Here is a 57,671-nt window from a genome sequence, read left to right on the forward strand (position 1 = left end):
AGGGTGTACGGCATGGCTGCGCTGCGCCGCGCCCGGATGTCCGACTGGACGATCGTGGTACCCGTCCTCGCGGTGTTGCTGCTCGTCACCTGGAACCGCGAGCTGCCGGGTCTGCTGGTGGCGGTGGTGGCCCTGCTGCTGGCGGACGCAGCCCTGAGCTGCCCACCCTGCCCGGCGGGCGGGCGGCGTCGTGCCCGCCGGGCAGGGTCAGTCGTCGTGGCGTTCGGTGCGGGCGACCTCGGCGAACGCCGCCTCCAGGCACCCGGCGAACGGGACGCCGGTCACCGCGAGCAGGTCGGCCACCAGCAGCGGCGCGTGGGCGGCGACGGCGGTCGGGTCGGGCGGGGTGTCGTCGTCGCCCGGGTCGTAGACGCCGAGCGCCCCGGCCAGCAGGACCAGAACCACCTGCGGGTCGACGTCGGGTCGCCAGGTGGCGGCGGACCGGACGCAGCGTTCCAGCACCTGCCGCACGTCGTCGCTGTCGAGCCCGTCGGGGTGCGCCTGCTCCAGCAGGAGCCGGACCACCCCACCGACGACCAGCCCGGCACGGTCGGCACCGGCGAGCCGGACCACCGCCCGGTCGTACGCCGCGTCGTCGCGGGCCTGGGCGGCGTCCACCGCCTCGGTGGCGGCCACCGCGATCTCGCGGGCCGGGGCGGGCAGGTGTCGCCAGGTCACCGTCACCGGGCCAGCATGGCAGAGCCGGGTCGGGGTGGAAACGGGTCGACCGCCCCGGGGTGGGACGGCGGCTCCCGGTGCGAGGAGTCGCCGGCCGTTCACCCGGGACGGTCGGACGGTGGCCGGCGATCGCCCCTCCGCGCGCCGGTCACCGTGGGTGCTCCCGTACGGACCGTCACCAGGCCCCCGGTGATCGGCGGGTACGTGTAGCTGCCCTTGCTCCCGTCGGTGACGCCGTCATGAGGACGTCGACCACGGAGAGTGTGCGCCGAGGCTATAGGTGCCGGACGACAACTGTTAACTCGAAAAGCGCCGCGCCGGCAAACAGATCCGCCAGTCCCGGCAGTGGGGTCCTAATGGCGATCATGGGTGGCGCGATGGTCCGACGGGGGCGTCCCTTCCACCGATCCACACTCGTCCGCCGGGTGGATCAGGGCGACCAGTCGGTGCCGGGTCCAGTGCCCGGCCACCCCCGGTCGGGCGGCCAGGTAGTCGATCGTCTCGGCCGGCGACCAGCCGTGCGCCTCCCGCAGCCCGTCGGCGATCATCCGCAGGTAGACGGGGGCGGGCGGGGTCCATGCCACGTCGGCGGCCCGCCACGGCGCGGTGAAGGTGAGCATCGGCAGCCCGTCGGCGGTGCCGACCCGCAGCAGGGTCTCGTACCGGCCCGGGCCGAGGGTGGCCCGGCCGGCGGCGACCGCCTCGTCGAGGGCGGGCAGGTCGTCGCCGGGCGGGCGGTACATCTCCTGCGCCGCGAGGTCGGCGAACTGCGCCCGGGTGAGCAGGTAGCCCCGGGCCGCCGCGACGCCGGGCAACTCCGGGTCGTAGAAGGCCATCCCGCCGGTCCAGGCCCGGGACTCCCCGGCGAAGTAGATGCCACCGGGGATCAGCGCCGGTCGCGTCCGGCGCGGTGGTCGGCAGTCCCGACAGCCGGGGTACGACCGCAGCCCGCCGGGCGGCCGGCCCCGGCGAGGTACCAGCCGAGCCGGGCGGCGTGCAGGTTCGACCCGTAGGCGACGTACCAGAGCAGCTCCACCCGGCCCCTTCCGCCGCCTCCGGGCCTCCCACGCTATCGCCCACAGGCCCTGTCCACACCCTGTGGATGAAACATGTGTACGAACGAAGTGATCTTAGTGTGACCGGCTCCTTCCCGCTGAGTACGCTTGATTGCAGCCCCCGGCACCCGTCGGGCCTTCTCACCTGGAAAAACGTGGATCACGAGCGAGTCGTCCGGGACGTCACGGTCCGCCTGCCGATGGCGTCGACCGCTGCCGAGGCGTGCCGGTGGACGGTGACCGCGCTCGCCCGGTACGTCCCCGCCACGATCTCCGTCCTGCTCCAGGCGCACGACCGGCTCCGTTGCATCGCCGCGACCGGCGCCTGGCAGGTGTTCTCCACCGTCGCACCCAAGTCGGGCATCGTCGGCCGGGTGTACGCCTCCGGCGGGGGCGCCACCGTCGACGACGTCACCACCGACCCCGACTACCTGCCGTTACGCCCCGACGTCACGGCCGAGGTCTGCGTACCGGTGCGGGACCCGGCGGGGCGGGTGATCGGCGTGCTCGACCTCCAGTGGAGCGGGCCGGTCGAGCTGGCCCCGTGGCGGGAGACGGCCGAACGCCTCGCTGAACGCCTCGGGGCCCGGATCGCGGCGCTGGGCGGGCCGCCCGCCGAGAGCCGCAGCGAGAAACTGCTCCGGCACGCCACCGCGATGACCTCGGCCCCCACCGACTGGGATCTGATGGCCGCCGCGCTCACCGCCGCCCGGGAGGTCTCCACCCTCTCCACCGCCGTGCTGGTGCTCGCCGGTCGGCACGGCCCCCGGGTCGGCGCACCCACGACGGTCCCCACCGAGTGGGAGTCGCGGATCCGGGCCGCTCTCGCCGACGCCCCGCCCGCGCAACTCGACCGGCTCGTCGCGCGGGCCCACCGGTACGGCGCGGCGTACACGCTGGGTGAGGCGGGGTGCCCGCCCACCGAGGAACATCTCGCGCTGGCCCGTGCCGGGGTGCGCACCCTGGTGTCGGTGCCGGTCGGTCCGCCGGACGACGGTGGGGTGCTGCTGGTCGCCGACGAACGGCTGCTGCGCCCCGACCCGACCACGGTCAACCTGATGGAGCTGCTCGCCGGGCAGGCGTGGGCCGCCCTGGAGCGGCTGCGCACCCTGGCCCAGCTGCGGGAACAGGCAAGCCTGGACCCGCTCACCGGGCTGCGGCACACCGGCACGTTCGGGCGGCGGATCGCGGCGGCCGCCCCCGGGCGTACCGCACTGCTCGCCATCGACGTGGACGGTTTCAAGACCGTCAACGACACCTACGGTCATCAGGCCGGGGACCGGTTGCTGGTGGGGCTGGCCCGGGCCCTGGAGGCGGCGCTGCGGCACGGCGACGAGCTGTACCGCACCGGCGGCGACGAGTTCGTCGCGGTGATCGAGGTGGCGCACCCGGACGAGGCGGTCCGGATCGCCGAGCGGCTCACCGAGGCGGCCCGGCGCACCGGCCGTACGATCAGCGTCGGTGTGGCCCTCCCCCACCCCGGCGAGGCGGCCGACCGCACCCTGCACCGCGCCGACCAGGCCCTCTATGCCGCCAAGCACCGGGGCCGGGACCGCGTGCACCTGTCCACCGGCTGACCGACCGGTCGGTCAGGGGCGGGAGCGGGGTTTGACCACGAGTTCGGCGACCTGCGCGGTGTTGAGGGCGGCGCCCTTGCGGAGGTTGTCGCCGGTGACGAAGAAGTCGAGGGCGCGCGGGTCGTCGACGGCCCGGCGGATCCGGCCGACCCAGGAGGGGTCGGTGCCGACCGCGTCGATGGGCATCGGGAACTCACCAGCGGCCGGGTCGTCGACCAGGATCACGCCGGGGGCGTTGCGCAGCGCCTCCCGGGCCCCCTCGGCGTCGACCTCGGTGGCGAAGACCGCGTGCACCGCGACCGAGTGGCCGGTCACCACCGGCACCCGTACGCAGGTGGCGGAGACCTTCAGGTCGGGCAGACCGAGGATCTTGCGGGACTCGTTGCGGACCTTCATCTCCTCGGAGGACCACCCGTCGTCGGCCAGCGATCCCGCCCACGGCACCACGTTCAACGCCAGCGGCGCCGGGAAGGGCCCCAGGTCGTCGCCGACCGCCTGCCGGACGTCACCGGGCCGGCAGCCGAGCACCCGGTCCCCGGCGATCTTGCCGAGTTGCCGGTGCAGCGCGTCCACCCCGGCCTGGCCCGCCCCCGACACCGCCTGGTAGGACGCGAGCACCAACTCCCGTAGGCCGTACTCGCGGTGCAGTGGGGCGATCGCCACGATCATGGTCAGCGTGGTGCAGTTGGCGTTGGCGATGATCCCCCGGGGGCGGTGGTCCACCTGCTCCGGGTTGATCTCGGGCACCACCAGCGGGACGTCCGGGTCCATCCGGAACGCGGCGGAGTTGTCGACGACCACCGCTCCCCGGTCGACCGCGATCGGTGCCCACCGTGCCGACACCTCGTCGGGCACGTCGAAGACCGCCACGTCGACCCCGTCGAACGCCTCCGGGGTGAGTGCGCCGACGGTCAACTCCTCACCCCGGCAGCGCACCTTCCGCCCGACCGAGCGGGCCGAGGCGAGCAGCCGGATCTCTCCCCAGACGTTGCGCCGGGCGGAGAGCAGGTCACACAGCACGGTGCCGACAGCCCCCGTCGCCCCGACCACGGCCAGGGTGGGCTGCGGTGCCACCGGGGCTACCGTCCTGTTCCCGCGTACACCACGGCTTCGGAGTCGCCGCCCAACTCGAACTGGTCGTGGATGGCCCGGACCGCCCGGTCGAGGTCGGTGTCCCGGCAGACCACGGAGACCCGGATCTCCGAGGTGGAGATCATCTCGATGTTGACGCCGGCCGCGCCGAGGGCGGCGAAGAACCCGGCCGCCACGCCCGGGTGCGACCGCATGCCCGCGCCGATCAGCGACACCTTGCCGACGTGGTCGTCGTAGAGCAGGCCCTTGAACTTGACCGGCTCCTGGATCTTGCTGAGCGCGGCCATCGCCGTCGGGCCGTCGGCCTTGGGCAGGGTGAACGAGATGTCGGTACGCCCGGTGCCCTCGGTGGAGACGTTCTGCACGATCATGTCGATGTTGATCTCGGCACCGGCCACGGTGTCGAAGATGCTGGCGGCCGCGCCCGGCTCGTCGGGCACCCCGACGATCGTGATCTTCGCCTCGCTGCGGTCGTGGGCGACCCCGGTGATCAGTGCCTGTTCCACGGGAAGGTCCTCCATCGATCCGGTGACCATGGTGCCGGTGTTGGTCGAGTATGACGAACGGACGTGGATCGGCAACCCCGCCCGGCGGGCGTACTCCACGCTGCGCAGGTGCAGCACCTTGGCGCCGCAGGCGGCCAGCTCCAGCATCTCCTCGTAGGTGATGTGCCGGATGTGCCGGGCGTTGGGCACGATCCGCGGGTCGGCGGTGAATACGCCGTCCACGTCGGTGTAGATCTCGCAGACGTCGGCGTACAACGCGGCGGCGAGCGCCACGGCGGTGGTGTCCGAACCACCCCGGCCCAGGGTGGTGACGTCCTTGGTGTCCTGCGAGACGCCCTGGAAGCCGGCCACGATCACCACCGCCCCCTCGTCGAGCGCGCCCTTGAGCCGCCCGGGGGTGACGTCGATGATCCGCGCCCGACCGTGCGCCGAGGTGGTGATCACCCCGGCCTGCGAACCGGTGAACGAACGGGCCTCGTACCCCAGGTTGTGGATCGCCATGGCGAGCAGCGCCATCGAGATCCGCTCCCCGGCGGTGAGCAGCATGTCCAGCTCACGCCCCGGCGGCAGCGGGCTGATCTGGTTGGCCAGGTCGAGCAGCTCGTCGGTGGTGTCGCCCATGGCGGAGACCACCACCACGACGTCGTCACCGGCCTTGCGGGCGGCGACGATCCGCTCGGCGACCCGCTTGATCCGCTCGGCGTTGGCGACGGAGGACCCGCCGTACTTCTGCACCACGAGTGCCACGACGGCGCACTCCCTCCCAGCGACGACCCTGAGCGTGCCGACGCCGCCGGCTGAAGTCCGGCGGCGCGTGTCAGACCTCCCCAGGGTATCGGGCGGTACGCGAGAGCGGGTCAGGTGATCCCACCATCCGGCGCGGGCGGCCGATCCGGACGGGCATTTCCCGTGCGGCGGCGCCGACACGCCGACCCGGCGACCCGTGGGCGCGGGGCTGCCCGCGACGGCCGCCCGGCGCAGAATGACCCGGTGCAAGCCCACCCCCGCACGGCCCGCCGGTCGATCGTCGTCCCGGCCCCGTCCCGGCCGACGCTGCCGGCTCCGCTGCTGCTGGTGCTGCCCGTGTTGCTGGCGTTGCCGGCCGGCTGCGCCGCCGACGGCCCGACCGCACCGCCGACCGCGGCCCCCTCCGATCCCGCGCCGGCCGTGGCAGACACCGCCCGAGACGACCTGGCCGCGTTGGCCGCCGCCGCCCGGGACCGGCACCTGACCGCCCGCTACACCCTGTCCGGCACCGACGGCCCGACCCGTGACATCACGGTGGTCAGCGCCGCCGACGGCAGCTGGCGGGTGGACGTGCCGGGAGGCGCACTCGGCGGTACGGCCGACGTCGCGCTCGCCGCCACCCCGGACGGGCTCTTCCAGTGCGGGCTGCCGTCGGCCGGCCGTCCCGGGCCGGCGAGCTGTGTGCGGCTCGGCGGGCGCGACGACGCGGTGCCGCGCCCGCTGGACCCCCGGGTGCAGCACCCGTTCACCGACTGGTTGGCGGTGCTCACCGACCGGCGTAGCGCACTGTCGGTCTCGGTGGCGACGGCCCCGCCCGGGGTGCCCGGGAGCTGCTACGCGGTGGAGAGCACCGCCGCCTCGCTGACCCCACCGCTGGACGTGGGGATCTACTGCTACCAGCCGGACGGTACGCCCACCTTCGTCCGGGCGGCGCTGGGCACGTTGACCCTGGCCGGCCCGCCCGGTCCGGCGCCGGACACGGTGCCGCTGGCGGGGCCGGTGGTGACCGGGGAGCCGCTGGGGCAGCAGGCGGAGCAGCCCTCCCCGAGCCCGGAAACGTCCTGACCCGTCAAGGCGTTACGGGTGCTCTTGACCACATTTGCCTGGGCAGCAAAAATGGTTAAAAACCTCATACGGGATTCTCTTCGCATGGCTGATCTCACTCCGCTGCTCGCCTACCGGTGGAGCCCCCGGGCGTTCCACCCGACCGCCGAGCTGACCGGCGACGAGGCCGCGTCCCTGCTGGAGGCCGCCCGCTGGGCCCCGTCGGCCGGGAACGCCCAGCCGTGGCGGTTCGCCCTCGGCCACCGCGACGACGAGACCTGGAAACGCATCCTGGTCAGCCTCACCGAGGCCGACCAGGGCTGGGCCCGGCACGCCGCCGCGCTGGTGGTGGGCGCGCACACCGGCGGCGACCCGGAACGGCACGCGTACGACCTGGGCCAGTCGATCGCCCACCTGACCGTCCAGGCCACCGCGCTCGGCCTGTACACGCGCCAGATCCGCGACCTCGACCGGGCCGCGCTCGCCGCCGACCTGGACCTGCCGCCGGGGGTCCGCCCCCTGGTGGTGACCGCCGTCGGCCGGCTCGGCGACCCGTCCACGCTGCCCGAGGAGTTGCTGCGCCGGGAGACCGCCCTGCGGCACCGGCACCCCGTCCACGCCCTGCTGCTGGGTTGACGGGTCACCGCCGAACCGACGCCGATCCCGGCGGGTGCGATGCGGATCTCAGAGTCCGGACCGACCTTCCCACCCCCCGTCTCATCACGTAGGGTCACTCTGTCATGTGGCAGGCGTACCTTCTCCTTGGTCGCCGCGACGGGGCCTGACCGGCCGGCACCCCGTCGCGGAGTCGAACCGCGCCGTCCAGCAGATCCGAACTTCTTTCGGCACCCGTCCGGGCATCGCCGCCCGACCCCTGCCGACATCATTCGCAATGCTGACGCCACCTGACCCACGGGAGCACTCCGTCATGGCTCAACCTGTCACCACCGACGCCGAAGCCGATCAGATCGCCCGGCAACGTCCCAGCCGGATGCCGTACCAGCGCTACGAGCCCTACCACCAGCAGTTCCGGATCGACCTGCCGGACCGCACCTGGCCGACCCGGCACGTCGAGGCCGCCCCCCGCTGGTGCGCGGTCGACCTGCGCGACGGCAACCAGGCCCTGATCGACCCGATGTCGCCGGAACGCAAGCGCCGGATGTTCCAGCTGCTGGTGCAGATGGGCTACAAGGAGATCGAGGTCGGCTTCCCGTCGGCCAGCCAGACCGACTTCGACTTCGTCCGGCAGCTCATCGAGCAGGACCTGATCCCCGAAGACGTCACCATCCAGGTGCTCACCCAGTGCCGGGAGCACCTGATCGAGCGGACCTTTGAGTCGCTGCGCGGCGCGCGCCGGGCCATCGTGCACTTCTACAACTCCACCTCCACCCTCCAGCGTCGGGTGGTCTTCGGCCTGGACCGCGACGGCATCGCCGACATCGCCACCCAGGGCGCCCGGTTGTGCCGCAAGTACGCCGAGATCCACACCCCGGACACCGACATCTACTACGAGTACTCGCCCGAGTCGTACACCGGCACGGAGCTGGAGTACGCGGTGGAGGTGTGCGCCAAGGTCATCGAGGTGATCGACCCCACCCCGGACCGCAAGCTGATCATCAACCTGCCGGCCACCGTCGAGATGGCCACCCCCAACGTCTACGCCGACTCGATCGAGTGGATGCACCGGCACCTGCCCCGCCGGGACAGCCTGGTGCTGAGCCTGCACCCGCACAACGACCGGGGCACCGGGGTCGCCGCCGCCGAGCTGGGCCTGCTGGCCGGCGCGGACCGGATCGAGGGCTGCCTGTTCGGCAACGGCGAGCGCACCGGCAACGTCGACCTGGTGACGCTGGGGCTGAACCTGTTCTCCCAGGGCATCGACCCGATGATCGACTTCTCCAACATCGACGAGGTCAAGCGGGCCGTCGAATACTGCAACCAGCTGCCCGTACACGAGCGCCACCCGTACGCCGGCGACCTGGTCTACACCGCCTTCTCCGGCTCCCACCAGGACGCCATCAAGAAGGGCTTCGACGCGCTGCACCGCGACGCCGAGGCGGCCGGGGTGCCGATCGACGAGTTCACCTGGGCGGTGCCCTACCTGCCGATCGACCCCAAGGACCTGGGCCGCACCTACGAGGCGGTCATCCGGGTCAACTCGCAGTCCGGCAAGGGCGGCGTCGCGTACGTCATGAAGACCGAGCACCAGCTGGACCTGCCGCGCCGGCTCCAGATCGAGTTCTCGGGCGTCGTCCAGCAGGTCACCGACCACGATGGCGGCGAGGTCGAGCCGGGCACCATGTGGCAGATCTTCGCCCGCAACTACCTGCTCGACCACCAGGTCGACCCGGCCGTCACGCTGACCGGCTACACGATCGGCACCGTCGACGGCAAGGTCGAGATCGAGGCCCAGGTGGTCGTCGACGGCGCGGCGCGCACCCTCACCGCCGTCGGCAACGGCCCCATCGACGCGTACGTCAACGCGCTCCAGTCGGTGGGCGTGGCCGTACGCGTGCTGGACTACCACGAGCACGCCCTCTCCTCCGGTGGCGACGCCCAGGCCGCCGCCTACGTGGAGTGCGACATCAACGGCCAGACCGTGTGGGGCGTCGGCACCGACCCCAACATCGTCACCGCCTCCATCAAGGCCGTCACCAGCGCCGCCAACCGCACCCGGTCCTGATCGCCGCCGTCCGGGCTGGTGGTCGTCACCGGACGATCCCGGATCACGACCACCAGCCCCGGGCCGGCTGCCGGTCCGGGGCGGCACGGCCGGCCGAGCCCACCCCGCCACCGGCCGGCCACCCCGGCGCGTCCATCCCGCTACGTGCCCCGGGTCGACGGCGCGGCCCGACCCGGGGCGCGGTCCGGGGACGGGGGACGGCGGACCAGCAGGGCGGCCAGCAGCGCGCCGCCGAGCAACAACCCGGCGCACCAGGCCATCGCCCCCCGGAACGCGTCGGTCAGCGCGCCGGCCTGCTCGTAGCCGGTACCGGACAGACCCACCAGCAGCGGCAACGCGGCCACCGCGAGCAGACCGCCGGTGCGCGACGCGGCGTTGTTGAAGCCGCTGGCCACCCCGGCGAACCGGTCCGCCACGGCGGCCAGCACCGACGCGGTCAACGGCGCCACCACCAGGGTCAGCCCGATCCCGAACAGCAGCACCCCGGGCAGCACGTCCCACCAGTACGACGCGCCCGGCCCGACCCGGCGCAGCAGCAACAACCCGCCGGCGGCGACGACCGGGCCGACGGTCAGCAGCAGCCGGGGGCCGATCCGCGCCGACAACGCCCCGGCCCGCGCCGAGCCGAGCAGCAGCAGCACCGTCATCGGTACGGTGGCCAGCCCGGTCCGCAGCGCCGACCAGCCGACGACGTTCTGCAGGTAGACGGAGAGGAAGAAGGTGAACCCGCTCAGCGCGGCGTAGACCAGCACGGTGAAGACGTTCAGCACCGAGAAGAGCCGACTGCCGAAGATCGTGGTGGGCAGCATCGCCCCCTCGCCCCGGTGCCGTTCCAGCAGCACGAAGGAGACCGCGGCGAGGACACCGGCACCGGCGGCGAGCAGCACCGGCCAGGAGCCGACCCCGCGTACCGGGGCGTCGATCAGGGCGTAGGTGAGCCCGCCCAGCGCCAGCGCGCCGAGCAGCGCACCGGCGATGTCGAACCGTCGGCCGGCACTGCGGGAGACGTTCTCGTCTCGGCTCTCCGGCACCCAGCGCATCGCGGCCAGCAGCACGCCGACCGCGAGCGGCAGGTTGATGAAGAAGATCCACCGCCAGGAGAGCGCGTCGATCAGCCAACCCCCGACGAACGGGCCGAGCGCGGTGGACACGCCGGACAGCCCCGACCAGGTGCCGATCGCCCGGCCCCGGTCGTCCGGGTGGAAGCTCGCCTGGAGCACCGACAGCGACCCGGGGGTGAGCAGCGCCCCGCCCGCCCCCTGGAGGAACCGGGCGGCGATCAACTGGTTGGTGTCCTGGGCGAGCCCGCACAGTACGGAGGCGACCGCGAACCAGACCACCCCGATCAGGAAGATCCGCCGCCGGCCGAACCGGTCCCCGAGCGACCCGCCGAGCAGGACGAACGCCGCCAGCATCAGCGCGTACCCGTTGACCATCCACTGGAGACCGGCCACGGTGGCGTCGAGGTCCGCACCCAGGCGGGGTAGTGCCACGTTGACCACGGTGCTGTCCAGGAACACCATGCCGGAGGCGAGGATCGCGGCGAGCAGCGTCCCCCGCCCGGCTGTGGTACGGATACGGAGCGCGTGAGCCGGTGCCGTCATGGGTACCAATCTGCACGCCCACATCCGGAGACGCCACGAAATGCGGAAACCGTGCTTGGGTACTGTGCGGGATCGCCGGAAGCCCGCAAGCTGGAAAGGTGTCGTCTGTGCGTACCAGATCAGGAGGCCGCGCGGCGGTGGCGGCGGCCCTTGCCGCGCTGCTCGCCCTCGGCGCGGGTGGTTGTGACGTCTCGGTGGCCGAGCCGGAGGCGCCACCCGGCAACTCCGGCAACGTCGGTGAGCAGCTCGCGGAGCTGACCGTCGCCGAGGCCGGTTCGATGAAGGGCTACAGCCGCGACCGCTTCCCGCACTGGCGGGACACCGGCAAGAACTGCGACGTCCGCGACAGCGTGCTCCAGCGGGACGGGAAGGACATCCGCCTCTCCGGCTGCAACGTGGTCGGCGGGCGGTGGGAGAGCGTCTACGACGGTCGGACCTTCACCGACCCCTCCGACGTGGACATCGACCACATGGTGCCGTTGGCCAACGCGTGGCGTTCCGGCGCCGACGAGTGGGACGACGCCAAGCGGGGTGACTTCGCCAACGACCTGACCCGGCCGCAGCTCTTCGCGGTCTCCGCCAGCTCCAACCGGTCCAAGGGTGACCAGGACCCGTCGCAGTGGAAACCGCCGAACCGCGCCTACTGGTGCACGTACGCGGAACACTGGGTAGAGGTCAAGCACCACTGGAAGTTGACGGTGACCAGCGCCGAGAAGGCCGCCATCACCGACATGTTGGGAGGGTGCACATGGGCGGGCAAGCGCTGACACCGACCGGCCCGGGCGGTGCCGACGCCGGGGCCGACCCGGCCGGGGCGGCAACGACCGGAGCAGGGGCGGCACCCGAGGGGGCGGCACCGGCCGGCGACGGGGTCGACGGGGGCGGGGCCGCAACGGCGGCCACCGCCGGGATGACCGCCGACGGCCGGGCCGCCGGCTCGGCCGAGGTGCCCGGCGCAGGGATGACCGCCGACGCGGGCGGCGACGGTACGCCCCGCGAGCTGACCGCCGACCTGGTCGCCGGCCCCGGTGGGGTGATGACCGACGAGGTCGGTGTGGTGACCGGCGAGCTGACCCTGAAGTCCCGGTACGCCGACGGCCAGGTCACCCTCGCCGTCCAGTACAAGGACGCCGACGAGTGGTACGCGGTGACGGGCGGGACCGCCAAGCTGGCCGACCCGGCCGGCCTGGACGCCGTACACACCATTGCGGTGGCCCTGCTGCACCGCCCCGAGGGCTGACCCGGCACCGCAGCGGTCCGGTCGGCGTCGCCCGGGATCACCGCCGCTGCGGCCGCACCTGCGGCGGCCCGCACCCGTCCCGCCGGCCGCCCGATCGGCGTGGCACACGACGAGGGCCCCTTCCCGTACCCGGGAAGGGGCCCTCGTCGTGTGCTCACAGGGTGGGGATCAGCTCACCGGTGTCGCCCGGCGCCCCGCCGTCGTCCGGTCGGACCAGCTCCGGCGCCACGTCGTGCGGGCGGAGCCGCCCGGCGGCGATGTCCTCGGCGAAGTGGCAGGCCACCCGGTGCCCGCCCACGACGTCCCGCAGCGCCGGCCGCTCGTCGGCGCAGCGGGTCGGCTGCGCCCACGGGCACCGGGTGTGGAACCGGCAGCCGGCCGGCGGGTTGGTGGGCGACGGCAGGTCACCGGCGAGCAGGATCCGCTCCCGCCGGTCCTCCACCAGCGGGTCCGGCACCGGCACCGCCGACATCAACGCCCTGGTGTACGGGTGCATCGGCTCCCGGTAGAGGTCGTCGCTGGACGCCTCCTCCACCAGCCCACCCAGGTACATCACCCCGACCGTGTCGGCGATGTGCCGGACCACCGCCAGGTCGTGCGCGATGATCAGGTACGTCAGCCCGCGCTCGTTCTGGAGGTCCTCCAGCAGGTTGAGCACCTGGGCCTGGATCGACACGTCCAGGGCGGAGACGGGTTCGTCGGCGACGATCAGATCCGGGTCGAGGACCAGCGCGCGGGCGATACCGATGCGCTGGCGCTGCCCGCCGGAGAACTCGTGCGGGTACTTGCTCAACGCCGAGGCGGGCAGCCCGACCGCCTTCAGGGTGTCCCGCAGCCGCCGGTTCGTCGCCTCCTTGTCGTCGGCCAGCCCGTGCGCCTTGAGCCCCTCCACCAGCAGCGACTCCACCGACTGCCGGGGGTCCAGGCTGGACAACGGGTCCTGGAAGATCATCTGCATCCGGCGGCGGGCCTTGCGCATCGACTCGCCCTTGAGCGCGCGCACGTCGGCACCGTCGAAGACGATCTCACCGTCGGTCGGCTCGACCAGCCGCAGCAGGCCCCGGCCGAGCGTCGACTTGCCGCACCCCGACTCGCCCACCAGGCCGTACGTCTCACCCGCGTTGATCGACAGTGAGACGCCGTCGACCGCGTAGACGTAGCCGACGGTACGGTCGAAGAGCAGGCCACTCTTGATCGGGAAGTGCACCTTGACGTCGCGCAGCTCGATCAGCGGCCGCCCCTGCCCGGTGGCGTCCCCCGGCCCGGGCTGCCCGGCCCGGCGTCGCCCGGCGCGGTGGTCGTCCCGGCCTCCGTTCCCGGCAGCCCGGTCGCGGCGTCGTCCGTCCCCACCCGCCCGGTCGCGGCGTCGTCCGTGGCCGACCGCTGGGTCGCGGCCTCGTTCTCCGGTCCGGTCCGTTCGGTCACGGCACCGCCACCTCCTCCGAAACAGGGTTGTTGCAGCGCAGGTCGCCGCCGGTGGCGGTGGGCTCCAACGGGGGCGGGCCGTCCAGGCAGGCGTCCACCACGTTGTCGCAGCGCGGCGCGAAGGCGCAGCCCTCGACCCACGGGATGTTGTCGGCCACCGAACCCCGGATGGCGTGCAGCCGCTCGCCCCGCGGCGAGTCGAGCCGGGGCACCGAGCTGAGCAACCCGTGCGTGTACGGGTGCCGGGGCCGGGCGAACAGCTCGTGCCGGGCGGCCCGCTCCACGACCCGGCCGCCGTAGAGCACGTTGACCGTGTCGCAGAGACCGGCCACCACCCCGAGATCGTGCGTGATCATGATGAGCGCGGTGCCGGTCTCGTCGACCAGTTGCTTGAGCAGGGTGAGGATCTGCGCCTGGATGGTGACGTCCAGCGCGGTCGTCGGCTCGTCCGCGATCAGCAACCGGGGCTTGCAGGCCAACGCGATGGCGATCAGGGCACGCTGCCGCATCCCACCGGAGATCTGGTGCGGGAACTCCGTCAGCCGGCGGTCCGGGTCGGGGATGCCGACCGCGTCGAGCAACTCCCGGGCCTCCCGCAGCGCCTTGCGCCGGTCCATCCCCCGGTGCCGCTCCAGCACCTCGGCGACCTGCACCCCGATCGGGATGACCGGGTTCAGCGAGGACAGCGGGTCCTGGAAGATCATGCCGATGTCCCGGCCCCGCCGGTCCCGCAGGTCGTCCGGGCGCAGCTTGAGCAGGTCGGTGCCCTCGAACAGCACCTCGCCGGTGACCCGGTTGCCCCGCTTCGGCAGCAGCCCCATGATGGCCAGGCTGGTCACGCTCTTGCCGCAGCCGGACTCGCCGACCAGGCCGACCGTCTGCCCCGGCTCCACCGTGAAGCTGACCTGGTCGACCGCCGCGAACGGCCGCTCGCCCCGGCGCTGGAACACCACGCTCAGATCGCGTACGTCGAGCAGGCTCATCGGGTCACTTCCTCACTGTGCTGGTCGTTCGCTCCCGGCTGCGGTCGCCGGCCCACCGGGTGCCCGCCCGGCCCGGGACCGCCGGCCCCCGGTCGGGCGGGTCGCACACCGACCTGCCGCACCGCCGTCACCGCCGGTTCTTCGGGTCGATCGCCTCACGCATCGCCTCACCGAGCAGGGTGAAACCGAGCGCGACCACGATGATCGCGAGCGCCGGATAGTAGGCCAGCTCGGGGCGGACCTCGAAGTAGCGCTGGCCGTCCACACCCAGCATCAGCCCCCACTCGGCCCGGTTGATGTCCGGGTCGCCGAGGCCGAGGAAGGACAACGCCGCCGCGTCCAGGATCGCCACCGCGAAGGTCAGGGTGGCCTGCACGATCACCGCGGTCAGCGAGTTGGGCAGCATGTGCCGCAGGACGATGTTGCGCTCCTTGACGCCCAACGCCCGCGCGGCGAGCACGTGGTCGCTCTCCCGCTGGGCGAGCATCGAGCCGCGCAGCAGCCGGGCGAAGACCGGCACGCTGACGATCGCCACCGCGAAGATGACCGTCCACTGGCTCGACCGGCTGGCCATCGCGACCAGGGTGATCGCCAGCAGCAGGCTGGGCAGCGCCAGCATCACGTCGGTGAGGCGCATCAGCACCACGTCGACCCAGCCGCCGAAGGCACCGGCCACCGCACCGAGCAGTACGCCCAGGGTGAGGCCGATCAGGGTGGCGAGCACGCCGACGAAGAGGGTCTGCCGGCTGCCGTGGATCATGCGGGAGAAGAAGTCCCGACCGAGCGGGTCCGAGCCGAACGGGTGCCCGGCGGTGGCACCCGGGATGCTGTCCACGGTCAGGTCCCGGGTCAGCTCGTCGAACCGCTGCACCGGGTCGTGCGGGGCGATCAGCGGCGCGAAGATCGCCACCAGCACGAACAGTCCGACGATGACGGCACCGACGATGGCCACCGGGTTGCGGCGCAGCCGGCGCAGCGCGTCCCGGTAGAGGCTGACCCCGCCCGGGTCCGCGGTGGCCCGCGCCAGCTCGTCGAGCCGGGCCCGCTTACGGTCGCCGAGCCGACCGAGGCTGCGCTCCCGCCGCTGTGCCGGGGTGTCGCCGGGCTGGCCGGTCGGGTTCTCGCCGGCCTGCCCGTCGGCGGCCGGGCCCTCGGCGGGCTGGTCGGTGGGGGTGTCGCCGGTGCGGGGCTTGCCCACGCCGGGGCGGGTGGTCGGGTCACTCATCGCACACGCACCCTCGGGTCGATGAACGCGTAGGAGAGGTCGACCAGCAGGTTGACCAGCACGAAGACCAACGCGGCGAGCAGGATGATCGCCTGGAGCACCGGATAGTCCCGGCCGCCGCTGATCGAGTCGGTGATCAGGGTGCCGAGGCCGCCCCAGTTGTAGACCTTCTCGGTGAGCACCGCGCCGGAGAGCAGCGCGCCCGTCTGCAGACCGATGGTGGTGACCACCGGCAGCAGGGCGTTGCGCAGGATGTGCCGGCCCCGGATGGTGCGGTGCCGCAGGCCCTTCGCCTCGGCGGTCCGCACGTAGTCCTCGTTGAGCACGTCGAGCACGCTGGCCCGGGTGATCCGGACGATCACCGCGAGCGGGATCGTAGCCAGCGTGACCGCCGGCAGGATCAGGTGCCAGAGCGCGTCGGCGCTGGCGTCGAACTCCCGGGTGAGCAGGCCGTCCAGGACGTAGAACCCGGTCACGGTGGTGTTGTCCATCCCGGTGCTGATCCGCCCGGACGGCGGGAACCAGTGGATGTCCTGGGTGAGGACGTCCTTGAGCAGATAGCCCAGGAAGAAGATCGGGATCGAGATGCCGAGCAGGGTGCCGGCGATGGTCAGGTTGTCGAGGAGTCGGCCCCGGTAACGGGCGGCGAGGTAGCCCAGCGGCACGCCCAGGCCGACCGCGATGATCATGGCGGCGACGGCCAGTTCGATGGTGGCCGGGAAGGCGCGGGCGATGACGTCGGTGACCGGGTCACCGGAGCGGATCGAGTTGCCCAGGTCCCCGGTGATGACCCGCTGCATGAACTTGCCGTACTGCACGAGGATCGGCTGGTCGTAGCCGAGGGCCTTGATCAGCAGCGCCCTTCGTTCCGGGGTGGCCCGCTCGCCGAGCAGCGCCTCGACCGGGCCGCCGGGCAGGTTGCGCAACCAGACGAAAATCAGCGCGGACAGCGCTATCAGCGTCACCACCAGCTGCAGCAGGCGGCGGACTATGACTCGCAACATCTCTCACACACCAGACTCTCGATGTTCGCGGCATCGGCCCGGGCCGGCACTTGCTCCCGACCCGGGCCGATGCACGCCTACGGCGTCAGCCGACGGACGTCACTTGCTGACGCTGACCGTGTTGAACCGCTCGTCGGTCAGCGGGCTGGCGACCAGCCCCTGCACGTCCTTGGTGACGACGATGGCCGGCGGGGCGTGCCAGACCGGCACGGCCGGCAGCCACTTGGCGGCGATGTCGCGGTTGACCTGCTCCCAGGCCGCCTTCTTGCCCGCCTCGTCGACGGTGCCGTCGGCCTTGGCGATGGCCTCGAACATCTCGGTCATGGCCTGGTCGCCGAACTCGACCTTGCCCCGGCCGAAGAAGGTGCCGACGAAGTTGCCCGGGTCGTTGTAGTCACCGGTCCAGCCGAGGATGTGCAGGTCCTGCTTGCCGAACTGCTGCACGTCGTCCTTGAAGCCACCGTTCCACGGACGCGGGACGCCGTTGACCTTGATGCCGACGGCCTGCAGGTCGTTGGCCAGGACGGTGAAGATCTCCTGCGGGTTCGGCATGTACGGCCGGGAGACGTCCGGCGGGTAGTAGAAGTTGAGGGTCAGCCCCTCGGCGCCGGCGTCCTTGAGCAGCTGCTTGGCCTTGTCCGGGTTGTACTCGTACTTCTGCACGTCCGGGGCGTAGCCGAGCACGGTGTCCGGCATGAACTCGTCGGCGACCTTGGTGCCACCCGGGCCCTTGGTCTGCACGAGCTGCTGACGGTTGAGGGCGTAGGCGATCGCCTGGCGTACCCGCAGGTCCTTCAGCTTGGGGTTCTTCTGGTTGATGCCCAGGTAGAGGATGTTGAACGCCGGGCGGTCGAGGACCTGGAAGCCCTCACCGGACAGCGCCTTGCGGTCGGCCGGGGCCGGGAAGTCGATGCCCTGGACGGTGCCCGCGCGCAGCTCCTGCTTACGGGTGTTCTCGTCCTTGATCACCTTGATGATGACCTTGTCGACCTTGGCCTTCTCGCCCCAGTAGTCGGGGTTGCGGTTCAGGGTGATCTCGTTCTTGGCCTTGTCCCAGCCGCCGAACGTGAACGGGCCGGTGCCGACCGGGGTGGTGGTCGCGAACGAGCTGTACTCGAAGGAGTCGCCGTTCTGCTTGACCGTGTCGGCGTCGCCCTTCTTGAGGGCCTCCGGGCTGGCGATCGAGAGCGCGGTCAGCGCGAACGCGCCGGGGAACGCACCCTTGTACTGGTTGAGGGTGACGACGGCGGTGCCCTCGTCCTTAGCCTCGCACTTGTTGTAGAGCGCCTGGCCGGCACCCTCGGCCTCGTTCTTGGCGAACCCGCCGAAGACGTCCTGGTAGTAGATCATCTGCGACTGGGCGGCGGCGCCCTTCATGTTGTACCAGCGGTCGAAGTTGTAGCAGACCGCGGCCGAGTTGAAGGGGGTGCCGTCGTGGAACTTCACGCCCTGACGCAGCTTGAAGGTCCAGACCTTGCCGTCGGGGTCGTGCTCCCAGCTCTCGGCCAGGCCACCCACCAGGTCAGCCGTGCCCGGCTTGTGCTGGATCAGCGTGTCGTACATCTGCCGGACCGGCCGGAACGACTCACCGTCGTCGTTGAAGATCGGGTCGAAGTTCTTCGGGTCACCGGCACCGGCGAAGATGAAGGTGCCGCCCGTCTTGGCCTCGCCACTGCTGTCATCGCCGCGGTCGCTCTCCGCACAGCCGGCCGCGCCGACCGCCAGGGCTGCAACGGCCACGAGGCTCACGGCCGTCCTTAGCCTTCTCGCCTGCATCTCTCACCTCTGTCATCCGCCTGAACAACGCCGGTCCATGGCTCGGTCCGTGAGCGGGAGGCTATGACACGTCACACCGAAGCGGAACGGCCGTTAGGCAATCGCTATCAAGCCGACACCAAGCGCAAGGTCTGACACCGCCGGATCTCCCGACAAACAGGACTGTCACAGCGGTACCTCGGAGATATGTCCGCAACCGCCCGGACCATCCGAGTCCGCGGTCGTTCCCGGTCACCCGCCGGCACCGGACCACCCGGCCGCCTCCCGCAGCCCGGTCGGCGGGGCACCGGTCGGGGACCGTAACGGCCGTCGTGCGCACCGTGTCCGGTTCCGGGAGTACGCTGCGCGCCCGCCCGGGCGGTCTGCGTGTCATGGGGTCGACGTCCCGTGACCGGCGGCACCCCCGGGCCGGAATCCGGGCCGGCCCGCAGGCGTTACACCCTGCGTACGACCGCAGCAGCACCCCCGGCCGCCCGGCCGACGCCCCCGGCGGAATGAGCGGGCACCGACGGTCGTTACACCTCCCACGGACGACCGCAGCAACACCCCCGACCGGCCCGCCCCCCGCATCCGTGCGGGAATGGCCCCGGCACCCCGGTCGTTACACCTGACCCCGGCACGAGCGGCCCACCTCCCCGGCCGGGACCCCCGAACTCCCCCCACCTGAGCGCCCCGACGTGGTGCCCACGCCCGCTACGCCTGCCCCCGGCAGGCACACCGACCCCCCGGTCGGTCCCCGGGCGTCAACCCCGAAGGAGCTACCCCCATGAACACCACCATCCTGCGTAAGACCGCCCTCGGCATCGCCGGCCTCGCCTTCACCGGCGGCATCCTCGCCGGCCCCGCCACCCACGCCCACGCCGCCACCGACACCCACCCCGCCGCCGCCGCCGCCACCACCGTGCAGGCCGACAAGCCCGCCGTGGACAAGACCAAGCTGATCCCCCACGGCGTGCAGGGCGACCAGTCCCGCATCGACCTGAACGACGAGCAGACCGGCAACGCCAAGGCCATCATCGCCGCGACGAAGAAGGCCGGCATGGACGAACGCGCCGCCGTGGTCTCCATCGCCACCGCCCTACAGGAGTCGAAGCTGGAAAACCTCGGCCACCTCGGCGACCGCAACGACCACGACTCCCAGGGCCTGTTCCAGCAACGCCCGTCCTCCGGCTGGGGCACGGTGGAGCAGATCACCGACCCCGAGTACGCCACCCTGGCGTTCCTCAAGGGCCTCAAGCAGGTCGACGGCTGGCAGGACATGCCCCTGACCAAGGCCGCCCAGACCGTCCAGGTGTCGGCGTACCCCGACCACTACGCCCAGTGGGAAACCCAGGCCGCCGACCTCGTCGCCCACCACTGGAACAGCTGACCCCCGTACGACACGATGGCCGGCACCCCGCCCGGGGTGCCGGCCATCGGCATGTCCACCGTGTCGCCGTGGTGCCTGCCCTGGGGACCACGAACCGTCTCGGCACCGGAGACCGGGCGTCAGACCGCGCGGCGGCCCTCGAAGGCCCGGCCCAGGGTGATCTCGTCGGCGTACTCCAGGTCGCCGCCGACCGGCAGGCCGCTGGCGAGGCGGGTGACCGCGATCCCCATCGGCTTGACCATCAACGCCAGGTACGTCGCGGTCGCCTCACCCTCGGTGTTCGGGTCGGTGGCGAGGATCAGCTCACGGATCGTCCCCGCGCTGAGCCGGGTCATCAGCTCACGGATCCGCAGGTTGTCCGGGCCGATCCCCTCCAGCGGATTGATCGCCCCGCCGAGCACGTGGTAGCGGCCCCGGAACTCACCGGTCCGCTCGATCGCCACCACGTCCTTCGGTTCCTCGACCACGCAGATCACCTCGTCGGTGCGGCGCGGGTCGCGGCAGATGCGGCACTGCTCCGACTCGGCGACGTTGAAGCAGGTGGTGCAGAACCGGACCAGGTCCTTGACCTTGCGCAACGCCCCGGCCAGCCGGGTGACGTCGGCCGGGTCCGCCGACAGGACGTGGAACGCGATCCGCTGGGCGCTCTTCGGGCCGACGCCCGGCAGCCGCCCCAACTCGTCGATCAGGTCCTGGATGGCACCCTCGTACATCGGCGGGTCAGAATCCGGGCAGGCCGAGGCCGCCCATGCCGCCGGCCACCGGGCCCATCTTCTGGTCGGTCAGCTCCTTGGCCGCCTCGGCGGCGTTGTGCAGGGCCGCGACGACCAGGTCCTCCAAGGTCTCGACGTCCTCCGGGTCGACCGCCTTCGGGTCGATCCTGATGCCCTTGATCTCACCGGAGCCGGAGACGGTCGCGGTGACCAGCCCACCACCGGCGGTGCCGGTCACCTCCGCCTCGGCCAACTCGGCCTGCGCTTTGGCGATCTGCTGCTGCATCTTCTGCGCCTGCTTCAGCATCTGCTGCATGTTCGGCTGTCCACCTGGGCGCACGGATGGCTCCTTCTCGCACTCGTCTGCTCGGCCGCGCCCAGCCTAGTCGGGGGCGACCGGTGGTCCGGTCCGGGGAACGGCGCGTCAGCGCGCGTCCACCTCGTCGATCTTCTCGGCACCGAACGCCTCACGGAGCAACTGCACCGCCTGCTCCTCGCTCGACTGCCGGGCGGTCCGCTCGTCGATCACCTCGTCCAGCGGTTCGTCACCCGGGTCGAACCCCTCGTATGCGGGAGTGGCCCGGGTCGCGCCCGCCGGTGCCCCACCGGCACGGACCGGACCGTCGTAGTCCGGGTCGTAGGGCGGCTCGCCCGCCCACTCCGCGTCGGCGGTCCTGCGTCCCGCCGGGGCGGCCCGAGGTCCCTTACCCGCCGCAGCCGCCCGCGCCGCCGCGATCGCGCTGCTCACCGGCGCACCGGTGGCCCCGGCCGGCGCCGGCTGCGGTGTCGGTGGCGGACCGGCCGGTCTGGGTACGGCGGGCGCAGCGGGCACCGCCGGGGCGGCTGCCGTCGCGGTCGCCGTAGCCCCACCGGGGCGGGCCGGTTCGGGCCACTCGTCGGAGGATGAGCTGGCGGACCCGCCGGGGCGGGCCGGTTCGGGCCAGCCCTCGTCGTCGCCCCCACCGACCGCGTCGGCCGGGGTGACTGCGCTGCCCGCCCTGCCCACCTGGTCGGGCGGCCCACCCGGTGACCGTGCCGCACCGCCGCCGCCAGCCGCACCGTTTCGGGCGGTGGGGCCAGGCGAACCGCCCGGTGCGGTGGGGCCGGGCGAGCCGGTGGACCCGGCCGGGGTGCCGCTGGACGGGCCGGCCGGGTTACCGCTGGACGGGCCGGACGAAGCGCCGCTGACCGGCCCGGCCGGTGCGGTGGGTGGGGCGGGTGCCGGTCGGGGCGGGGCGGCAGCAGGGCGGGACGGAGCGCCGGACGACGCGCCACCCCGTTCACCGGCCACCTCGCAGCGGATCTGCCACCGACCGCCGAACTCCTCGTACAGCGCTTCGAGGAGGAGGTCCGGCTCGGCGGAGAGAGCCTGGGCGTGGAACGGGTACCGGAACGTGAGCAGGAGGGACTGCCCGTCGACCTCCCGGACGGTGGCCTCCCGCGCCCAGGCCGCCACCTTTTTGCTCTTCCGGCCGACCTTACCGACCACGTCCGGCCACACCCGGCGTACCGCGACGGCGTCGAGGGCACCGGGTGTCGCAGCACCCGGACGCGGCGGCTCGGGGGTGGCCGGGTCGGGCATGACGGCCGAGGGCGGCACCCGACGGGCCGCCGGGTCGGGGTCACCGACGCCCGGACCACCGGCCGTCGGGGTGGAGCCGTCAGTCGCGGGCCCCCCGACAGTGGGGACGGAGTCGTCCCGGGCGGGCCGGCGGGGGCGGGCGGGGTGGGGGCGGGCGGGGTAGGCCCGCTGGGCCGGGAAGCGGCCGACGCGGCAGCGGCGCGGGCGGCGGCCGCCCCGGACAGCGCATCGACAGCCGCCGGCGGGCCGGCGGTCTGCGGGTCGGACGCGGCGGCAGCCGCGCCCGGGGCGGGAGGCTCCTGACGTACCGCAGGAGTGGGGGTGGGGGATGCGGAGCCGGCGGCGGCCGGCGGCAGCTCCCCGCCACCCAGGGTGAGCCGGCGCTCCATCCGTTCGAGGCGCTGGAGCAGGGCACCGGTGGCGTCGTCGACGCCGGGGAGCAGCATCCGGGCGCAGATCAGCTCCAGCAGCAGCCGGGGCGCGGTGGTGCCGCGCATGTCGACCAGACCGTTGTGCACGATGTCGGCGCACCGGGACAGGGTCGCCGGGCCGAGCCGCTGGGCCTGGGCGGCCATCCGTTCGATCTGGTCGGCCGGGCCGTCGATCAGGCCCTTGCCGGCGGCGTCCGGCACCTGCTGGAGCACGATCAGGTCGCGCAGCCGTTCGAGCAGGTCGGAGGCGAACCGGCGCGAATCGTGCCCGGCCTCGGCCACCCGGTCGACGGTGGCGTACGCCGCCGCGCCGTCCCCGGCGGCCAACGCGTCGCACATCTCGTCGATCAACGCGGCGTCGGTGACGCCGAGCAGCGCGGCGGCCCGGGCATAGGTGACCCCCTCCGGGCCGGCACCCGCGATGAGCTGGTCGAGCACGGAGAGGCTGTCCCGGGCGCTGCCACCACCGGCGCGCACCACCAGCGGGAAGACCGCCGGATCGACCGTGACGCCCTCGGCCTGAGTGAGCTGCTCCAGGTACGGCCGGAGCACCTTCGGCGGGATCAGCCGGAACGGGTAGTGGTGGGTCCGCGACTTGATCGTGCCGAGGACCTTCTCCGGCTCGGTGGTGGCGAAGATGAACTTGACGTACTCCGGGGGCTCCTCGACCAGCTTGAGCAGGGCGTTGAAGCCGGCCGACGAGACCATGTGCGCCTCGTCGATGACATAGATCTTGAAACGACTCTGGGCCGGCGCGAAGAACGCCTTCTCCCGCAGCTCACGGGCGTCGTCGACACCACCGTGGCTGGCCGCGTCGATCTCGATCACGTCGATCGAGCCGGAGCCGTCGACGGCCAGCGACCGGCACGAGGCACACTGCCCGCACGGCTCCGGGGTGGGCCCCTGCTCGCAGTTGAGCGAACGGGCCAGGATCCGGGCGCTGGAGGTCTTGCCGCAGCCCCGGGGACCGGAGAACAGGTAGGCGTGGTTGAGCCGCCCGCTGCGCAGCGCCTGCGACAACGGCTCGGTGACGTGCTCCTGGCCGATGACCTCGGCGAAGGTGCGCGGCCGGTACTTGCGGTAGAGCGCCAGCGTCACTCGCCCCGCCTCCTCTCGACCGAGCCATTCTGCGCCGGTCGGGCGCGGGTGACCACCCACCACCCCGGGACCCGACCCGCAGGTACGGTACCGGTGGGCGGAGACAAAAAGGCCTCCCGTGCACCCGGCAGAGCTCGCTTATCCTTGCTGCCTTCCGGCCCTGGGGAGGTTCACGAGATACCGCCGCACGGGAGGTAACGCCCACCCTACCCGACCCCCGGTGGATCTTCAGGGGGTGGTGGGGTGGCCCGGCGGGCGGGGACCTGTATCCTGGCTCGCGGAGGATTCGCCTAGAGGCCTAGGGCGCACGCTTGGAAAGCGTGTTGGGATAAAACCCTCACGAGTTCGAATCTCGTATCCTCCGCTCACACGAGCAGCACGAACGTCAGGGCCGGCCCCACGGGGACCGGCCCTGAATCGTCTCTACCGTCGCTCTCGTCTCAGAGGACGTCTGATCCTGATTCACGTTTGCCGTTTTGAGGCCCTTGGCCCTATATGGGTGGGCCAGCCGGGCAATACATGAGTGCGACGGCCCCTGCAGTGTGCCGGCTGTTAGCGACTTGCGGACAAAATCCAGCCAGACACTCATGGCGTAGCAAAAGCGCTAAAGCTGGACGTTCGCGAATGCTGTCGATCAGGGCGGAACTGCAATGAAACCGGCAGGCCGGTCGATGATCTTCAGTTGTATGGTCGGGCTAATCAGACGTAACGTGAACAAGACGTCCAGTCAGAGGACGTCTGATTCACGTATTTTGTGTGTTTTGTGGTTGTGGGGTTTCTCGCCAGGTTGGGGTGGTTTCGGTGGTGAGGCGTTTGGCGAGGTTGTCGATCATGGCGAGGGTGATCATGCTGGCGGAGTTGTCGGGTCGGGTTTCGTAGTCGCGGACGAGTCGGCGGTGGTGCATGAGCCAGCCGATGGTGCGTTCGACGACCCATCGGCGTTTGACGACGCTGAAGCCCTTGATCTGTGGGTCTTTGGTGACGATCTCGACGTCGACTCCGAGGTGGGCGCCGTGTTCGATGACGCGGTTTTTGAAGCCGGCGTCGACCCAGGTTTTGGTGAGGGTGGGGTAGGTGGTGGTGGCCTGGTCGAGTAGGTCCATGCCGATGGTGTTGTCGCTGGCGCTGGCGGCGCAGACGGTGACGGCGAGGAGGAGGCCGAGGGTGTCGGTGATGATGCCGCGTTTGCGGCCGACGATCTTCTTGCCGGCGTCGGTGCCCTGTGTGGACAGTGGCACGTTGGTGGAGGTCTTGACGCTCTGGCTGTCCATGATGGACGCGGTGGGGGCGATGGTGCGGCCGTGGTGGTCGCGGACGAGGCCGGTGAGTTGGTAGTTGAGTGCGGTGAAGATGCCTTCCTTGCTCCAAGCGGCGAAGTAGCCGTAGACCGTCGGGTGGGGTGGGAAGTCGTGGGGCAGGTAGCGCCAGGCGATGCCGGTGCGGTTGACGTAGAGGATCGCGTTGAAGATCTCGCGTAGGTCGTGGGTGGGGGTCCGGCCGCTGACGCCGGCATCGGTGCGGGCCTGTCGCCATGCGGTCAGCCGGGGTGCGATGAGGGCCCACCGGGCGTCGGACAGGTCGGACGGGTAGGGGCGTCGTGCGGTCATGCAGTAGGCGTACGGTGTCGGGGCGACGGCTGGGCGGACGTCATGTCCGTCGATGTATAGCCGAATGTGAACCAGACGCCATTCCGGGGTGAAATGCTGCGTTTCTGGTCAGGGTTGAGCCGGGCGGGATGAGGCTATTCTACCCGGAGTGGGACATGTTGCCCGGCCAAGGCCGGGGCGCTAATCGGTCACACTGGCGTGAAGGTGAAGGAAACGTCCAGTCAGTTGTCGTCTCGGTTGCCCTGTTCCGGCTGGTCGGGCGGCGGCTTGGTGGCCCCCTCCCCCGGCCCGGTCGGCGGGTCGCCCCAGAGCAGCCTGCCGAGCTGCTGCGCGATGTCCCGGCGTACCTGGTCGGTCATGTGCTGGTAGCGGACCGCCATCGCCGAGTTCGACCAGCCCATGATGCCCATCACGGCGCGGCCGGAGACGCCGAGGACCAGGAGCGCGGTAGCGGCGGTGTGGCGGGCGTCGTGTAGCCGGCCGTCCCGCACTCCGGCGAGCTTGAGCAGTCGTTTCCACTCGTCGTAGTCCGTCGCCTGATGGATCGCCTGGCCGGTTGGCGAGGCGAACACCCAGCCCTCATCGCGCCAGAGCTGGGCGGCGGTTTCGCGCTCGGCGTCCTGCTCTTTCCGGTGCTGCCGCAGCAAGGCGACCAGGGCGTCCGGCAGGCAGATGGAGCGACGACCAGCACGGGATTTCGTGTCCGCTGCCACCGGCCGTTCGTTCACTCGGTCCGGGCACTGGCCGGGCAACTTCTGCTCACACTTCCCGTCGCAGCCGTGCTGCCATTTCGGCTGGAGAAGCGCGCGGCGCACGGTGAGCGTCCCGTGGTCCAAATCCACGTCCGGCCATTTCAGGCCGAGCGCTTCGCCCTGGCGCAGCCCCAGGGCGAAGCGCCACGGCCCACCGGGCACTGTTCCTCCGCGACGCTGCCGCCCGAAGGATCGCCTGCACCTCGGGGATGGTGTACGGCTGCACCTCGGAATCCGGGAGGCGGGGCGGCTTGGCCAGCGCGGCGGGATTCCGGGCGAGGTGCCCACGGCGGACCGCCTTCCCGAGGGCCGTACGGATCGTCCGGTGCGCCTGGTGGGCGGTGCCAGCCGCGCTGCCGTTGGCCATCATCCGGCCGTAAAGCTTCTCCAGGTGCTCCGGCTCCAGGCGGTCGAGACGGTGGGCGCGCCGCAGGTTGCGGCCGAGCTGGTTGAAGTGCTGTGGCGGCACGGCGTTGACGTGCCGCCCGATCTCGCCAGTGAGCCGGACCCGCTTGAGGTACTGCGCCGCACCGGGGCGGCCGGCGAACAGAGCGCCACCCGAGCGGTAGAGGATGCGCTTTGCGCCGCTGAGCGCCGGGCGGTCGAGACCGCCGAACCGACGCCCTACAGCCGCGAGGTGATAGTGGCTGCACAGCAGGTGGGTCTACCGGTTGCGGTGGTCAGCAACAACTCTGCCGGCGCGATGGTGGCCTACCTGGCAGCGCACCGGCTCGCCGGGTACGTGTCGCCGGTGGTCGGTCGGGCGTACGCCGACCCGACCCGCATGAAGCCGAACCCGGAACCGATCCTGCAAGCCGTCCGCATCCTGGGCCAGCCACCCGCTCGCCGTGTTCTCATCGGCGACTCGCTTTCAGACATCGAGGGAGCGCGGGCGGCTGGGGTACGGGTAATCGGCTATGCGAATCGACTACCGAAGGTCGAGCAATTCCGCGCTGCCGCCGCACATTCGGTCGTCACGAGTATGCGCGAGGTCGCACACGCACTAATTGAGATGAGCTGACTTCGGGGCCTGGATAACCCGATAAGTAATCGCGAAGGCGAGGGTCACCGGCTTCAAGCTTGCACCTCCGTCCGCTCCCCTGTTGTCCGGCCCGGCGTTACGAGCCTCTGTCAGGCGGCTTGGTCTGGCGATAGAACGACCTTGCCCCTACCAGCGGTCCTTGCGTCAGAACCGGCTTGCCGTACGCTGACCGCTACGTGTGCCCCGGGGGAGGTAGCTAATGGCGGCGGGTGTGAACTCAGCTTGGCTGGCCAGCGCGTTGCAGGAGTTCGGCCAGGCTTGCGCCGACAAGTTGTCGGGTCCAGGTGACGCTGAGGCGGCCATCCGTGCGCCGATTGAGGTTCTCCTTGCGGCAGTGGGGAAGCGTCTCGGCCTGAAAGTCGTGCCCCACGATGAGGTTCGAGACACGGAACGGGGTGTGCGCCCGGATTACGCCATCAGCGTGAATGGCGCAATAACTGGTTATGTCGAAGTGAAGCGACCCGGGAAGTCAATCGATCCGGGCTCTTTCAGAGGTCATGACCTGAATCAGTGGCTTCGCCAACGAGATCTACCGAACCTTATTTACACGAATGGCTCCGATTGGCGGCTGTGGCGAGATGGAGAACTCCTTGCGACCGTCACGCTTGAAGGTGGCCCTCTAGAGACAGCAGGCAACGGCCTTACGACGCCGGGGCAGGAATTCGAGCAGCTAGTTACCAACTTTTTGCGGTGGAGCCCTGCCCCTATCACCTCAGTCGGTGCACTCGTTCGCGCTATCGCGCCCCTTACACGCCTACTCAGGGGAGAAGTACTCGACCAGCTTTATGATGAGCGCAGACGGGTTGCGGCTGGTGACGAAAAGTGGACTCAGCCATTTCTTGGCCTGGCTTCCGACTGGCGCTCCCTTCTCTTTCCGCAAGCAGATGACGGCACCTTCGCGGATGGCTACGCCCAAACTGTGACGTTTGCACTTCTTTTGGCGCGCAGTGAAGGAATCTCACTGACCGATGGAAGCCTCCATGACGTCGGCACGCGCATGGCAGAAGAGCACTCCCTTATGGGCCGTGCGCTACAACTCTTGACAGACAATCTTGCAGGAGATTTCCGAGTCACGCTTGACCTCCTTACTCGGGTAATCAGCGCTGTCAACTGGGTGCGGGTAAGATCCGGCAGTCGTGACACATACCTCCATCTATACGAGAACTTCCTAGAGATCTATGATCCGGACCTACGCCAGAGGTCCGGCTCTTACTACACGCCGCGCGAGGTCGTCGCGGAAATGGTACGGCTGACTGAGAGCGTCCTCAAGACTCGGCTAGCTGAGAATTCTGGCTTTTCGTCTGATCGGGTGCGGACGGTTGATCCAGCCATGGGCACCGGGACCTATCTACATGAGGTCATAAGTCGCGTGGCCGATGTAGAGGGTCAGGAAGCCCTGCGGGATGGCCCGGGGGCAGTCAAGGGCGCGGTTCAGTCGGCAGTGCAGTCGCTGATACAACGGCTCATCGGCTTCGAGCTCCAGATGGGCCCTTATGCCGTAGCAGAGCTGCGGATAACGGATCTCCTCCGGAAGTTTGGTGCCGAGGGTTCGGCCAGTGGCATGAGAACATATGTAACTGACACCCTGGACGACCCATATGTCGATGTCGAGCAGCTCGGATCTGGCCTGGGCACCATTGCTGCGTCCCGCAAGAGAGCCAACGAAGTCAAGGCGGATGTGCCCGTTACCGTCGTGATCGGCAACCCTCCTTATCTTGATCGGGACCAGAGCCAGGGCGGCTGGGTGAGGTTTGGGTCCGAAGGAAAGGCGAGTCGCAAGCGCGGCAGGGTCCTTCTTGACGATTTCCGAGCTAACGGCAACGGGCTTGCCGAGTTCCGCATGAATACCGCATACGTTTACTTCTGGCGCTGGGCTTGCTGGAAGGTATTCGATGCGCATGAGTCAGACAACCTGGGGGTTGTCTGCTTCATCACGCCGAACAGTTACACGCATGGCCCAGCCTTCAAGGGCATGCGCGAATACCTTCGGCGAAAGGCATCCGAGGGTTGGGTTATCAACGTTACGCCGGAAGGTATCAGGCCTGACGCCGCCACTCGCTTCTTCCCTGGGGTTGGTGCAACGCTGGCCATCGGGATCTTCGTTCGGGACGGCTCATCATCCAACGATGCCCCTGCCCGTATCCGCTACACCGAGGTATACGGCCGGAAGGAAGAAAAGTATGAGGCGCTAGCTCAGCTTGAGTTGGATGGTGGCGATTGGCGTGAAGCTCGAACCGGATGGCAAGATCCCTTTACGCCTGCCGCGGGCGGAGCTTGGGATTCATGGCCGGCGCTAGGTGATCTCTTTCCTTGGAATACGACCGGAATCCTGGCGAATCGAACCTGGATCTACTCGGCCGATCAAGAGGTCCTAGCGAAGCGATGGAACACGATCACGTCCGAGCCCGACCTCGAAGTGAAGCGTGAACTGTTCAAGGAAAGCCGTGATGCGAACCTTGTGAAGGTAAAGAAGTCATTGCCAGGGATCCGGGTGGAGTCTGGGCAGCGCCCATTCCGCGAAGAGCGAGGCCCGCTGCCGGTTCCGGTTCTCGTGGGATTTCGCTCCTTCGACCGGCAATGGATCATTCCAGATCACCGGTTAATCCACTCGGCTTCGACTGCACTCTGGGCGTCGCACTCAGAGAGCCAGGTCTTCGGGATTGAGCAACATTCGAAGAGCATCTCATCGGGGCCGGGCATCATTTTTACTGCACTAGTCCCTGAGGCCAACCACTTTAATAACCGAGGTGGCCGCGCTTTGCCAATGCTTCACCCGGATGGCTCGCTCAATGCGCCGCCGAGACTCCGGGAAAAGCTAAGCGAGGAACTAGGTCTGCCTATTGGCGAGTGGGACGTTGCTGCGTACATTGCAGGCGTTGTAAGCCACAGGGGATTTACGAGCCACTTCCAGGACGAACTTACTACCCCCGGCGTACGGGTTCCGGTTACTCGCGACGCGGAACTCTGGGGGAAGGCTGTCTCTCTCGGTAAGCAAGTTATCTGGCTCCACACCTATGGTGCCCGGTTCTGGGACGAAAACGAGGGGCGACCGAAGGGAAACGTACGGTTCCTCGCCGGAGACTCCCGGCAGCCCCTTAGCCTGGAGCCGGTGTCCCAAATGCCAGAGGCGATGATTTATGACGAGGAACGCCTTATCCTCTGCCTCGGCGAGGGGCGTTGGGGGCCAGTATTGCCCGCTGTTTGGAACTACGATGTCGGGGGCGTGAACGTCCTCTGGTCATGGTTCAACTACCGCAAGAGGAATCCGGGCGGCAAAAAGACAAGTCCTTTGGACTTTGTCCACGTTGAATCATGGCCTAATGAGTGGACCAGGGACCTGGTCGATCTCCTCACGGTATTGACACGGCTCGTCGAACTGGAGCCGGAACAGGAATCCTTGCTGACCAGGATCACTGGGACCGGCCTCTACACCGCCTCCGAACTCGCGGAGCTTGGGGTTCGGTGGCCCACCGTCAAGAAGCGAGATATGTCTCCGCGCTATGAGGGCAGCCTGATACAGGATGTATAGATCGGCCGGGCTCGGTTTCACCTCTGGTCTCGCCGTCTCAGTTGTCGTCTCGTTCGCCCACGTTCAGAGTTGTCCGGCCAGGTTCCGCCCCGCGCGGGCGCTGGGGCTCGGTACGGTCTGTGCGCTGGGCGAACGTGGGACAACAGACTTGGAAAGCGTGTTGGGATAAAACCCTCACGAGTTCGAATCTCGTATCCTCCGCTCGTCTGAGCAGCACCAACGCGAGGGTCGGCCCCGGTCGGGAGCCGACCCTTCGTTGTTTCCTCCGACGCCCGGCCGAGCGTCCGCGTCCGCCGGTAGCACCCGGTCCCGCTGCGCTATGCCCGTGGCAGAACGGGCGTACCGTACCCCGCCCCGGTCTCTAGGGTCGGCGCAGGTGGGGTGGTGGGGTGCCGCCCGGTGAGGAGGCAGCCATGCGGATCGTCTTCGTGCACGGGGCGTGCGTACGCGACGGGGCGTGGTGGTGGTCCCGGATCGACGCGCTGCTCGCGGCCGGCGGGACGGCGAGCGTCGCGGTACGGCTACCGAGCTGCGGCGAGCTGCCGGACTCGCGCCGACCGTCGGGGCTGGACGACGACGTCGAGGAGACCCGTCGGGTCCTGCGCGACGCCGGGCCGGCGATCCTCGTCGCCCACTCCTACGGCGGGATGGTCGCCACTGCGGCGGCCGACGCCGGGGATGTCCGGCACCTCGTCTACGTCAGCTCCTTCCTGCCCGACGTGGGTGAGTCCCTGGCCGATCTCGGGCCCAGCGGACCCGCGCCCCACCTGGAGTTCTTCCCCGACGGCACGTTCGCGGCCCGGCCCGAACTGGTCCCGCCGCTGTTCCTGCACGACTGTGACGCGGCGACGGTGGAGGGCGCCATGGCCAGGTTGGTCCGGCAGGACGCCGCCGTGCTCACCACCCCTGCCCGGTACGCGGGCTGGCGGTCGACCCCGTCGACGGCGGTGGTGTGCGCCGGGGACCGGGCCACCCCGCCGGAGGTGCAGCGCGCCCAGGCGGCACGAGCGGGGCGGACTGTGGAACTGGCTACCGGGCACCACCCGATGCTCTCCCACCCGGAGCTGCTCGCCGCTCTGCTGCGGGAGATCGCCGTCGAACACGACTGACGACGTATGCGCGGGACGCATACCGTTCATCCTCCGCTCGTCTGAACAGCACCAGCGCGAGGGTCGGCCCTGATCGGGAGCCGACCTTTCGTCGCTTCCCGAAGCTGTGCCAGGACAGGGCGGGCAGGGGGGTTCAGGCCCGGGGCGTCGTCTTCACCCAGCCGAGGAAGCGCTGGTACGTGGCGATCGGGTCGGGCGGCTCGGGGCAGATCCGGGTGAGATCGGCCATCGCCTCCCGGAACAACTCGGCAAGGTCGACAGCGAGATTGACCCGCTCCCCCGCGTAGTCGGCGACCAGGTCGAGTCGAGCCCTCCCGCAGGGCCAGGGCAGCGCATCGGCCGTGCAGATCCAGAGGGGTTTGAGCGGTGCGTGTCTCTGCATCTCGCCTCCGAGGTGAGGGTCGGTCTTCACGGCACCCCGACCCGCCGGGAAGCTCCTCCAGCAGGCCAAGGGCCATCTCTACCTCACCCCACCCGGCATGCACTTGTCAATCAGCAAGTAGCGATAGTCAAGCTGACGCCGTGCTTACGGTCGAACGGTGAAGCGACCGCGCTTGTACGGACCGGGCGAACTGGCCGCCCTGTTCAACGTGTCGCGGCAACGGGTCCTACAGATCACCCGCCGACCCGGCTTCCCCGAACCACTCGCCCGCCTGATCGGCACCACGGTCTGGGACGCGGACGAGGTGGACGAGTGGGCACGCCACCACCGCCCGCCCCGCCCACCTGCGGAAGACGACGAGTAGTCACCCGACTCATCGGGCAGGGCATCCACCGGAGCCAGTGCTCCGGCACGCCTCCCGCCTCGAACCCCGGTACGGTGCGGGCAATCACGGCGGCCCCGGACCCGTCGTACACATGTGCTATCCACAGGGTGTGGACGGCGGGGGGATCGGATGAGTTACCAGCTCAGCGCGGTCGTCGCAGACGTCGAGCTGCTGCGCGAGCAGACCGCCGACCTGGATCACGCGGTGCTTGCCGCGCTCCGACAGGATTTCGCGCTGCTGCCGGTGACCCCGCAACTGGTCGAGGAGCTGACCGGCGGGCTGCCGGATTTCCATCCCGAGGAGCCGACCGCCGGGCAGCCGTTCGAGCTGGTGATCTCGCCGGCGCTGGGTGGGCTGCTGGACCGCTGGTCGCGGCGGGGGCCGGTGGCCTACCTGGAGGCGGAGTTCGCCGGTGGGCTCGGCCACCAGGCGTCGGCGGTCTGGTTGGGCGGCCGGTTGAGCTGGGGTCCGCGCTTCGACTCGACCTTCACGCTGCCGCGCGAGGAGTGGCCGATCAACGCGGCGCTGGCCCGCCTCGGCGTGGAGCCCGGCCGGTGGCTCGACCCGTTCGCCGAGCTGGGCCTGCACCTGGAGCGGAACACCGCCGGTTGGCTGACCCACGGCCGGCGCGGGCTGACCGCCGACTACTGGGACGAACTGGCCGAGGAATGGGAAGAGCAGCAATTCCCGCCCGACCAGCAACCTGAACGCCCCGGTCCCGTTGGGGACTGGGGGATTCTATGAAATTGCGACAATTTGCCGTCCTTGCGGCGTTACTGGTGGCTGCCTCGGCGTCGGGCAGCGGCACCCATCCATCGGGGCCCGACGTCCCGGCGCAGCCGATCGGGGCCAGTCAGGTGGTCGGGCTGCACGGGTTGGCCGGGGCCGAGTTCGGTGCCAGCGAGACGGAGCTGACCCGACGCGGGGTGCTGCGCGCCGGTGCCGACACCTGCGGTATGACGCTGGCCGGGCACGGCACGGCCAGCCCGATCTTCGTCGACGACCGGCTGGTGCTGCTCTGGCTCGACGACCCGATGAGCACCCCGGAGGGGATCACGGTCGGCACCCCCGTCGCCGAGGTGTTGAGCCGCTACCCGTCATCCGTCCGGCTGCACGCGCCACCACGGACGTACCGGTTCGACGGGCTGCTGGCCCGCGACGGCGACCGGGGCTACCTCTTCCTGCACGACGGCACGGCCGTCCGGGAGATCATCGCCGGGTACGCCGACTGGGCCCGCCGCCTCTTCGACGAAGGCCACAGCCCCTGCTGAACTGCAACCGCGACGTGGATTGTCCGCGACCGGCCCCGATGGGACCATCTCCTGGCCACGCGGTCGGCGTCGGCAGCACACGGGGGATCGATGTCACGTACCGTCCTGTCCCGCCCGGTGATCCGGGCCGGGAAGTCACTGCCACGCCTCGCGCTGGCCGCCCTGCTCGTCCCGGCCCTGGCCGTCGGCCCGATCGCCGCAGGTGACGGGGCACCGACCCCGGCTGCAGCGGTCGGTACGTCAGACAGCGCGGCGACCCACCCGCCGGCACCCGCCACATCGGACCCGGGGTCGCCGGCCGCCACCGCCCGGAAGATGCCGGCCACCGGATCCGGCCGGAACACACCGGACCGGGACGTGCCGGTTCCCGCAGCCGAGCGGACCGCACCACAACTGGCGACGACCCCGGCCCCCGGTACGCAGGCCGCCGGGCTGAGCACCGGACAGCCACGTACCCGGTCCACCACCATCGTCCGGCCGGCCAAGCCACCCCGCTCCCGCTGCGGCGGCGTTCTGGCCCTCGGCAGGGTCTTCACCTGCACCGCGATCGTCGACCAGGCGCAGGACGTCTGGACCGTCACCACCACCGCCGACGATCTGCTGCTGATCCAGCTCGGGCGGGGCTCCGGGCCGGACTCCGTCGGCGGCCGGGTCGCCGATGCCGCAGGTCGCGAGTTGTGCCGGCTCGGCGTGGACGCGAACCGCTGTCGGGTCGGTGCCGCCGGGACCTACCGGATCACCCTGCGGTTGCCGTACTCGACCGGGCGGGGGAACTACACGATCGCGGCCGAGTCGACGCATACCCCGTCGAGCTGCGGGCAGTTGCCGGCGGACCTGTTCGACTTCGGGTCACCGGGAAGCACGGTGACACTGCCGGCCGGGGCGGCGGCCCGGTGCCACCTGTTCGACCAGCCGCGCGGCGCGCTGCTGCGGTTCGTCGACCCGGGCGGTCCGCGCGACATCCGTGGGCTGATCCTCGACGGGCAGTTCGGAACGCTCTGCGAGTTGAGCTACGGCGGCGGTGACTGCTGGCTCGAACGGCCGGGCCCCTACCGGCTGCTGAGCTGGGAACAGTACGGCAAGGAGGGCACCCACCTGGTCAAGGCGCGGCGACTGTCCGACCCGGCGGGCTGCCAGAGCCTGCCGCTCGCCCCGTACGGCGACCCGGGCAGCGCCGTGAACAGTGGCGTTACCCCGGCCGGCGAGACGACCTGCCACACCTTCAGCACCGACGCGGCCCGGCCGCTGCTCGTCCGCGCCGTCAGCCTCGACGCCACCAGCTTCGACTGGCAGGTGCTGGATGCCACGGGCGCTCAGGTCTGCGCCCGGGAGGGCATCCCGGTCTGCACCGTGCCGGCCGCCGGCCGGTACACCCTGCTGGTCAGCAGTCCCCTCTACGCCGACCGGCCTCACCGGTACGAGGTGGCGCTGAACCCGCTCGACCGGGCCGACGGATGCGCGCCGAACACCGGCTACACCCCCTGGGACCAACCGGCCCTCCAGGTACGCCAGCTCGCCCGGGTACAGACCGACTGCCATCCCTTCACCGGCCTGGCAGGTGAACGGGTCATCGTGTCCGGCGCACGCTGGACGATGGACAGCGGTGGCGAACGGATCTGCACTGAGCCTTCCGACCAGGTCGGCTGCGTGCTCCCGGCCGACGGCGACTACCGGGTGATCTCATACCGGGAGTGGACCGGGAACACCCCCGAGACGTACCCGCTGGCCATCAGGCGGATCTCCGACCCGGTGGGCTGCCCCACGGTCCGGCCCGGCAGCTACGGCACGGCACCCACCGGTGCCCCGGCCCCGGTCGCGTGCCGGATCCTGGACGTCCCGGCCGCCGGGGTCTACCGGGTGACCGCCCTGCACAGCGACAACGTGACCACGTTCGCCCGGGTCCTCGACACCGCCGGCCGGACGGTCTGCGCCCAGGTCCGCTGCCCGCTGCCCGCCGGCCGGCACACCCTGCTGGCCAGCAGGGACGCCACCAGCACCACCGAGTTCGCGGTGTCCCTGCTGCCGCTGCGGCCGACCGGGTGCACACCCGTCTCCGACGCCGGTTGGGCCGACGCGCCGTACCGGGGCCGGATCGACACCTCCGGCCAGATCGACTGCGTGGTCCTGCCCACCCCGTCCGGGGCGTCGATCGCCACGCTGCTGCCTGTCGACGCCGAGCTGAACGTCGACATCGTGGACGCGGACGGCGAGCCGGAGTGCAGCCTCTGGTGGTACACCTGGCACGGCTGCGTACTGGACGGCCCGGCACCGCACTCGGCGCTGCTCACCGGGCACACCTTCGTGACGCAGCTGGCGTACACGGTGGGCTTCGCCCGGACCGACGCGCCGGCCTGCCCGACGCTGCCCCGGGACACCACGGACACGACGGTGACCACCGGCCCGGACCGCCTCGCGGCCTGCTTCACCGTCCCGGCCGACCAGCACGCCGCCCGGCAGACCCTCACCTGGGCGCGCACCGCCGGCACCGGCCGGGCCCGGCTGACCGTCTTCGACCCGACGGGTCGGTCGACGTGCGGGACGGACCGCGCCGCCCAGGGCACTGTCACCTGCGCGCTGCCTCCCGGCCCGGTCACCGTGCTGCTGGGCACCGACGGCAACACCGCCACCTACCGAGTGGGTCAGCGGAACGCCGGCACGTCCTGACCGGGTCGCGGGCCGGCTCCGACCAGGGGCCGACCCGGTCCGGCAAACGCGGAACGCCCGGTGCGATCCTCACGGATCGCACCGGGCGTTCTCGCTTGTCACGAGCGGTGGCGGCGGGATTTGAACCCGCGGAGGGCGTAAACCCTCACACGCTTTCGAGGCGTGCTCCTTAGGCCACTCGGACACGCCACCGCCGACGAGGGTACAGGAACCCGGGTTCGGATGCCGCACCGGTATCGCTCCGGCCGGCCTGGCAGGATCTTTGCCATGAGTACGCACATCGGCGCGAAGCCGGGCGAGATCGCCGAGCGGGTCCTGATGCCGGGCGACCCGCTGCGGGCCAAGTGGATCGCGGAGACCTACCTCGAGGACGCCACGTGCTACTCGACGGTGCGGGGCATGTTGGGCTTCACCGGACGCTGGAACGGCGTGGACGTCTCCGTCCAGGGTTCCGGCATGGGGATGCCGTCCGCCTCCATCTACGCCCACGAGCTGATCAACGAGTACGGCGCGAAGACCCTGATCCGGGTCGGCTCCTGCGGTGCGCTCACCGAGGACCTGCAACTGCGGGACGTGGTCGCGGCGATCGGGTCGTCGACGGACTCGAACATGAACCGGATGCGCTTCGACGGGTTGATCGACTACGCCCCGGTCGCCGACTTCGGGCTGCTGCGTACCTCGGTCGAGGTGGCCGAGCGGCGCGGCATCACCATGCACGTCGGGCCGATCCTCGCCGCCGACGCCTTCTACACCGACCGGCCGGACCTGTACGACACCCTCGCCGACTACGGCGTGCTGGCGGTGGAGATGGAGTCGGCCGCCCTCTACACGATCGCCGCCCGGTTCAAGGCCCGCGCCCTGACCCTGCTGACGGTCAGCGACCACATCAAGACCGGCGCGAAGACCACCGCGCAGGAGCGCGAGCAGACCTTCGGCCAGATGGTCGAGATCGCCCTGGACACCGCCATCACCTCCTGACCGCCGCCCCGACGGCTCCGGCTCGCAACGGGGCCGATGTTGGGGTGTCCCCGCCCCGGCGATACCGCAACATCGGCCCCGTCGTTCCAACCCAACCCGGCTCCGTCGACCCGACGCGGGGTCAGCGGAAGAAGGCGCGCAGGACGGCGGCGTTCTCGGTCTCCAGGACACCGGAGTAGACCTCGGGGCGGTGGTTGAGGCGGCGGTCGCGCAGGACGTCCCACAGCGACCCGGCGGCACCGGTCTTGGGCTCCCAGGCGCCGAAGACGACGGTCGAGATCCGGGCCAGCACCAGTGCGCCCGCGCACATCGTGCACGGCTCCAGGGTGACCACCAGCGTGCAGTCGTCGAGCCGCCACCGGCCCAACCGTGCGGCGGCCCGGCGCAACGCCAGCACCTCGGCGTGCGCGGTCGGGTCGCCGGTCAGCTCCCGTTCGTTGCGGCCGACGGCCAGCTCGGTGCCGTCCGGGCCGTAGACCACCGCCCCCACCGGCACGTCCCCCACCGCCCCGCCCACCCCGGCCGACTCCCCGGCACCAGGCGCACCAGGACCGGGCCCGCCGGAGCTGCTGGCGGGAAGGGGTGCCGGGCCGGTGGTGGCGATCTCCAGCGCGCGGCGCATCCACCGCTCGTGCCGCTGCCGGCGGCCGGCGGGACCGGGGTCGATCAGCGATGCCGGATCGTCGGCGTCGGGTGGCTGCGCGGGTCGGTCAGACCTCACGCAGCTCCTCGACCTCGTCGGCGCAGCCGAGCACCTGGCAGACCTCGGCGGTCACGTCGGCGGGGAGCATGCCCTCGTGGGCGCAGAGCTTGAGCAGACGTTGGGCGGAGATGCCCAGGTCGGCGAGGATGTCGGCGTCACCGACCGGGTCCGCTTCGGGGTCCACGACCGGTTGTTCGCTCTCCTCGTCGCCGCTGGTGGTGGCCGACGGCGGTTCGTCGACGTCGTCGAGGCCGGTGACCGAGGTCTTGAGGTCGCCGACGAGCAACGCACCGAGGCGGGACTCCTCCGCGTACGCCGAGTCGGAACCGAAGACCCGCAGGTCCTCCCCCTCGTCGAGGCGCAGCAGCACCAGGTACGCGTCGTCGGCCTCGACGAAGAGCAACGACACGTCGGCGTCCGGTTCGACGTCGCGCAGCCGGTCGGCGACCTCGTCGATGTCGGTGGCACCCCGCAGGTTCACCTCGGCGGCGTTCCAGCCGCCCTCTTCGCGCACCACGGCAGCAGCGAAGTACGACATGGTTCCCCCAAAAAAGAACTCGGCACAGCCGACCGTTACGCGTGCACGTTAACCGGTCGGGTCGGCAGCCGGCCGGTCAACGCCCCGAAGGGCGGGCCGATCCGGGAAAAGTTCGTCAGCCGGCGACGCGGCGACGGGTGGCGATCAGTTGGCGTAGCCGCTCGGTGCGTTCCCGCTGCGGCCGTACCCGCTGGCGTACCGCACGGGCTCCCGCCAGCTCGGCGAGAATCTGGAGGCGGCGACGGCTCCGCTCGGAGTCGAGCCGCGGGGTGTTCCAGGCCATACCGAAGAGCGTCCTCAGTCACAGCGGGTACGTCAAGATGGTGCGGCAAACGAAGCCGTGCAACGACGCAGAGTCACCACATCGGCCAGTCCGCGCTCGTCGCCCACCGCACCACGACGATCCCGAAGGCGATGCTCCAGCCGCCCCCGGTGACGATCGCGACGCCGGTGCCGACACCCCGGTCGCCGTAGCGGACCAGGGCCAACGCGGCGAGCCAGGCGAGCGCACCGGCGATCACCGTCCACCAGGCGTAGCTGGCGACGTCCCGGCCGAGCAGGCCGAAGAGCACCAGCCAGGCGGCGGCTAGCGCGCCGCCCGAGGCCACGGCGGCGCCGGTGACCGGGTGCGGTTCCCGCCAGGTCGGTCGTCGGGGCGGCCCGGAGGGAAACAGACCCGAGGCGGCGTACGGGACGTGACCCCCGACGGGGCCGGGCTGGTGGTTCGTCGTCACTGCGCTCCCCCTGGCGGCCGGGACGGATCCCGCAGCATCCGGCCCCGGGGCTGCTGGCCGTAACGGGCCGGCCGCCCGCGTCGGGGAGCCGACGGGTGGCCACCCTGCCGGCCGGGTGCTGCTGGCGGTGCGACCTCCACGGTAGCCGTCTGTCAGGATGTCCGAATGTCCCTGCTCCGGCCCGACCGACGTCGCACCCGTCCGGCGTACCCCGTGCTGCTGGTCGTGGTGGCGGTGCTGGCCGGCTGCGGGACGGACCAGCCGGCCGCGCCCCCGGTCTGGGACGCTCCGACGGCGGTGGCGACAGGCGACCAGCCGGCGACCCCGACGGGCCCGGCCGGCACCCCCTCGGGCACCGCCGGCCCGACCGCGTCGCCGTCAGCCACGCCGGACCCGGCCGCCCTGCGCCGGGTCTTTCCGGTACGCGCGGGCAACGTCGCCTACCACCCGACACACTCGGGTTACCCGGGCACCGACATCTTCGCCGACTGCGGTGAACCGGTGGTGGCGGTGACCGACGGGACGGTCCTGGAGGTGAGCCGGGTGGACCGGTTCGACAAGAAAGGGCCGTTGGGGCCGTACAACGGTGGCCTGTCGGTGTCGTTGCTGGGCGACGACGGGGTGCGGTACTACGGGTCGCACCTGAGCAGGATCAGCGCGGGGATCGACGCCGGGGTCCGGGTGTCCGCCGGCCGGCAGCTCGGTGAGGTGGGCCGGACGGGGAACGCGAACAACGTCTGTCACCTGCACTTCGGGTTGTCGCCGAAGTGCACCGGGCACGGCGACTGGTGGATCCGCCGGGGTGTGGTGTGGCCGGCGAAGTACCTGGACTCCTGGCGGGGCAAGGGCAACCGGTCACCGGTGGCGGCGGTGGCCGCGTGGGAACGTGAGCACGGTTGCCCCCGTGCGCCGCGTGGCTCGTCCGGGGCGGGCTGACCAGCGTCGACGGTCGCGTCGTCGGGAGTACACATTGACGTGGGTATTACTCGTCGGTTAACGTCCCGAGGTGAGAGAGCGCTCTCTCGAATCACTAACCTCCCGAATTCCGACGTACCGCGTGCAGGTGGTCGTTCCGGCGACCCCGCGCGGAGGAGGCACGATGACACCTCCCGTCCCCCGGCGCCGCGCCCCCTGGGTGCTCGCCGCCACCACCGCGCTGACCGTCCTCGTCGGCGGCCTCACCCTCACCACCGCCGGCACCCCCGCCGAGGCAGCCACCGTCGGCGCCGGCAGCTACACCACCGACCCGGTCGGCCCGCTACCCGCCGGCTGCGGCACCCTGTCCACCAACCCCCGCCAGTTCGCCACCGCCAACGCCCCCGCCGGGCCGGTGCCCACCAACGACTGGTGGTCGTCGCTGCTGTGGAAGAAGACGAACTGCTCCTACAGCGAACCGCTGCACGCCCACCCGGTGTCCTACCAACCGTTCAGCGACGGGCTCGGCTTCTCGGCACCGTCGACCGCCACCGTCAGCGGCACCGCGACCGGGGTGGGCGAGTTCAAGTACACCTACACCGAGGACATCCGGGTCGGCGTGGCCGCGCTCGGCGCACCGGTGGTCAAGGTCGACGACTGGTCCGACTGGACGGTCACCCCGTACTGGAGTGACGGGTCGCGGACCCTGCGCGCCACCATCGGCCACGGACTGCCGTTCGCCTACTTCCAGGCCAGCGGCGGCGACGCCCAGATCAACCCGACCGGCAGCGCGGCCACCGTCTGGTCCAACAGCGGCGCCACCATCGGCTTCACCGTCCGGGGCCACGACTACGTCGGGTACGCCCCGACCGGAGCGACCTGGACCGTCGCCAACGGACGGATCAGCTCCTCCCTGGCCGGCAAGGGATACTTCTCGATCGCCCTGCTGCCGCCCACCGCCGACGCCACCGCCCGCGCCACCCTCGCCACCAGCTACGGCCGGTACGCCCACGCGCACGTCACCGGCACCCGGGTCGGCTACACCTACGACCCGGCGACCAGCGCGGTGAACACCACCTACTCGTTCACCACCACCGCCCGGGAGGGCACCGCCACCCAGACCGTGGTCAGCCTCTACCCGCACCAGTGGAAGGCGCTCGCCGGCAGCACCCCGCTCACCCAGACCTACCCGTCGGCGCGCGGCCGGATGAAGGTGCTGACCGGGGTGGCCTCCTTCCGCACCACGATGACGTTCCACGGCGTCCTGCCCGAGGTGCCCGCCGTGGCCACCGGCTCCGGCACCGACCTGGCCCAGCTCAAGGAGCAGCTCGCCGCCGTCCGGGGCAACCCGATGGACCAGCGCGGCGGCGACACCTACTGGACCGGCAAGGGCCTCGGCCGGGCCGCCCGGATCGCCGAGATCGCCGACCAGGTCGGCGACACCGAGACCCGCAACGCGGCGCTGGCCGCCATCCGCAGCACCCTGACCGACTGGTTCACCGCCACCCCGGGCAAGACCGCCAAGGTCTTCTACTACGACCGCAACTGGGGCACCCTGATCGGCTACCCGGCGTCGTACGGGTCCGACCAGGAGCTCAACGACCACCACTTCCACTACGGGTACTTCATCGCGGCGGCGGCGACGCTCGCCAAGTTCGACCCGACGTGGGCCACCCAGAACCAGTACGGCGGCATGGTCGACCTGCTCATCCGGGACGCCAACAACTACCAGCGCTCCGACACCCGCTTCCCCTACCTGCGGGACTTCGACATCTACGCCGGGCACGACTGGGCCGCCGGGCACGGCTCGTTCAACGCCGGCAACAACCAGGAGTCCTCGTCGGAGGGGATGAACTTCGCCAACGCGCTGATCCAGTGGGGGCAGGCCACCGGCAACACCGCCGTCCGGGACGCGGGCGTGTTCATCTACACCACCCAGGCCGCCGCCATCCAGGAGTACTGGTTCGACGTCGACGACGAGAACTACCCGGCCGCGTTCGGGCACTCCACCGTCGGCATGGTCTGGGGCGACGGCGGGGCGTACGCGACCTGGTTCAGCGCCGAACCGGAGATGATCCAGGGCATCAACATGCTCCCCGTCACCGGCGGGCACCTCTACCTCGGCTACCGGCCGGCCTACAACCGGACCAACTACGCCGAACTGGTCCGCAACAACGGCGGCGAACCCACCGTGTGGCAGGACATCCACTGGCAGTTCCTCGCCCTCGGTGACCCGGACGCGGCACTGGCCAAGCTGCGCGCCAACCCCGGCTACACCCCGGAGGAGGGCGAGAGCCGGGCACACACCTTCCACTGGATCCGCAACCTCGCCGCGCTCGGCCAGGTCGACACCACGGTCACCGCCAGCCACCCGCTGGCCGCCGTGTTCAGCCGCAACGGCGCACGCACCTATGTGGCCAGCAACATCACCGCCGCGCCGCTGACCGTGCGGTTCTCCGACGGGACCAGTCTCACCGTGGCCGCCGGGAAGACCGCCACCACCGGGGCGTACACCTGGAGTGGTGGCAACGCGGCCGGCGGCACCAACCCGAGCCCCACGCCGACCACCTCCCCGACGACGTCGCCCACCCCGACGCCCACCCCGACGCCCACCCCGACCGGGCCGTCGCCGACGCCGACCAGCCCGACCCGCCGCCGACCACCGCGCCGCCCGGCTCGCCGACCCGGTTCCTGCTGCCCGGTGGCGGCCTCGGCTCCGCCGGCAACGCGGCGACGACCACCGTCCCCGGCTCCGGGGGCGCGAACCACGACGGCACCCCCAGCAACCCGGTGGTGTTCACCGCGACCCGGCTCAACCTCGCCTACACCGGGGGCCAGACCGGGTTCGACCTGTTCCTCGACGCCGGCCAGTCGGTCGGCAACGGGGTGCAGGCCCGGGTCTCCTACGACCTGACCGGGGACGGCACCTTCGACCGGGTGGAGACCTACCGGTACTTCGCCACCGACCCGGTGCCCGGCTACGAGCACTACACGCAGAACGCCGGCCTGCACTCGGCCACCGGCACGCTGGGCAACCTCGCCGGCGGCACGGTCAAGGTGGAGATCTGGTCGGCGATCGGCGTCAACCCGTCCACCCTCGGCACCGGCAACCAGTCGGTGGTGAAGCTGCCGTACTCCTGATCCGGTCCCCGTTGTCCACACCCCGCGCCGCCGGTCGTCCCCCGACCGGCGGCGCGGGCGCGTAGGTTGCCATCCATGAGCGCCAGAGACCCCGTCGCCGACCTGCGTCGGATCGCGTTCCTGCTGGAACGCGCCAACGAGGCCACCTACCGGGTACGCGCGTTCCGCAGCGCGGCGACCGCCCTGGCCGCGCTGCCGGCGGCGGAGTTGGCCGAGCGGAACCGGGCCGGAACCCTCACCGACCTGCCCGGGGTCGGCGACGTCACCGCCCGCTGCGTCACCGAGTCGTTGGCCGGCGAGGAACCGGTCTACCTGCGCCGGCTGGTCGCCACCGAGGGCGTCGACCTCGACGAGGCGGCCGCCGCGTTACGGGCCGCGCTGCGCGGCGACTGCCACACCCACTCGGACTGGTCCGACGGCGGGTCACCGATCGAGGAGATGGCGCTCGCCGCCGTCGAACTCGGCCACGAGTACGTGGTGCTGACCGACCACTCGCCCCGGCTGACGGTGGCCCGGGGCCTCACCGCCGACCGGCTGCGCCGGCAACTCGACCACGTGGCGGCGGTGAACGCGGCGCTGCCCGAGGGGTTCCGCATCCTCACCGGGATCGAGGTGGACATCCTCGCCGACGGCACCCTCGACCAGGACGAGCAGCTGCTGGCCCGGCTCGACGTGGTGGTCGGCTCGGTGCACAGCGGGCTACGCGACGAGCGGGCCCGGATGACCCGCCGGATGCTCACCGCGATCGCCAACCCGCACCTGGACATCCTCGGCCACTGCACCGGGCGGATGGTGTCGTCCCGGCCCGCCGGGGTGACCGGGCCGGGTGACAAGGGGCACCGGGCCCGGACCCGCGCCGAGAGCGACTTCGACGCGGACGCGGTCTTCGCCGCCTGCGCCGAACACGACGTGGCCGTCGAGATCAACTCCCGGCCGGAGCGGCAGGACCCACCGAAGCGGCTGATCCGCCGCGCCCTGGAGGCCGGCTGCCGGTTCGCCATCGACACCGACGCGCACGCCCCCGGGCAGCTCGACTGGCAGCGGTACGGCTGCGAACGGGCGGCGCTGTGCGGCGTACCCGCCGACCGGGTGGTCAACACCTGGCCGGCGGACCGCCTGCTCGACTGGGCCCGTAGCCGCGCCTGACCCGGCACCCACCGCGAGCCCGCCGGGCCGCGCCAGGAACCCCGACGGCCCCGCCTCGTTGATCGACCGGAGGTGGCGTGGTTGAGATCGTCGACGGGCAGTACGGGACCGGTGCCGCAGCTGCCCGGTGGTTGGACCGTACGGCGGGCGGAGCGGCACCTGCCGGTCGGCGCGCTGGCCGGCACCCGGCACGAGTGCGTCGACGGCCGGCTGGTGGTCACCCCGTTCCCGCCGGCTGTCGAGAGTGTCGCGACGGCCACCCTGGCCAGCGCCTTCGTCCCGGCGGCCGAGGCGACGGGGCGGCACGTGCTCGGCCGGGTCAACCTGACCTTCACCGCGTCCTGCTGGATCCAGCCGGACGTCACCGTCCTGCACACCCTGCCGGCCGGCGACGAGCAGGAACGCTGGGTGCCGGCGACCCTGTGCACGATGGCGGTGGAGTTCGTCCGGCGCGGCACCCGACGCGACCCGGTCGACCGGTTACGCCGCTGCGCGGCCGCCGGGGTGCCCTGGTTCCTCCGGGTGGAGCTGGACCGGCGGCCCCACCGGATGACCGCGACCCTGCTCCGCCGGGAGGACGGCGGCTACCCGGTCGTCGGCCGGGCGGTCGGCCACCAGCGGCTGCGTACCCGGTTGCCCTTCCCGATCGACTTCGCTCCGGCCCGCCTGCTGCCCCGCCCCTGACCGGCGGTCGCCGCAACCCGACAGCCGGGTCCGGCAAACGCGCTCGACAACCGGACCCGCTGGTCACGTAGGGTCGCAGCGTGGGACGAATCGATGACCTCGCGAACCGGTACGTGGCTGACTGGGCGCCACTGAGCCCGACCGGTGCCACCTATGTCGGCATCGCCGGCTACGACGACCAACTCGACGACCTCTCGCCCGCAGGCTACGAGGCACGGGCCGAGCTGACCCGGCGTACCCTCGCCGACCTGGACGTGACCGAGCCGGAGTCCGAGGCGGAACGGACCGCCAAGGAGGCGATGCAGGAGCGCCTGGGGCTGGAGCTGGCCCGGCACGACGCGGGTGAGATCACCAGCGAGGTGAATGTCATCGCCAGTGGCCTGCACGAGATCCGGATGGTCTTCGACCTGATGCCCACCGAGGGTGAGCAGGGCCGGGCCGCCGTCGCCGCGCGGCTCAACCGCTTCGCCGCCACGTTGGAGGGTTACAAGACCACGCTGCGTGAGGCCGCCGCCGCCGGGCGGGTCAGCTCCAAGGTGCAGCTGACCGAGGTGGCCAAGCAGTGCGACATCTGGACCGACCCGCACGGCGACAACTTCTTCCACGGGCTGGTGCAGCGGCTGGACGCCGACGGCACGCTCGGTGCCGAGCTGCGCCGGGGCGCTGCGGCGGCAACCGCGGCCACCGTCGAGTTCGGCCAGTTCCTGCGCACCGAGCTGGTCCCGCGCGGGCGGGACAAGCAGGCCGCCGGCCGGGAACGCTACGAGCTGGCCTCGCAGTACTTCCTCGGCGCGAAGGTCGACCTGGACGAGACGTACGCCTGGGGTTTCGCGGAGCTGGCCCGGCTGGAGGCCGAGATGCGGACGGTGTCCGGCCGGATCGCCGGCCCGGGCGCGACCATCGACGAGGCGGTGGCCGTGCTGGACGCCGACCCGGCCCGGACCATCCAGGGCAAGGAGGCGTTCCGGGACTGGATGCAGGCGCTGGCCGACAAGGCGATCGGTGAGCTGCACGGCACCCACTTCGACATCCCGGAGCAGGTCCGCCGGATCGAGTGCTGCCTCGCCCCGACCAGCGACGGGGCGATCTACTACACCGGGCCGAGCGAGGACTTCTCCCGCCCGGGGCGGATGTGGTGGGCGGTGCCGCAGGGCGTCACCGACTTCTCCACCTGGCGCGAGGTGACCACGGTCTACCACGAGGGTGTTCCCGGGCACCACCTCCAGGTCGCACAGACCGCCGTCCGGGCGGAGCTGCTCAACCGCTGGCAGCGGCTGCTGTGCTGGGTCTCCGGCCACGGCGAGGGCTGGGCGCTCTACTCGGAGCGGCTGATGGACGAGCTGGGCTACCTGGAGGACCCGGGTGACAAGCTCGGCATGCTCGACGGGCAGGCGTTCCGGGCGGCCCGGGTGATCATCGACATCGGGATGCACCTGGAGCTGGAGATCCCCCGGGACAACCCGTTCGGCTTCCACCCGGGCGAACGGTGGACGCCGGAGCTGGGCTGGGAGTTCATGCGTTCGCACTGCCGGGTGCCGGAGGAGAACCTCCGCTTCGAGCTGAACCGCTACCTGGGCTGGCCGGGGCAGGCACCGTCGTACAAGGTGGGCGAGCGGATCTGGCTCCAGGCCCGGGAGGACGCGAAGGCCCGCAAGGGTGCCGACTTCGACCTCAAGGAGTTCCACCGGCAGGCGCTCGACCTGGGCGCGCTCGGGCTCGATCCGCTGCGCCGGGCGCTGGCCCGCCTCTGAACTGCGCGCACCAGGCGCTGGCCGGCCTCTGAACTGCACGCACCGGGCGCTGGCCGGCGTCGAACCGCGCCGCCGGCCAGGTGGGGACGCCCAGCGGGTGAAACGGATGGTCGGGGGCGGGCGAGGGCCCGCCCCCGACGCACCGTGGGGGTGGAGTAAGGCTCAGGAGAGGCTCGACGCCAGCGCCGGTCGGGCGGTCAGCGTGTCGGAGTCGACGAACGCCAGGCCGATCGATTCTGCACGGATTCCTCCTCGGGCTGGTGCCGACCCGGCGGGCGGGCCGGAAACCCGACCCGCCCGCCGACCGGTGATCAGCTCAGCGCTTGCCGACCTCGTCCTCGGCCCGCCAGTTCGTCGACGCAGGTGGGATCTCGTCGCTGAGCGGGCCACCCTGGCGCACCGCAGCCGGCTGCTCGACCCTGGTCGACGCGTCCCGCACCGGCCTCCCGGTCGGAGCCCCGTCCGGCCGACGCCGCGCCTCGGCCACCGGCGCGCGCCGCCCGGAGACCATCAGCCAGAGCCCCAGCAGCAGCAGAACGGCACCCAGGGCGGCCAGCCCGATCGGCAGGGTACGACCGATCAGCTGGAGCTTGTCCCGGGTCACGCCGGCCGACTTCACGCTGTTGGCGATGGTGGCCTCGTCATAGACGAAGTCCGCGTCCAGCAGGGTCACCGGGCTGCCCTGGTTGGGCACGAAGTTCTTGCGTTGCTGCTCGCGTACCTTGACGAAGTTGCCGCTGACCGGCTCGATCCAGATCGTCCGGGTGTTGCTGTAGGTGACCTTTCCGGTGGTCGCGCCCGGGGCCAGCGCACCGGCCAGCGCGGTCAGCGAGCCCGCCGGGGTGACCAGGTCACTCTCCGGGATCTGCTGCACGTACCGGTACGCCTCGGTGCCGTTGATCTGCTCGGTGCCGTCGAAGGCGATCGGCAGCCCCTTGCGCAGGTCCCGGTCGAAGAAGGTGTGGTCCCTGCGCTCGGCACGGAACGGGAACTTGTAGGTCTGCCCGGCGAAGGTCACCGAGTCGTCGGTGCCGCCCGGACCGTCGGTGTCCAGGTACTGCTTGTCCCAGTCCCGGGCGGCGGCGCTCACCCGGTCCAGGGCGAACTCGGCCGCGTACTTACTGACGTCCGAGCCGTTGTCGGTGCGTACGACGGTGCCGTAGACGTCCCAGACGACCGCCTCGCCCCGCAGGTCACCGGTCATCTCCTTCTCGGTCGTCGCCGCCTGCGGCACCACCTCGGTGGTGGCCTTGAGCTGACCGGTCTGGATCGTCGGCTTCCCGTTGAGCACCTGCATGTAGGTGGCGTTCTCGGCGATCGCGACGCTCGCCCGCAGGCAACCGTCCGGCTTGCCGTCCGCGTTGCAGAACGTCAGGTCGTACGGCAGCTTCGTCACCGACGGCGCCACGTAGTACGCCGTTCCCGCGGCGACCACGAGCGACAGCACGCCGATGCCGAACAGCGCGGCACCCAGGCGAGTCTTCACTGGTCCTCCCCTAACAAGACGGTCAGCCGGTTACCGGCGGAAGATCGAGAATGTAAAACTTGGCCGCACGTTACTCCCGAGTCACATAGGCCCGCGACCCTCTGGACGGTTGATGTCTGCCCCGATTCCCGATCAGGTCCTGCGGCGGCTGCCCGCGCTCGACGCCGTCCGGGTGATCGGAGCACTCGCCGTGGTGGGGCACCACGTCGGTTTCGCCACCGGGCGCAACACCGGCGACACCGCCGTCGGGGCCTGGCTGTCCCGGCTCGACGTGGGGGTCGCGGTCTTCTTCGTCCTCTCCGGTTTCCTGCTGTTCCGGCCGTACGCGCACGCGCACGCGACGGGTCAGCAGCCCCCGGGCACCGGCCGCTACCTGTGGCGGCGGGCCACCCGGATCCTGCCCGCCTACTGGGTGGCGGTGGTGGTCTGCCTGCTGGTGCTGCCGCAGAACCGGCCGGCGTCGACAGGTGACTGGCTGCGGCACCTCACGCTGACCCAGATCTACCAGCACGGTCAGCTCCGGCACGGGATCAGCCAGACCTGGAGCCTGGCCACCGAGGTCACGTTCTATCTGCTGCTGCCGGTGCTGGCGGTCCTCCTGCTCGGCCGGCGACGGCCGACACCGGGCCCGCCGGCGTCGGCCCACCCGGACGGGGTGCTGCGGATCGCGGTGGCCGCGACGGTGGTGACCGGGGGCTGGGTGGCGTTGATGGGTACGGGCGTATTCAGCCTCGGCCTGCACACCATGTGGCTGCCCTCGTACGCCGGCTGGTTCGGTGCCGGGATGGCCCTGGCCGGCGCGCAGGTCGCGTTGCGCACCGGCCGGGGCGTGCGCTGGCGCTTCCTGGACGACCTGGGCCGGGCCCCGCTGGCCTGCTGGACGATCGCCCTGGGCGCGTTGGCCGTCGCCACCACCCCGGTCACTGGCCCCCGGGACCTGGCCGAGCCGACGGCCGGCCAGTTCGCCACCAAGCTGGTGCTCTACCTGGTGGTCGCGGTGCTGCTGATCGTGCCGGTGGCGTTCGGGCCGCAGACCCGCACCAAGGGCGTCTTCGACAGCATCGTCGGCCGGTGGTTGGGCCGGGTGTCGTACGGGCTGTTCCTCTGGCACCCGTTGGTGCTGGAGGGGATCTACCTGGTCGACGGCCGGCCGGAGTTCACCGGTGACCCGCTCGGCACGTTCATCCTCACCGTCGCCGGTGGGCTGGTCCTCGCGGCGGTCAGCTACTACGCGGTGGAGCGCCCCTTCCAGCGCTGGGGTGGGCGGTGGCCGCGTCGGCGCAGCACCAGCGAGAGCCAGAGCAGAGTGGCGGTGGCGACCGCGGCCAACTGAGGCAGCCAGGCGGTGTGCCCACCCCGGGTCGCCGCCCACCAGCCGGCCACGGCGAAACACGCCACCGGCAGCCAGCGCACGGTCGCCCGGCGCAGCCGGTGCATACCCCGCCGGTCCGGCGGGTGCAGGTGCGGCTCCAGGGCCCTCCCGGCCAGCACCACGACCACCACCGCCAGTGCCACCCCGACCGCCGCCGGCCCGCCGAACAGCAGCAACGCCCCACCACCGACGAGCGCGGCGAGCACCCGTCCGCGCCTGCGCCGCACCACCGCCACCATCCCCGGGGTACGCCGTGCCGGCAGCACCGCCAGCAGGGCGACCCCGGTCAGCAGCACCGCCCCGGCCCCGAGCGCCGCCACGTACCCCCGGTCCGGGGCGAAGTGGAGCGTCACCGCACCGGCGACGTCGGCCGGCACCAGCCAGCCCTGCTGCCAGCCGTCCACCACGAACGGGGTGAGGGTCCGGCCGGCTGCGGTGGCCACCCAGCCCGCGTTGGCGTTCTCCCGCAGCGCCAGCACCCGCTGGCCGGGGTAGCTCTCCAGGCGCAGCACCCGCCGGGTGGCCGACCACTCGTCGACCCGCAGCACCGTCCGGGTCGCCCCGGGTTGTCGGGGTCCGTTCGTCGCGTCGCCGGCCCCGGGTGCCGCCGTACCGCCACCGTCCGTGCCGGCGATCCCCGACCCGCCGGTTGTCGCCGGGCGGGCGGAGGTCCCGCCGGCTGGGGCGTCCGTCGGGGTGAGGGCGAGCCGGGTGGGTACGGTCAGCCGGGTCCCCGCCGCCACCAACCGGTTCTCCCCGGCGGTCAGCCGCAGCGGCGTCTTCGCGGCCGGACCGCAGAGCACCGCCGGCACCTCGCGCAGTTCCACCAGGTCCCGTCGGCTGGCGACCAGCGCGGTCCGGCGTTGCCCACCGGGCACGGTCACCGTCGGGCCGGTGCCGCAGGGCAGGGTCACCCGCCTCGCGGGGTCCGCCGGGGTGGCCGGGCCGTCCGGCAGCACGGTCAGCTCACCCACCCCCACCGGCAGGCCCTGCGTCACCCGCCCGTACGGGTCGTACGACGCCACCGGCACCACGTCGGCGATCAGCACGGTCAGGTCGTCGCTGCGCATCGGCCGGTCGAACAGCAGCGTGCCGCCCTCGTCGAGCACCCCGCCGCGCATCCCCTCGTCGCCGAGCACGGTGACCCGCCAGGGGCGGGCCGCCGCCGCACCGGGTGGCAGGGCGATCCGCAGCCCGGTGACGGTACGCGCCTTCGGCCAGGTCAACCGCAGCCATGGTTGCCGGTCGGCGTCGGCGGCGTACCAGATGGTCGCGGGGTTCCCGTCGACCACCGCGCCGGGGCGGGCGGTCGGGTGGGACACGCCGACGGTCGAGGCGGCCACGGTCGGGGTGACCCCGGTGGTGACCGCCGCCGCCCCACCGGGGTCGAGCAGCGCGTTGAGCGCCCCGCCGGGCCGGGGCCGGGCCCACAGTGCGACCCGGTAGTCCGTGCCGGTCGGCAGCTGCACGGTGCGGTCGATCCGGTCGCTGTCCTCGGAGGCGCGGGCCATCGCCCCGGCGCAGAGCGGCCGGCCCTCGTCGAAGACGCACGCCGGGGTGGCCGGGGCGGCGCCGAACACCATCGTGGCCGGCCGGTCGGTGGCCGGTGGGGCCGGCACCACCAGGGTCCGGGCAGCCTCGACACCGGGGATGACGAGTTCGGCGATGCCCACCCCACCGAAGCCGGCCCGGACGTCGAAGACCTCCTCGACGGTGACCCGGACGAACCGGGTGGGGTAGCCGTCGGGCAGGGTCACCTCGACGCTCTGCCCGGCGGTCTGCACGGTGGCCTGCTGCCGGCCGGCGGTCACGGTGATCCTGGTGGGCAGCGAATCGGCCCCGGTGTCGAAGGTGATCCGCACCTGCCGCACGACCTGCGGCCGGTCCAGCTCCACCTCGAACCACTGCCCCGGCGCGCGCGTCCCCGGGGCGGACCGCCACGACGTGCTCAGGTCACCGTCGACCGCCGCGTACGGCTGGTGTTCGGGGCGGCCACCGCCCAGCGGCTGCGCCTGCGACCAGGAGCTGGACGCGGACACCCCGCCGATGCCGAGGTAGCGCACCACGGTGGACTCCCCCTCGGCCCACGGCGGCAGGTAGTCCCGGGCCGGGGCGTCGAGCTGGGGGCGGTCCCGGGCGGTCATGGTGGCCGAGGCGTTGTCGTGCTGCTGCCCGAAGGCCACCTCCCGGCGGCGCAACCCGTCGGTGAGCGTCACCTGTGACGCGGCCAGCCCGGCCGGGCGGTCCCCGGCGAGCACGGTCGGCGCGGCGGAGAGCCGGCCGGCGGCGGCCAGCGGCAGCAGCGACTCGGGGCCGCCGACGACAGTGGTCAGGTCGGCGGCGTCGTACGCGACGATCTGGTCGACGGCGCGGCGGACCTCGTACACCTCCAGGGCCCGGACCCCGACGTCCAGTCCCCGGTCGACGACGTTGCCGGGCAGCCGGCCTCCACCGACCTCGGGGCCGAACCCACGCACCGGTTCGATGCCGGGGGAACGCAGCAGCGCCTGCCGGACCACCACCGGCCGGACGGCGCCGCTGTGGCCGTAGTCGAGGTCGGAGCGCAGCAGCAGGTACTTCACCCCGGAGCGGGCGAGCAGGTCGGCGAGGCCGGCGGAGCCCTGCCCGTCGGCCAGCGCCGACTCGACGGTGTCCAGCAGCCGGATGGTGCCGGGCGGGGTGAGCGGCACCGAGCTGCGCACCGCCCACGGCCGGTTCGACAACGGCTGGGTGATCTCGTCGCTGGGGCTGCCCCACAGGTAGCGGGGGAAGCGGGCGGCGGGCACCACCAGCACCCGGTCGTCGCCGACGGCCCGGTCCAGCCAGTTCGACGCCTGCTGCCAGTAGCCGGGTACCCCGGTGAAGCTGCCCGGGGCGGCCAGCCCGCCGCCGAGCGCGGGCGCGGCCACCGCGGCGACCGCGACCAGGGCGGTGCCGGTGACCAGGCCGGCACGCAGCCGCACCGGCTGGAGCGGCCGGGGCAGCAGAGCGGCCAGTTCGGGCCGGTCGCCGGTACGGGCGGCCCGCAGCACCAGCCCGACCAGGTGGGCCAGGCCGAGGATGAGCGGCAGCCGGAGCACCACGTCGAACTTGTGCACGTTGCGCAGCGGTGCACCCGCCGCGTCGAGGAAGGTCCGCTGGGTCTGCGCGCCGAACCCGTCGAGCTGGCCGAGGTGCCCGAGCCCGACCAGGGCCAGCCCGACCAGCAGGCCGGTGACCAGGAACCGCCGGTGCGGCATGCCCCGGCGGGCCAGCCCGGCGATGCCCAGCCCGGCGACCACCAGGGTGGCGACCACCAGGGGTCGTTCGGTGGCGAGCCGCCAACCCGCCGTCCACGGCGGCCCGTACGCGCCGTTGAGGTAGGCGTGCCAGTGCGAGGCGCCCCGCAGCACGGTGGTGGCGTCGGTGGGGGTGGTGGTCACCGGCGCGGTCTCGATGTAGTCGAGGAAGGGCGGGCTGTACCGGCCGAGCAGCAACAACGGCACCAGCCACCAGGCGGTCGCCGCGCCCACCGCGAGCCCCCAGGCGAACAGCGCCTTCACCCGCAGACGCAGCGGATGCAGGCCGAGCAGCCAGAGCGCGGCCAGCGGCACCACGGCCAGCACGGCGGTCGCGTTGACCCCACCGGCGCACGCCACCACCAGGGCCGACCTGGTGACCGCCCGGCGCAGCGGCACCCCGTCGGCCAGCCCGACCAGCGGGACGAGCACCCACGGCGCGAGCGCACTGGGCCACGCCTCCACCGAGATCGGGCCGAGTTCGGTGAGCAGCCGGGGGGAGAGCGCGAAGGCGGCCCCGGCGAGCAACCGGGCCCACGGGGTGCCGACGTGCAGCCGCTCGGCGAGCCGGACGACGCCGACGCAGGCCACCGTCAGCAGCAACGCCCACCACAGCCGCTGCACCACCCAGGCCGGTACGGCGAGCAGCTTGCCGAGCAGGAAGAACGGTCCCATCGGCCAGAGGTAGCCGTACGCCTGATTCTGCAACTGCCCGAAGGTGCCGTCGGGGTCCCAGACGTGCAGGGCCCGGGTCAGCCATCCGGCCGGATCGATGGCCAGGTCGACCTTGGTGTCGATGGCGATCAGGCCGGGGTCCTGGAGGAAAGCCAGTGCGGACAAAGCCAGACACACCGCAACCAACCGCACACGCCACACCGTGCTGGATGTGTCGTCCGGCCCGTCGGCCGCCCCCGGACGGCCCGGCGACTGCTGCATCTCGCCTCCGATCGGGCATTGCGACGTGCGTGACGCAGCCCATAGTGTGACGCGACCGCGAAGACTACTCGGCAGTAGGAGTTGAGTGTTGGACGCACCCGCTGCCGCCACCACCAGGCACGTACTGTTCCTCAACTGGCGGGACACCCGGAATCCGGAGGGTGGCGGCTCGGAGGTGTACGTCGAGCGGATCGCCGGGGAACTCGTCCGGCACGGCCACCGGGCCACCCTGCTCTGCGCCACCCACCCCGCCGGCCCCGCCGAGGAGACCACCCCCGACGGCGTACGGGTGCTGCGGCGCGGCGGCCGGCACACCGTCTACCTCCGGGCCGCCCTGGCGTACCTGGCCGGCGCGCTCGGCTTCGGCCCGCTGAGCCGCCGCCACGGCGGTCGACCCGACCTGATCGTCGACGTCGGCAACGGCCTGCCCTTCCTGTCCGCCCTCTACGCCCGCCGGCCGGTCATCGCGCTGGTGCACCACGTGCACCGGGAGCAGTGGCCGGTGGTGCTCGGCCCGAGCCTGGCCCGGTTCGGCTGGTGGGTGGAGTCCTGGCTCGCCCCCCGGGTCTACCGCCGCTGCCGGTACGTCACCGTCTCCGCCGCCACCCGTGACGAGCTGGCCACCCTCGGCATCGACCCGGCCCGGGTCGACATCGTGCACAACGGCACCCCCGACATGACCGTCGGCCCGGTGCCCCGCTCGCCGGAACCGTCGCTGGTGGTGCTCGGCCGGCTGGTCCCGCACAAGCAGGTCGAGGTGGCCCTCGCCACCCTCGCCGCGCTCGGTGACGAACTGCCCGGCCTGACCCTGACCGTCGCCGGGCAGGGCTGGTGGGAGGCGCAGCTGCGGCACACCGCCGCCGAGCTGGGCCTCACCGACCGGGTCCGGTTCACCGGCTTCGTCTCCGACGCCGACAAGCGGCACCTGCTCGCCTCGGCCTGGGTGGCGCTCACCCCGTCGCTCAAGGAGGGCTGGGGGCTCACCATCGTCGAGGCCGGCGCGGTCGGCACCCCGACGGTGGCGTTCCGGGGTGCCGGTGGGGTCGAGGAGTCCCTGGTCGACGGGGAGACCGGCCTGCTCGCCGAGGACGTCGACGACTTCGTGGCCAAGGTGCGGCTGCTGCTGACCGACGACGGCTACCGGGCCACCATGGGCACGGCGGCCCGCGCCCACGCCGCCCGGTTCACCTGGCCGGTCTCGGGAAAGAAGTTCGCGGCCCTCGTCACGAGGGCCGCGAACGGTACGACAGGATCGTCGGTCGAGCAGCAGGCTCCGGCGGGATCGCCGGCAGGGCAGTCAGGGCCGGCAGGGTCACCGGTCGGGCGATCGGGTCCGGCGGTGCCGCCGGTCGGGCGGACGGATCCGGCAGGGTCACCGGTCGCGCAGGTGGAACAGTCCTACTTGGTGCCGTAGACCAGCGGCTGGTTGGCACCACCGTTGCCGCCGCCGGACTCGGTGCGGGCGGCCTGCTCGGCCTTCGCCGCCTCGGCCGCCGACGTACCGGTCAGCGTGGTGGCCAACGCCACCGTGCCGAAGGCACCCAGAGCGATCGCGGCTACCGCGACCAGAACCAACGAGAGAGCACTGCGCATGGTGCTGTTTTCCTCCTCGTGAGCTGCGTGCGCGGCACGTTACCACCAAGTAGCCCACACCGGGAGAGTCGCGCGGGTGATCACCGCCGGCCCGCCGGGCGGCCCGGAGCGCCGGTGACCGGACCTCGGCCCGCACCCGCCCGTTGTCGGTGTCGACGGCCGCCCCGCCGCCCACCCGGGACGGCTGACCGCTCCGGTCAGCGCCCGGCCGGATTCTCATAGAGGGTGAGGTCCACACCGGCGTACACCTCGCGCAACCCGACCAGCGCCGCCGGGTCGACCCGCTGGCCGTCGACCGTCCGCTGCACCACCACCCAGCGCACCCCGGTCACCGCGACCGGGCCACCGGCGGCCAGCACCCGGCCCACCTCGGCGGCACGCGGGTTCTCCCCCCGCACCCCGGTCGCGCCCACCCAGAGGGTGTCGTCCACCAGCACGTCGGCGTCGACGTAGCGGGGCAACGGGTCCAGCACCGTCCGGCCGTCGTTCCACGGGTACGCCCGGTAGGCCCCGAACGGCAGTGACAGCACCTCCCCGGACCGGCCGTCGAGCCGGCGGGCCACCGCGTCCCAGTCCGCCGGGTACGTCACCGGGCGCAGCCGGCCCGCCGCACCGAACGCCAGATCGGGCAGCACCACCACGGGCAGCAGCAGGACGGCGACGAGCAACGCCCGCGCGCCACCGGTCGCCCCCCGGGCGGCGACCCGGTCGGCCAGTCGTTCCGCGCCGAGCGCCCCGGCCACCACCAGCAGCAGCGCGTACGGGATGAGGAACTTCTGCCCGTCGCGCAGCACCCCGGCCCCCGGCACCGACGCCACCGCCCACCCCAGCAGGGTGGAACCCCCCGGCAGCACCCCCAGCAGGGCGGTCAGGAATCCGGCGGCGGCCAACCCGGCGAGCCGGTCCGCCACCCCGACCGGCCAGCGTCCGCGCAACGTCCGGACGCCGTACCCCGCCAGCACCAGCAGCAGCACCGTCGCCACCGGCGTCAACGGCGACGAGCGGCTCAGCGGGGTGGTCTGCCCGTTCCAGATCCCCCCGGTGCCGGCCAGCGCGCCGAACACCCCGCTCCAGTTCTCGGCCCGCGCCGCGAAGGCGGCCACCCCGGCCGGGTCGGTCCGGGCGTCCGCCGCGCTCAACCCGGCGACCACCAGCCACGGCAGGTTCAGCACCAGCAGCGCGCCGACGGCCACCGTGGTCGTCCGGGCGGCACCCCGTCGGGCGACCAGCACGGCGACCGTGACCAGGGCGATCAGGCCACCCGTCGGGGTCACCACGGCGGGCAGCGCGACCAGCAGCAGCCGGCGCAGCCCCCCTGGCCGGTGCACCCGGATCGCGGCGTCGACCAGCCACGGCAGCGCCCCGTACGCCAGCAGCAGCCCCCAGTGCCCGATCAGCAGCCGCTCCGCCAGGTACGGCGTCCAGGCGTATCCGACGGCGGCGACCACCCGCACGACCGGCTGCCCGGTGGACACCAGCCGGCCGGCCCCGATCGCCGCGAGCAGCAGCACCCCGGCCAGCACCACCCGTTGCAGCAGCCATCCCGGCACCGCCTGGCTGGCCAGCGAGACCAGGGCGTCCAGCGGCACCGCCCGGGGCAGCGAGTCGACCGGGGCGACCAGCTCGGCCCGCCACGGCTGGTGGGGCACGAAGACCATGTCATAGCTGAGCACATAGCCGGGCGCGGCCAGCGGAGCCAGCACCAGCGCGGTGACGGCCAGCCCGGTGGCGACGAGGATCGACCTCTCCCGCAGGGGTTGACCTCCTCACTAGGCTGACCCGGCGATCGGCGCCGGCGTGGCGACACTGTACTTGCGCTGCTGGTGACCGGCGGAGCCGGCGA

General features: G+C 71.8%; 45 protein-coding genes, 2 tRNA genes, 1 other RNA gene and 4 pseudogenes. 23 read left to right on the forward strand and 29 right to left on the reverse strand.

The genetic code is table 11. The annotated features are described in order from the left end of the window. Window positions 1-207 precede the first annotated feature (207 nt). The 3 genes from J7462_RS18160 to J7462_RS32315 all read right to left on the reverse strand — a co-directional run bounded on the left by J7462_RS18160 (window position 208) and on the right by J7462_RS32315 (window position 1,714). Entirely contained in the window at window positions 208-684 is a 477-nt protein-coding gene (locus J7462_RS18160; RefSeq protein WP_219465127.1) for a hypothetical protein, read from the reverse strand. 347 nt (window positions 685-1,031) lie between these two features. Continuing rightward, a complete protein-coding gene (locus tag J7462_RS18165; RefSeq protein ID WP_255597774.1) occupies window positions 1,032-1,514 on the reverse strand; it encodes a hypothetical protein in 483 nt (160 codons plus the stop codon). A 50-nt stretch (window positions 1,515-1,564) separates the two neighbouring features. Beyond that, window positions 1,565-1,714, reverse strand: a complete 150-nt coding sequence (locus J7462_RS32315) for a hypothetical protein (RefSeq protein ID WP_255597775.1) — start codon at window positions 1,712-1,714, stop codon at window positions 1,565-1,567. A 174-nt stretch (window positions 1,715-1,888) separates the two neighbouring features. Here J7462_RS32315 and J7462_RS18170 point away from each other — a divergent pair, with 174 nt between their 5' ends. Beyond that, window positions 1,889-3,310, forward strand: a complete 1,422-nt coding sequence (locus J7462_RS18170) for a diguanylate cyclase (protein ID WP_308290930.1) — start codon at window positions 1,889-1,891, stop codon at window positions 3,308-3,310. Between the two features lie 12 nt (window positions 3,311-3,322). Here the strand turns inward: J7462_RS18170 and J7462_RS18175 are convergent, their stop codons facing one another. Beyond that, complete coding sequence (locus tag J7462_RS18175) at window positions 3,323-4,384, reverse strand: aspartate-semialdehyde dehydrogenase (RefSeq protein ID WP_208567686.1); 1,062 nt, start codon at window positions 4,382-4,384, stop codon at window positions 3,323-3,325. A gap of 5 nt (window positions 4,385-4,389) precedes the next feature. Next, the gene (locus J7462_RS18180) at window positions 4,390-5,655 is read right to left on the reverse strand and encodes an aspartate kinase (protein WP_208567685.1); all 1,266 of its coding nucleotides are present in this window, start codon (window positions 5,653-5,655) and stop codon (window positions 4,390-4,392) included. A 243-nt stretch (window positions 5,656-5,898) separates the two neighbouring features. Between J7462_RS18180 and J7462_RS18185 the strand changes: the two genes are divergently transcribed. From J7462_RS18185 to leuA, 3 genes are all read left to right on the forward strand, one after another. Next, window positions 5,899-6,720, forward strand: a complete 822-nt coding sequence (locus J7462_RS18185) for a hypothetical protein (protein WP_219465129.1) — start codon at window positions 5,899-5,901, stop codon at window positions 6,718-6,720. An 84-nt stretch (window positions 6,721-6,804) separates the two neighbouring features. Then, a complete protein-coding gene (locus tag J7462_RS18190) occupies window positions 6,805-7,335 on the forward strand; it encodes a nitroreductase family protein (RefSeq protein WP_219465130.1) in 531 nt (176 codons plus the stop codon). A 292-nt stretch (window positions 7,336-7,627) separates the two neighbouring features. Beyond that, entirely contained in the window at window positions 7,628-9,382 is a 1,755-nt protein-coding gene (gene leuA / locus J7462_RS18195; RefSeq protein WP_219465131.1) for a 2-isopropylmalate synthase, read from the forward strand. Between the two features lie 140 nt (window positions 9,383-9,522). On the opposite strand, the gene J7462_RS18200 is transcribed toward leuA, so the two are convergent. Further along, entirely contained in the window at window positions 9,523-10,986 is a 1,464-nt protein-coding gene (locus J7462_RS18200; RefSeq protein ID WP_219465132.1) for an MFS transporter, read from the reverse strand. Between the two features lie 107 nt (window positions 10,987-11,093). On the opposite strand from J7462_RS18200, the gene J7462_RS18205 reads away from it, so the two are divergent. Then, on the forward strand, window positions 11,094-11,753 hold the full coding sequence (locus J7462_RS18205; RefSeq protein ID WP_219465133.1) for an HNH endonuclease family protein: 660 nt from the start codon (window positions 11,094-11,096) through the stop codon (window positions 11,751-11,753). Then, entirely contained in the window at window positions 11,735-12,226 is a 492-nt protein-coding gene (locus J7462_RS18210) for a hypothetical protein (RefSeq protein ID WP_219465134.1), read from the forward strand. Before J7462_RS18205 ends, J7462_RS18210 begins: the two co-directional genes overlap by 19 nt. A 154-nt stretch (window positions 12,227-12,380) precedes the next feature. Here J7462_RS18210 and J7462_RS18215 read toward each other — a convergent pair whose 3' ends face one another. From J7462_RS18215 to J7462_RS18240, 6 genes are all read right to left on the reverse strand, one after another. After that, a complete protein-coding gene (locus J7462_RS18215) occupies window positions 12,381-13,457 on the reverse strand; it encodes an ABC transporter ATP-binding protein (RefSeq protein WP_219470434.1) in 1,077 nt (358 codons plus the stop codon). Then, complete coding sequence (locus tag J7462_RS18220; RefSeq protein ID WP_219465135.1) at window positions 13,454-13,651, reverse strand: hypothetical protein; 198 nt, start codon at window positions 13,649-13,651, stop codon at window positions 13,454-13,456. Before J7462_RS18220 ends, J7462_RS18215 begins: the two co-directional genes overlap by 4 nt. After that, window positions 13,648-14,634: an ABC transporter ATP-binding protein gene (locus J7462_RS18225; protein WP_208567679.1), complete on the reverse strand. Its 987-nt coding sequence runs from the start codon at window positions 14,632-14,634 to the stop codon at window positions 13,648-13,650. The genes J7462_RS18220 and J7462_RS18225 overlap by 4 nt, the downstream gene beginning before the upstream one ends. Before the next feature lie 127 nt (window positions 14,635-14,761). Further along, window positions 14,762-15,859, reverse strand: coding sequence for an ABC transporter permease (locus J7462_RS18230; protein ID WP_219465136.1), 1,098 nt, complete (start codon window positions 15,857-15,859; stop codon window positions 14,762-14,764). Continuing rightward, complete coding sequence (locus J7462_RS18235; protein ID WP_208567678.1) at window positions 15,856-16,863, reverse strand: ABC transporter permease; 1,008 nt, start codon at window positions 16,861-16,863, stop codon at window positions 15,856-15,858. The genes J7462_RS18230 and J7462_RS18235 overlap by 4 nt, the downstream gene beginning before the upstream one ends. 99 nt (window positions 16,864-16,962) lie before the next feature. Next, entirely contained in the window at window positions 16,963-18,639 is a 1,677-nt protein-coding gene (locus J7462_RS18240) for an ABC transporter substrate-binding protein (protein WP_219465137.1), read from the reverse strand. 766 nt (window positions 18,640-19,405) lie between these two features. Here J7462_RS18240 and J7462_RS18245 point away from each other — a divergent pair. Further along, entirely contained in the window at window positions 19,406-20,008 is a 603-nt protein-coding gene (locus J7462_RS18245; protein WP_219465138.1) for a hypothetical protein, read from the forward strand. A 119-nt stretch (window positions 20,009-20,127) separates the two neighbouring features. Here J7462_RS18245 and recR read toward each other — a convergent pair whose 3' ends face one another. From recR to ffs, 5 genes and pseudogenes are all read right to left on the reverse strand, one after another. Beyond that, window positions 20,128-20,721 (reverse strand): recombination mediator RecR, encoded by a 594-nt coding sequence (recR, locus tag J7462_RS18250; protein ID WP_208570826.1) that lies wholly within the window; start codon window positions 20,719-20,721, stop codon window positions 20,128-20,130. A gap of 7 nt (window positions 20,722-20,728) precedes the next feature. Continuing rightward, the gene (locus J7462_RS18255; protein ID WP_219470436.1) at window positions 20,729-21,037 is read right to left on the reverse strand and encodes a YbaB/EbfC family nucleoid-associated protein; all 309 of its coding nucleotides are present in this window, start codon (window positions 21,035-21,037) and stop codon (window positions 20,729-20,731) included. A 108-nt stretch (window positions 21,038-21,145) separates the two neighbouring features. Further along, window positions 21,146-22,303 carry a hypothetical protein gene (locus J7462_RS33680; protein WP_374197583.1) on the reverse strand — a complete coding sequence of 386 codons (1,158 nt, stop codon included), beginning with the start codon at window positions 22,301-22,303 and terminating at the stop codon, window positions 21,146-21,148. Between the two features lie 125 nt (window positions 22,304-22,428). Further along, a pseudogene (locus J7462_RS33685) lies at window positions 22,429-23,895 on the reverse strand (DNA polymerase III subunit gamma and tau); the annotation flags it as partial. 44 nt (window positions 23,896-23,939) lie between these two features. Continuing rightward, an RNA gene (ffs, locus tag J7462_RS18270) (signal recognition particle sRNA small type) lies at window positions 23,940-24,029 on the reverse strand. An 82-nt stretch (window positions 24,030-24,111) separates the two neighbouring features. On the opposite strand from ffs, the gene J7462_RS18275 reads away from it, so the two are divergent. Further along, window positions 24,112-24,196 (forward strand) — tRNA-Ser (locus J7462_RS18275). Between the two features lie 379 nt (window positions 24,197-24,575). Here the strand turns inward: J7462_RS18275 and J7462_RS18280 are convergent. Together J7462_RS18280 and J7462_RS18285 are read right to left on the reverse strand one after the other, a co-directional pair. Further along, window positions 24,576-25,439 (reverse strand): IS5 family transposase, encoded by an 864-nt coding sequence (locus J7462_RS18280; protein WP_219465140.1) that lies wholly within the window; start codon window positions 25,437-25,439, stop codon window positions 24,576-24,578. 221 nt (window positions 25,440-25,660) lie between these two features. Then, window positions 25,661-26,615: pseudogene (locus tag J7462_RS18285) on the reverse strand (tyrosine-type recombinase/integrase); the annotation flags it as partial. Between J7462_RS18285 and J7462_RS18290 the strand changes: the two are divergent. The 3 genes from J7462_RS18290 (at window position 26,583) to J7462_RS18300 (ending at window position 31,871) form a co-directional block, all read left to right on the forward strand. Continuing rightward, the gene (locus J7462_RS18290; protein ID WP_308290931.1) at window positions 26,583-27,212 is read left to right on the forward strand and encodes an HAD family phosphatase; all 630 of its coding nucleotides are present in this window, start codon (window positions 26,583-26,585) and stop codon (window positions 27,210-27,212) included. The pseudogene J7462_RS18285 and the gene J7462_RS18290 overlap by 33 nt on opposite strands. Before the next feature lie 232 nt (window positions 27,213-27,444). Next, window positions 27,445-30,762, forward strand: a complete 3,318-nt coding sequence (locus J7462_RS18295) for a type ISP restriction/modification enzyme (protein WP_219465142.1) — start codon at window positions 27,445-27,447, stop codon at window positions 30,760-30,762. Between the two features lie 413 nt (window positions 30,763-31,175). After that, complete coding sequence (locus J7462_RS18300; protein WP_219465144.1) at window positions 31,176-31,871, forward strand: alpha/beta hydrolase; 696 nt, start codon at window positions 31,176-31,178, stop codon at window positions 31,869-31,871. Window positions 31,872-32,004: 133 nt separating this feature from the next. Here J7462_RS18300 and J7462_RS18305 read toward each other — a convergent pair whose 3' ends face one another. Beyond that, a complete protein-coding gene (locus J7462_RS18305) occupies window positions 32,005-32,253 on the reverse strand; it encodes a flavin reductase (RefSeq protein ID WP_219465146.1) in 249 nt (82 codons plus the stop codon). 157 nt (window positions 32,254-32,410) lie between these two features. Here J7462_RS18305 and J7462_RS18310 point away from each other — a divergent pair, with 157 nt between their 5' ends. From J7462_RS18310 to J7462_RS18325, 4 genes are all read left to right on the forward strand, one after another. Further along, window positions 32,411-32,617: an AlpA family transcriptional regulator gene (locus tag J7462_RS18310; protein ID WP_088646531.1), complete on the forward strand. Its 207-nt coding sequence runs from the start codon at window positions 32,411-32,413 to the stop codon at window positions 32,615-32,617. Window positions 32,618-32,767: 150 nt separating this feature from the next. Continuing rightward, window positions 32,768-33,382: a hypothetical protein gene (locus tag J7462_RS18315; RefSeq protein WP_219465147.1), complete on the forward strand. Its 615-nt coding sequence runs from the start codon at window positions 32,768-32,770 to the stop codon at window positions 33,380-33,382. Between the two features lie 32 nt (window positions 33,383-33,414). Next, window positions 33,415-33,909 carry a hypothetical protein gene (locus J7462_RS18320; protein WP_374197584.1) on the forward strand — a complete coding sequence of 165 codons (495 nt, stop codon included), beginning with the start codon at window positions 33,415-33,417 and terminating at the stop codon, window positions 33,907-33,909. Window positions 33,910-33,999: 90 nt separating this feature from the next. Continuing rightward, window positions 34,000-36,573: a hypothetical protein gene (locus tag J7462_RS18325; protein WP_219465149.1), complete on the forward strand. Its 2,574-nt coding sequence runs from the start codon at window positions 34,000-34,002 to the stop codon at window positions 36,571-36,573. A gap of 105 nt (window positions 36,574-36,678) precedes the next feature. Here the strand turns inward: J7462_RS18325 and J7462_RS18330 are convergent. After that, window positions 36,679-36,765, reverse strand: a tRNA-Ser gene (locus tag J7462_RS18330). Window positions 36,766-36,840: 75 nt separating this feature from the next. Between J7462_RS18330 and deoD the strand changes: the two genes are divergently transcribed. Continuing rightward, on the forward strand, window positions 36,841-37,551 hold the full coding sequence (gene deoD / locus J7462_RS18335) for a purine-nucleoside phosphorylase (RefSeq protein ID WP_219465150.1): 711 nt from the start codon (window positions 36,841-36,843) through the stop codon (window positions 37,549-37,551). A 121-nt stretch (window positions 37,552-37,672) separates the two neighbouring features. Here the strand turns inward: deoD and J7462_RS18340 are convergent, their stop codons facing one another. From J7462_RS18340 to J7462_RS18355, 4 genes are all read right to left on the reverse strand, one after another. Further along, on the reverse strand, window positions 37,673-38,173 hold the full coding sequence (locus J7462_RS18340; RefSeq protein ID WP_219470441.1) for a nucleoside deaminase: 501 nt from the start codon (window positions 38,171-38,173) through the stop codon (window positions 37,673-37,675). A gap of 88 nt (window positions 38,174-38,261) precedes the next feature. Next, the gene (locus J7462_RS18345; protein ID WP_208570818.1) at window positions 38,262-38,792 is read right to left on the reverse strand and encodes a tRNA adenosine deaminase-associated protein; all 531 of its coding nucleotides are present in this window, start codon (window positions 38,790-38,792) and stop codon (window positions 38,262-38,264) included. Window positions 38,793-38,907: 115 nt separating this feature from the next. After that, the gene (locus J7462_RS18350) at window positions 38,908-39,075 is read right to left on the reverse strand and encodes a hypothetical protein (RefSeq protein WP_219465151.1); all 168 of its coding nucleotides are present in this window, start codon (window positions 39,073-39,075) and stop codon (window positions 38,908-38,910) included. Between the two features lie 73 nt (window positions 39,076-39,148). After that, complete coding sequence (locus J7462_RS18355) at window positions 39,149-39,526, reverse strand: hypothetical protein (protein WP_219465153.1); 378 nt, start codon at window positions 39,524-39,526, stop codon at window positions 39,149-39,151. A 165-nt stretch (window positions 39,527-39,691) separates the two neighbouring features. Here J7462_RS18355 and J7462_RS18360 point away from each other — a divergent pair, with 165 nt between their 5' ends. From J7462_RS18360 to J7462_RS18380, 5 genes are all read left to right on the forward strand, one after another. Next, window positions 39,692-40,462 (forward strand): M23 family metallopeptidase, encoded by a 771-nt coding sequence (locus tag J7462_RS18360; protein ID WP_219465155.1) that lies wholly within the window; start codon window positions 39,692-39,694, stop codon window positions 40,460-40,462. 163 nt (window positions 40,463-40,625) lie between these two features. Further along, a complete protein-coding gene (locus tag J7462_RS18365; RefSeq protein WP_255597776.1) occupies window positions 40,626-43,355 on the forward strand; it encodes a glycosyl hydrolase in 2,730 nt (909 codons plus the stop codon). A gap of 302 nt (window positions 43,356-43,657) precedes the next feature. Then, a complete protein-coding gene (locus tag J7462_RS18370) occupies window positions 43,658-44,728 on the forward strand; it encodes a PHP domain-containing protein (protein ID WP_219465157.1) in 1,071 nt (356 codons plus the stop codon). A gap of 81 nt (window positions 44,729-44,809) precedes the next feature. After that, entirely contained in the window at window positions 44,810-45,412 is a 603-nt protein-coding gene (locus tag J7462_RS18375) for a Uma2 family endonuclease (RefSeq protein WP_219465159.1), read from the forward strand. Between the two features lie 80 nt (window positions 45,413-45,492). Then, on the forward strand, window positions 45,493-47,163 hold the full coding sequence (locus J7462_RS18380; RefSeq protein ID WP_208570811.1) for a DUF885 domain-containing protein: 1,671 nt from the start codon (window positions 45,493-45,495) through the stop codon (window positions 47,161-47,163). Between the two features lie 316 nt (window positions 47,164-47,479). Here the strand turns inward: J7462_RS18380 and J7462_RS18385 are convergent, their stop codons facing one another. Next, complete coding sequence (locus J7462_RS18385) at window positions 47,480-48,649, reverse strand: DUF3068 domain-containing protein (protein WP_219465160.1); 1,170 nt, start codon at window positions 48,647-48,649, stop codon at window positions 47,480-47,482. A gap of 112 nt (window positions 48,650-48,761) precedes the next feature. Here J7462_RS18385 and J7462_RS18390 point away from each other — a divergent pair, with 112 nt between their 5' ends. Then, complete coding sequence (locus J7462_RS18390; protein ID WP_219465161.1) at window positions 48,762-49,982, forward strand: acyltransferase; 1,221 nt, start codon at window positions 48,762-48,764, stop codon at window positions 49,980-49,982. Here the strand turns inward: J7462_RS18390 and J7462_RS18395 are convergent. Continuing rightward, window positions 49,877-54,235 (reverse strand): alpha-(1->3)-arabinofuranosyltransferase family protein, encoded by a 4,359-nt coding sequence (locus tag J7462_RS18395; RefSeq protein WP_374197535.1) that lies wholly within the window; start codon window positions 54,233-54,235, stop codon window positions 49,877-49,879. The genes J7462_RS18390 and J7462_RS18395 overlap by 106 nt on opposite strands. Before the next feature lie 88 nt (window positions 54,236-54,323). Between J7462_RS18395 and J7462_RS18400 the strand changes: the two are divergent. Beyond that, window positions 54,324-55,469 (forward strand): annotated as a pseudogene (locus J7462_RS18400) (glycosyltransferase family 4 protein); the annotation flags it as partial. A gap of 164 nt (window positions 55,470-55,633) precedes the next feature. Here the strand turns inward: J7462_RS18400 and J7462_RS18405 are convergent. Then, window positions 55,634-55,828, reverse strand: a complete 195-nt coding sequence (locus tag J7462_RS18405; protein ID WP_208570806.1) for a hypothetical protein — start codon at window positions 55,826-55,828, stop codon at window positions 55,634-55,636. Window positions 55,829-56,034: 206 nt separating this feature from the next. After that, window positions 56,035-57,582, reverse strand: a pseudogene (locus J7462_RS18410) (hypothetical protein); the annotation flags it as partial. Window positions 57,583-57,671 lie beyond the last annotated feature (89 nt).

The organism is Micromonospora sp. RL09-050-HVF-A (genome assembly GCF_019374995.1).
GTDB lineage: Bacteria > Actinomycetota > Actinomycetes > Mycobacteriales > Micromonosporaceae > Micromonospora > Micromonospora antibiotica.

Excerpts from the sequence above, each read along its gene's own strand:
- J7462_RS18165 (WP_255597774.1), bottom strand. The coding sequence starts at position 1,514 with ATGGCCTTCTACGACCCGGAGTTGCCCGGCGTCGCGGCGGCCCGGGGC.
- J7462_RS18190 (WP_219465130.1), top strand. The coding sequence starts at position 6,805 with ATGGCTGATCTCACTCCGCTGCTCGCCTACCGGTGGAGCCCCCGGGCG.
- leuA (WP_219465131.1), top strand. The coding sequence starts at position 7,628 with ATGGCTCAACCTGTCACCACCGACGCCGAAGCCGATCAGATCGCCCGG.
- J7462_RS18200 (WP_219465132.1), bottom strand. The coding sequence starts at position 10,986 with ATGACGGCACCGGCTCACGCGCTCCGTATCCGTACCACAGCCGGGCGG.
- J7462_RS18210 (WP_219465134.1), top strand. The coding sequence starts at position 11,735 with ATGGGCGGGCAAGCGCTGACACCGACCGGCCCGGGCGGTGCCGACGCC.
- J7462_RS18225 (WP_208567679.1), bottom strand. The coding sequence starts at position 14,634 with ATGAGCCTGCTCGACGTACGCGATCTGAGCGTGGTGTTCCAGCGCCGG.
- J7462_RS18230 (WP_219465136.1), bottom strand. The coding sequence starts at position 15,859 with ATGAGTGACCCGACCACCCGCCCCGGCGTGGGCAAGCCCCGCACCGGC.
- J7462_RS18235 (WP_208567678.1), bottom strand. The coding sequence starts at position 16,863 with ATGTTGCGAGTCATAGTCCGCCGCCTGCTGCAGCTGGTGGTGACGCTG.
- J7462_RS18240 (WP_219465137.1), bottom strand. The coding sequence starts at position 18,639 with ATGCAGGCGAGAAGGCTAAGGACGGCCGTGAGCCTCGTGGCCGTTGCA.
- J7462_RS18245 (WP_219465138.1), top strand. The coding sequence starts at position 19,406 with ATGAACACCACCATCCTGCGTAAGACCGCCCTCGGCATCGCCGGCCTC.
- recR (WP_208570826.1), bottom strand. The coding sequence starts at position 20,721 with ATGTACGAGGGTGCCATCCAGGACCTGATCGACGAGTTGGGGCGGCTG.
- J7462_RS18255 (WP_219470436.1), bottom strand. The coding sequence starts at position 21,037 with ATGCAGCAGATGCTGAAGCAGGCGCAGAAGATGCAGCAGCAGATCGCC.
- J7462_RS33680 (WP_374197583.1), bottom strand. The coding sequence starts at position 22,303 with ATGCCCGACCCGGCCACCCCCGAGCCGCCGCGTCCGGGTGCTGCGACA.
- J7462_RS18280 (WP_219465140.1), bottom strand. The coding sequence starts at position 25,439 with ATGACCGCACGACGCCCCTACCCGTCCGACCTGTCCGACGCCCGGTGG.
- J7462_RS18300 (WP_219465144.1), top strand. The coding sequence starts at position 31,176 with ATGCGGATCGTCTTCGTGCACGGGGCGTGCGTACGCGACGGGGCGTGG.
- J7462_RS18305 (WP_219465146.1), bottom strand. The coding sequence starts at position 32,253 with ATGCAGAGACACGCACCGCTCAAACCCCTCTGGATCTGCACGGCCGAT.
- J7462_RS18315 (WP_219465147.1), top strand. The coding sequence starts at position 32,768 with ATGAGTTACCAGCTCAGCGCGGTCGTCGCAGACGTCGAGCTGCTGCGC.
- J7462_RS18325 (WP_219465149.1), top strand. The coding sequence starts at position 34,000 with ATGTCACGTACCGTCCTGTCCCGCCCGGTGATCCGGGCCGGGAAGTCA.
- deoD (WP_219465150.1), top strand. The coding sequence starts at position 36,841 with ATGAGTACGCACATCGGCGCGAAGCCGGGCGAGATCGCCGAGCGGGTC.
- J7462_RS18340 (WP_219470441.1), bottom strand. The coding sequence starts at position 38,173 with ATGCGCCGCGCGCTGGAGATCGCCACCACCGGCCCGGCACCCCTTCCC.
- J7462_RS18345 (WP_208570818.1), bottom strand. The coding sequence starts at position 38,792 with ATGTCGTACTTCGCTGCTGCCGTGGTGCGCGAAGAGGGCGGCTGGAAC.
- J7462_RS18350 (WP_219465151.1), bottom strand. The coding sequence starts at position 39,075 with ATGGCCTGGAACACCCCGCGGCTCGACTCCGAGCGGAGCCGTCGCCGC.
- J7462_RS18360 (WP_219465155.1), top strand. The coding sequence starts at position 39,692 with ATGTCCCTGCTCCGGCCCGACCGACGTCGCACCCGTCCGGCGTACCCC.
- J7462_RS18365 (WP_255597776.1), top strand. The coding sequence starts at position 40,626 with ATGACACCTCCCGTCCCCCGGCGCCGCGCCCCCTGGGTGCTCGCCGCC.
- J7462_RS18370 (WP_219465157.1), top strand. The coding sequence starts at position 43,658 with ATGAGCGCCAGAGACCCCGTCGCCGACCTGCGTCGGATCGCGTTCCTG.
- J7462_RS18390 (WP_219465161.1), top strand. The coding sequence starts at position 48,762 with ATGTCTGCCCCGATTCCCGATCAGGTCCTGCGGCGGCTGCCCGCGCTC.
- J7462_RS18395 (WP_374197535.1), bottom strand. The coding sequence starts at position 54,235 with ATGCAGCAGTCGCCGGGCCGTCCGGGGGCGGCCGACGGGCCGGACGAC.
- J7462_RS18405 (WP_208570806.1), bottom strand. The coding sequence starts at position 55,828 with ATGCGCAGTGCTCTCTCGTTGGTTCTGGTCGCGGTAGCCGCGATCGCT.